Here is a 55,684-nt window from a genome sequence, read left to right as displayed (position 1 = left end):
CTACCATTACATGGGCTGCTCGACCTTCTCCGAATACACCGTTCTGCCGGAAGTTTCCCTGGCGGTAATCCCCAAAGAAGCGCCGCTGGAAAAGGTCTGCCTGCTCGGTTGCGGCGTTACCACCGGCATCGGTGCCGTGCTCAACACCGCCAAGGTGGAAGAGGGCGCCACCGTGGCGATCTTCGGCTTGGGCGGTATTGGCCTGGCGGCGATCATCGGCGCGAAGATGGCCAAGGCCTCGCGCATCATTGCTGTCGACATCAATCCGGCCAAGTTCGATGTGGCCCGTGAGCTGGGCGCGACCGATTTCGTCAATCCGAAGGACTATGACAAGCCGATCCAGGACGTAATCATCGAATTGACCGATGGCGGCGTGGATTACAGCTTCGAGTGCGTCGGCAACGTGCAACTGATGCGCGCTGCGCTTGAGTGCGCGCACAAGGGGTGGGGCGAGAGCGTGATCATCGGCGTGGCCGGTGCCGGCCAGGAAATCAGCACCCGCCCGTTCCAGCTGGTGACCGGGCGCGTCTGGCGCGGTTCGGCGTTCGGTGGCGTCAAGGGGCGCACCGAGCTGCCGAGCTATGTGGAAAAATCGCAGAGCGGCGAGATCCCGTTGGATACCTTCATCACCCACACCATGGGCCTGGATGACATCAACGAAGCCTTTGACCTGATGCATGAAGGCAAGAGCATCCGCACCGTCATCCACTTCTAAAGAGCGGGTAACCCACGCAGGCGAAGATTGCGTGGGTTACTACTCGAGAGGACTCGCCATGACCTTGGAAATCGTTTCCAGCAACAAGAGCTTTGGTGGCTGGCAAAAGCGCTACAAGCATCGCTCCGCCAGCCTCAACTGCGACATGGTGTTCGCTGTCTACCTGCCACCGCAGGCCGAACAGGGTGCCAAGTTGCCGGTGCTGTACTGGCTCAGCGGCCTGACCTGTACCGATGAGAATTTCATGCAGAAGGCTGGCGCCCAGCGCATGGCAGCCGAGCTGGGGCTGATCATCGTCGCACCCGATACCAGCCCGCGCGGCGAAGGCGTGCCAGACGACGCCAATGGCGCCTATGATTTCGGCCTGGGCGCCGGCTTCTACGTCAACGCGACGCAAGAACCCTGGGCCCGCCATTACCGCATGTACGATTATGTCGTGCAGGAGCTGCCGGCGTTGATCGAAGCGAATTTCCCGGTCTCGGATAAGCGCGGTATAGCCGGTCATTCCATGGGTGGCCACGGCGCTCTGATCTGTGCACTGAAGAATCCGGGCCGTTACGCGTCGGTCTCTGCGTTTTCGCCCATCACTAACCCGCTGAACTGCCCGTGGGGTGAGAAGGCATTTTCCAACTACCTGGGTGACGACCGTTCGCGCTGGCGCGAGTGGGATGCCAGCGTGCTGATTGCCGAAGCCAGCGAGAAGTTGCCGATTCTGGTCGATCAGGGCGACCGTGACGACTTTCTGGAGGGGCAGCTCAAGCCTCACGCGTTGGAAGCAGCGGCCAAAGCGGCTAACCATCCGCTGACCTTGCGCCTGCAGCCGGGCTACGACCATAGCTACTACTTCATCGCCAGCTTTATCGACGATCACTTGCGCCATCATGCCCAGGCATTGAGCTGAGGAAAGAAGGGCGCCGGTAGGCGCTCTTCTGCTTTCAGTGCAATGTATCCGTGTGCCGTGAGCGGCAATAGCGCGCGGCTTTCGGGTAGAATCGGCCTTTTTGCGAGGGCATCGGCTCATGCGGATTGGCCATGGTTACGATGTGCACCGGTTCGGCGAAGGGGATTTCATCATCCTGGGCGGCGTGCGCATTCCTCACTCAAACGGTTTGATTGCCCACTCTGATGGCGACGTGGTGCTGCACGCCTTGGCCGATGCTTTACTTGGCGCCGTCGCGCTCGGCGATATCGGCAAGCACTTCCCAGACACCGACCCGAATTTCAAAGGTGCCGACAGCCGGGTGCTGCTGCGCCATGTGTTGGGTTTGATCCACGCCAAGGGCTGGAAAGTCGGCAACGTCGACGCCACCATCGAGGCCCAGGCCCCGAAGATGGCCCCGCACATTGACGCCATGCGCCACCTGATCGCCGAAGACCTGCAGGTCGAGCTTGATCAGGTCAACGTCAAGGCCACCACCACCGAGAAGCTGGGATTCGTCGGCCGTCAGGAAGGTATTGCCGTACACGCGGTTGCCTTGCTGGTCAGCGCATGACTGAAGTGGAATTGCTCGGCCCGCGTGCCCATGGCGAACCTTGTGGTCATGCTGCACTCAAGGCCACGGCCGAGGACTTCCAGGTCGATGAAGTGCTGGACATCGCATTGTCCGGCGCCGGTGAACACTTGTGGTTGTGGGTCGAGAAGCGTGGGTTGAATACCGAAGACGCTGCGCGGCGCCTGGCTCGTGCTGCCGGCGTGCCGGTGCGGATGATCAGCTATGCGGGGTTGAAGGACCGGCAGGCGCTGACCCGCCAGTGGTTCAGCATTCATCTGCCCGGCAAGAACGACCCCGACCTGGCTGCAGCTCAGGATGAGACCCTGAGCATCCTCAAGCAGGTGCGCCACTCGCGAAAACTGCAGCGCGGTGCTCATGCGGCTAATGGCTTCACGCTGCGACTGACCCAGTTGCAGGCTGATCGGGCGGAGCTGGATGAGCGGCTGCAACGCATCGCCGCCCAGGGCATTCCCAATTACTACGGCGCCCAGCGTTTCGGCTACGAGGGCGGTAACGTCGCTCATGCCCGGCATTTCGCCGAGCGCAAGGAGCTGCCAGAGAAACGCAATGTGCGCTCGCGGGTGCTGTCGGCCGCTCGTAGCTTTATCTTCAATCGGGTACTCGCCGAGCGAGTTGCCACCGGTACCTGGAATCAGGCGCTGCCGGGCGATCTGCTGGCGTTCACCGACAGCCGCAGCTTCTTCCCCGCTGGCGAGGCAGAATGCCAGGACCCGCGCCTGGCAGTTCTTGATCTTCATCCGACCGGCCCGCTTTGGGGCGACGGCGGGTCGCCGGCAGGCGGCGCCACCCAGGGGTTGGAGCAGCGCGTTGCCGATAGTGAGGCGCAACTGGCTATCTGGTTGGCAGAAGCGGGCCTGGCGCACGAACGGCGTATCCTGCGCCTCCCCATTAGTGGTTTGACGTGGCATTATCCCGAGCCTGACATTCTGCAACTGGAATTCGTTCTGCCGGCTGGATGTTTCGCCACCGCACTGGTGCGTGAAATCGTCGACCTGTTGCCGGTAGGGCAGACGGACAACCCATGCGTATTCTGATTTCTAACGATGACGGCGTAGCCGCACCCGGCCTCGCCGCGTTGCATGCTGCGCTGGCCGATTACGCCGACTGCACGGTGATTGCACCTGATGGCGATCGCAGCGGTGCCAGCAGTGCGTTGACGCTCGATCGGCCGCTGCACCCCTGCACGCTGGCCAACGGCTACATCAGCGTCAATGGCACTCCGACCGATTGTGTGCACCTCGGGCTCAATGGCTTGCTTGTCGAAGTCGCCGATCTGGTCGTTGCCGGCATCAATCTGGGCGCCAACCTGGGCGACGACGTGCTCTACTCGGGCACTGTTGCTGCGGCCCTCGAAGGGCGCTTTCTGGCCCGCCCGGCATTCGCCTTCTCGCTGCTCTCGCGTTCCGCCGAGAACCTGCCGACTGCCGCCTATTTCGCGCGCAAGCTGGTAGAGGCGCACGAACAGCTGGACTTGCCGCCTCGTACCGTATTGAACGTCAACGTACCCAATCTTCCGCTCGAGCACATTCGTGGTGTGCAGTTGACCCGCCTGGGCCACCGCGCGCGCGCGGCGGCCCCGGTGAAAGTCGTCAATCCACGCGGCAAGGAAGGCTATTGGATTGCCGCGGCCGGTGATATCGAGGACGGTGCCGAGGGCACTGACTTTCACGCCGTGATGCAAGGCTACGTATCGGTCACGCCGCTGCAACTTGATCGCACATACCAGGATGGCCTCAATCGCCTTAAACCCTGGCTCGAAGGGCTGATAGCATGAACCGGGAGCACGACCGCCACGGGATTGGCATGACCTCGCAACGTACCCGTGAACGCCTGATCCAGCGCCTTTATGACGAAGGCCTGTCAAACGCCCAGGTGCTTGAGGTTATCCGCCGCACGCCGCGCCATCTGTTCGTTGATGAAGCGCTCGCGCACCGCGCCTACGAAGACACCGCGTTGCCCATCGGCCACAACCAGACCATCTCGCAGCCTTATATGGTCGCGCGTATGAGCGAACTGCTGCTCGCTGCGGGGCCGCTGGACAAGGTTCTGGAGATCGGCACCGGCTCCGGTTACCAGACGGCGATCCTGGCGCAATTGGTAGAGCGGGTATTTACCGTCGAACGTATCCAGGGATTACAGGAACGGGCGAAGGAACGTCTGGTCAAACTGAGCCTGCGCAACGTGGTGTTCCGCTGGGGTGATGGTTGGGAAGGCTGGCCGGCATTGGCGCCTTACAACGGCATCATCGTGACTGCAGCTGCATCGGACGTGCCGCAAGCGTTGCTTGATCAGCTGGCCCCAGGCGGTCGCCTGGTTATCCCGGTTGGTACAGGTGACGTTCAGCAACTGTTACTGATCATTCGCGAGGAACAGGGTTTCTCCCGGCATGTACTCGACGCCGTGCGTTTCGTGCCGCTGCTTAATGGCCCTTTGGCCTGATTCATTCGACTGGAAGGATGCATGAAGAAAACCGTGTTGCTGTATACCAAAGGGATGGCCATGGGGGCTGTCGACGTGGTGCCGGGTTTTTCCGGCGGAACCGTTGCCCTGATCACCGGTATATACGACAAGCTCCTGGCATCGCTTGCGGCCATCCCCATGGCTTTCATGTTGCTGTTACGTGGACGCATCAAGCAGGCATGGCAGGCATGTAATGCCAGCTTCCTGTTGGTATTGGTGCTCGGCATCCTCACCAGCATTCTCACTCTGGCCAGGCTTATCAGTTATCTGATGAGCGAGTATCCCGTACAGCTCTGGGCGTTCTTTTTCGGCCTGGTAGTGGTCTCCGTTTATCTGGTCGGGCGCGAAGTGACCCACTGGCGAGCCAACCGTTTCGTGGCTTTCGCGGCCGGGCTGGCGTTGGCGCTTTGTATTACTTTGGCTGCGCCCATGCAGCTATCGGCAGATCCGCTGATGCTGTTTTTCGCCGGTGCCGTGGCCATTTGCGCAATGATTCTGCCGGGCGTGTCTGGCAGTTTCATTCTGGTCTTGCTGGGGCTTTACCCAGTGGTGTTGGGGGCTCTGAAGAATTTCGACCTGGCGGTGCTGTCTGTTTTCTGCGCTGGCTGCGTACTGGGCTTGCTGAGCTTTTCCAAGGCGCTGAGCTGGCTGCTGGCACACATGCGTGATTTGACCATGGCCTTTCTTGCCGGCTTGATGCTGGGGTCGCTGGTCAAGGTCTGGCCGTGGAAGCACACGCTGACCTGGCAAACCAATCGTCATGGTGAATCGTTTCCGCTGGAACAGGTCAATCTGTGGCCCTGGCAATTCACCGAGGTGAGCGGCGAAAGTGCACACGTGCTGATGAGCATCGTGCTGGGCTGCTGTGCTGTTGTACTGGTAGTGGGTATGGAGTGGCTGGCACGTCGTCGCCAGGTGCAAGAGGTCTGATGTTTCAGCGTTCGTCATGGGTCGCTTGAGGCCGTCTGCAAGGGAGATACGGGTGAGTTTCACAGCCAATCAAGGGCGCTATATCTCGGGCACGCTACGCAACCTGCTGGCATTAGCCATGTTCGGCACGTTGCTGGCAGGTTGTGCCAGTTCGCCGGCTGGCGGTGTGCAGGTAGTCGATCGCAACGGCTCTGCTGTGCAACGCCAGCCCGTTACGTCTGGCCAGCACCGCGTGCAACGAGGAGACACACTTTATTCCATTGCCTTTCGTTATGGCTGGGACTGGAAAGCCCTGGCCGCTCACAACGCGATTGCTGCGCCTTACCTGATCCGCGTGGGGCAGGTTATTCGCTTTGGTTCGGGGAGTAGCAGGCCGGTAGTGGCCACTGCGCCCGCTATCAGCGCACCGGTCGTAACCACGCCATCGCGCCCTGCCACGCCGGTTCAAGCGCCTCCCGCGCAGACTGCGACCAAGCCCACTACGCCTGTCGTGGCGACTCCAGCAACGACTCCGGTCAAGTCAGTGCAACGCTCTGCGTCAGGTTGGGCATGGCCTTCTACCGGCGCGATTATCGGACGTTATTCGTCAAACGGTAGTTTAAATAAAGGCATTGATATCGCTGGCGAGTTGGGACAGCCTGTGCTTGCTGCGTCTGGTGGATCTGTCGTCTACGCCGGGAGTGGGTTACGGGGCTACGGTGAGTTAGTGATCATCAAACACAGCGATACCTACGTGAGTGCCTACGGCCACAACCGCAGGCTGTTGGTACGTGAGGGGCAGCAGGTCAAAGTCGGGCAGCAAATTGCCGAGATGGGTTCAACAGGAACTGACCGGGTGAAGCTTCACTTCGAGATTCGCCGCCAAGGAAAGCCTGTCGATCCGATGCAATACTTGCCAGGTCGCTGATCTGTCGCTCGTTCACCCCCTCATGTGGGATGAACGAGCTCTAGTGTGCCAAGGATAACGGCGTACTCGAGCTTGCTGGTCGAACTCAGCAAGGGACGGAAGAATAAAATGGCTCTCACTACCAAAGAAGCGCCGGAGTTTGACATCGACGATGAAGTGCTCTTGATGGAGCCCGGCATTGATCTGGACGATGGAGCAAGTGAGCAGGCGGGTGCAAAGCCCACTGCGCGCGGCAAGGCCAAGCAATCAGCTGGCAGCAAGCAGCACAAGTACATCGACTACACCCGGGCGCTCGACGCCACTCAGCTTTATCTGAACGAAATCGGTTTCTCCCCCCTACTCAGTCCGGAAGAGGAAGTGTTCTTCGCGCGCCTCGCGCAGAAGGGCGATCCCGCCGGGCGCAAGCGCATGATAGAAAGCAACCTGCGTCTGGTGGTCAAGATTGCCAGGCGTTACGTCAATCGCGGGCTGTCGCTGCTGGACCTGATCGAGGAAGGCAATCTCGGCCTGATCCGAGCGGTCGAGAAGTTCGACCCTGAGCGCGGTTTCCGTTTTTCCACCTATGCCACCTGGTGGATTCGGCAAACCATCGAGCGGGCGATCATGAACCAGACGCGCACGATCCGCCTGCCCATTCATGTGGTCAAAGAGCTCAACGTTTACTTGCGTGCCGCGCGGGAGCTGACGCAAAAGCTCGACCACGAGCCGTCCCCCGAGGAGATTGCCAACCTGCTTGAAAAGCCGGTGGGTGATGTCAAGCGCATGCTTGGCTTGAACGAGCGGGTGTCCTCAGTCGACGTGTCGCTCGGCCCTGATTCTGACAAGACGCTGCTCGACACCCTCACCGATGACAGGCCCACTGACCCGTGCGAGCTGTTGCAAGACGATGATCTGTCGCAGAGTATCGATCAGTGGCTCTCTGACCTGACCGACAAGCAGCGTGAAGTGGTAGTGCGTCGCTTTGGCCTGCGCGGCCACGAAAGCTGCACGCTCGAAGAGGTGGGGCAGGAGATCGGCCTGACCCGTGAGCGCGTCAGACAGATTCAGGTTGAGGCTCTCAAACGGCTGCGCGAGATCCTCGAGAAGAATGGCCTCTCTGCAGACTCGTTGTTTCAGTAATCCGACCCGCCGTGCCTGGCGCCAGTCAGCTCTGTTGGCGCGCGCCAGGTGCGCAGCTTTTTGCTTCGCAGCTGCAGCGTCTAGTTTGGCGACGTTGATCAATGAACGAAAAAAAGGCGCCTTTCGAGGCGCCTTTTCATTTCACGCTTGAGTCATCAGGCCGGCAGCGTTTCCTTCAGCTGCAGCAGCTCGTCCGAGTGCGATTGCACGGCACGATACTGCTCGGCGTCGCTGCTCAAAACGGCAGACGGAGCCGGGAAGATCTCATTCAACTTGCTGGTCCACTCGGCAGACGCCGCCTGCTCGGGGAAGCAGCGGTGAATCAGGTCGAGCATGATCGAGACCGTCACCGAGGCGCCTGGAGAGGCGCCCAGCAGGGCTGCGATGGAGCCATCCTTGGCGGCAACCAGTTCGGTACCGAACTGCAGGATGCCGCCTTTCTTGGCGTCCTTCTTGATGATCTGCACGCGCTGCCCGGCAATTTCCAGACGCCAGTCGCTGGCTTTGGCGTGCGGATAGAAACCGCGCAGCGTATTCAGGCGCTGTTCCTGCGACTGCATGACTTCCTTGACCAGATAGCGGGTCAGGTCGAAGTTGTCGCGGGCTACCGCCAGCATCGGGCCAATATTGTTCAAACGCACCGACATCGGCAGATCGAGGAATGACCCCTTCTTCAGAAACTTGGTGGTAAAGCCTGCATAAGGCCCGAACAACAGAGATTTCTTGCCATCTACCACGCGGGTGTCGAGGTGGGGGACCGACATGGGCGGTGAGCCTACTTCGGCCTGGCTGTATACCTTGGCCTGGTGCTGGCTGACCACTTCCGGGTTGTCGCAGCGCAGCCACTGACCGCTGACCGGGAAACCGCCAAACCCTTTGCCTTCCGGTATGCCGGACATCTGCAACAGGGGCAGGGAACCACCGCCCGCGCCAAGGAACACAAAGCGCGCCTGGATCTCGCGATGATTGCCGGTCTTCGAGTCTTTGGTACTGACCCGCCAGCCGTGGGCGTTGCGAGTCAGGTCGGTGACCCGCTGATTGCAGGTAACGCGCGCAGTGCTCTGCTGCACCAGGTAATCCAGCAGGCTTTTGGTCAGCGCGCCGAAGTTCACGTCGGTGCCATTAGCAACGCGTGTCGCTGCAATGGGCTCGTTCGGATCGCGGCCCGGCATCATCAGCGGCATCCACTGCGCCATGGTGTCGCGGTCTTCGCTGTACACCATGTCCGCGAAGGCGTGATGTACACGCAGCGCTTCGAAGCGCTTCTTCAGGTAGTCGATACCTTCCTGGCCACGAACGAAGCTGAGGTGGGGAACCGAGTTGATAAAGGCCTTGGGCGATCCGAAGGTGCCTTTTTTAACCAGGTACGCCCAGAACTGTTTCGATTCCTCGAACTGGGCATTGATGTTCACGGCTTTCTTGATGTCGATGGAACCGTCGGCGGACTCGGGGGTGTAGTTGAGCTCGCATAGACCCGCGTGGCCAGTGCCCGCATTATTCCAGGGGTTGGAGCTTTCAACCGCACCAGCGTCCATCGCTTCCACGACTTCCAGCTTGATGCCGGGATCGAGCTCCTTGAGCAGCACAGCCAGGGTCGCGCTCATGATGCCGGCCCCAACCAGCACTACATCTACAGCTTCGTAATCGTTCTGCGCCATTACCACATCTCCAAAAAATCAGCTTCCATCGGTGGCCTGCGACCTGGGCGAAATTGCGCCTGTCAGTGGTTGCAGAGCTGTCCTGGGGATTCGGGTAACGGGCGGGAGTCGCCTTGTCCTGCCGCAAGATGATTCATATGTTCGCCACACTCTTGTGAAGTTATTGAAACCGTTTTTTTCACGTTCTTTTGGAACGCGAACCTCAAAAGTTCATGTGCCTGTTGAGCCATCCTCGGCCGCAGATGTTCCGCGAAAACGCAGAACGCGGTGCAGGCGCGAGGAGAGCTGTCGATATCGAGCAGCACGAAGTGGGCGACTCTCTGTGGCGTGGCCGATGGCATGAAGTGCATCAGCGGTACGGCGAGGCCGATCAGGAGGCGTCCTTGTAATCGGGGCGCGATTATAAGGCGAAAGCGAGGGAATTGATCAGCGCTGTGTGACTTTTATTGCGTGCGTCGTTCAGGTCGCCAACGGCGAGACGTGTGGCGTGCGAGTGGCAAATGCGCTTTCTGGCAGCGGCACGCCGAGCCAGGTCAGCCGTTGCTCGTTCACTTCATGCCAGCTCGCAGCCCCCGGGGGCTGGGCACTCTGCCGAAATGCACGGCAGATCCCCTGTTCATCCAGGCAGGCGAAGATGCGGGGAGGGGTGGGTGTAGCGATTTTTTCCATGAGCGTGCGCATCAAACAAACGTCCATCGTGCAAAGCGACCAAAGTCTTATACCTCCGGGATGTGACCGGTCGATGACGGGAACCGCGTTCACCCATTGCAGGTCGATTCGTTATACTTTGCGGCGCCTTAAGCGCCCCTCATGGAGAACCAAGTATGAATCGCCTGTTGTTTGGTCTGGTTGCCGTTTTCAGTCTGGCTCTTGTCGGGTGCGCCCACAGCCCTCAACAAATCACTCCGCAGCCCAAGCTGCTTGGGCCGCTCACCGCCGTCGGTCAGGGCCAGCCCGTGGTGGTGCGGGTAGTCGATGGACGCCCATCGCCGGTATTGGGTACCCGCGGTGGCTTGTATCCGGAAACCAGCGCGATCAGCGTACGGGGTCAGGACGTGCTGCCCAAGCTGCAGGCGCAAGCCGAAGCTGCCGTGCGCTTGTTGGGCTTCACGCCCTCGGCCAATGCGTATAACGCACCTCAGTTGACCCTGACGCTTGCCGAGCTGAAGTATCAGTCGCCCAAAGAAGGCCTGTATGTGACCGAGGCCGACATGACTGCCACCTTCCGTGCCGATGTACAGAACAGCAACCGTCGTTACAGTGGCCGTTACGGAGCCTCGCTGAATCAGCGCTTCGGCATGGCGCCGAACCAGGAAACCAACACCAAGCTCGTCAGCGATGTGCTGAGCGATGCGCTGACTCGGACCTTCAAAGATCCGACCCTGTCGCAGATCCTCAGCGGGCAATAAGCCGTTCGCAATAAATAAAAAGCCCCGACATGTCGGGGCTTTTTCGTTTCTGCAGGCTTTGTCAGAGTGGCAGGCCGGCCTTGATGCGGTACTGGTTGCGCACCGGCATCGCGTACTGCAACACCAGATAAGGCTGCTGCTCGCTGGGACAGTTGCTCAGACGTTGTTGCCACTGCGCCTTGGCGGCTGCGAGTTCGGTTGCATCGAACAGCGACTCGGCAGCCGGGACGTCGAGCTGCGGATCGCGCTCGCTCCACATCGCATAGGCCAGGTAGTGCACGGGGAACAGGCGATAGCCGGTAAGGATGTGTGCATCGGTAAGGGCGGCCAGTTGCTTGGCGTCTTCGAAGCCAGTGGTCAGCGGGTCGCCGAAATGCACATGCACACGGCCTTTGTAGCCGGTGATGCCGAGGGCGATGCTCTTGTCGTCTTCACCGGGTTGCTTGGTATAGCTGCCAGTGGTGGCTCGCGTGTAGAGCTCGCGTGCCTTGGCGAGATCGCACGGGTCATACTCGTAGCTGATCGACACCGGCGTCATCTTGAGGCTCGCGATCACCTCGGCGAACGGCTCGTCCTTGCGGCTCATGTGAAACATCTTGAGGATCGCCGAGTCGGTGCGGTCGTCACCATCCTTGGCACGGCCTTCGGCTTGTGCGATCCAGATCGACTCGCCGTCGTTGCGGATCGAGTGGCTGATATAAGCCGAGAGCAACTGATAGGCCGCCAGTTTCTCGCGGCGACCGCTGATCGAACGATGCACGATAAAGCTCTTGTTGAGGCGCATCAGGTCGCTGACGAAAGGCTTCTGCAGCAGGTTGTCGCCAATGGCGATGCGTGGCGTCTGCAACCCGGCGTGGTACACCGCGTAATTGACGAAGGCCGGGTCCATGACGATATCGCGGTGGTTGGCCAGGAACAGATAGGCGCTGCCGGACTTGAGGGTTTCGACCCCTGAATAGGTCACGCCATCGGTGGCTTTTTCGACGGTTCGGTCCACGTAGGGCTCGATGGTGTCCTGCAAAGTCCTCACCGAATCGATGGCGCGGAACTGCGAACGTAGCCGATGAGCTATAAGTGGTTTGAGCAGCCAGCCGAAAGGCCCCGCCAAGCGCGGGAAACGAAACTGGGTAAGGATGTCGAGGAACGCATCGTCGGCCAACAGGCGCGCCAGAACCGCTGGAATTTCCGCGTCGGCATAGGGTCGGATGCTATCGAATTCGCCCATCATGATCTCTTGTGATTGTCGCTGCGATTGAGAGGTTGAGCGCCTTGTTGAGAAGAGTCACCGCCGTTGATCCCGTTAAGGCGTAACGGTAACCGACCCTCGAGGCAGCAATAGACCGTCGATTATACCCTGCAAGTCACACGGAGGCGCCCATGCTGGAAACTCAGGATTACCAATGCCCTTATTGCGGCGAGCCGGTCGAGGCCGTGCTGGATCTTTCCGGAGGCGATCAGCAGTACATCGAAGACTGCCCGGTGTGTTGCCGGCCGATCATCTTCTCGCTGAGTACCGACGGCGTGGAGTGGCAGCTTGATGCACGTGCGGAGAATGACTGATGAAGCGCATCTACGAGCCACGCGACCTGATGGAAGGCGAGATGTTGAAAGGCATGCTCGCTGGTGAAGGTATACAGGCGCACCTGACGGGCAGTCACCTGGTTGGCGCGGTGGGTGAGTTGCCGGCGTGCGGCTTGCTGGCGATGTGTGTCGATGATGGCGATGCCGAGCGCGCCCGTCAGCTGATCGCCGAGTACAATGGCGCGCAACCCTTGCTCGGTGACGAGCCGGATAATTTTCAGGATGTGCTGCTGTGCTGAAACAGTGGTGCGTCCGCCATACCCATCGAGTCACCCCATGAGTGGACGCTTCGCGTTGTTTCGCTGGACGCCTGCTTTTGCAGCGCTGCCCGGTTTCCCCGAGGGCCAGCAACCGCACTGGAACCTGGCGCCAGGTGCGCAGATCTTGCTGCAGCGTGCCGAAGGCGAGCAGCGCTCCCTGGTGCGTGCCCGTTGGGGGCTGACGCCGCCGTGGCTCAAGGATCTGTCGAAAACGCCTGCTCATGCCCGCGCTGAAACCCTGGTCGACCAGCCCATGTTTCGCGAGGGATTTCGCCTGCGCCGTGGGTTGATACCCGCCAATGGCTTCTATGAGTGGCGCGGTACAGCCCGCAAGCGGCCGTATTGGTTGAGCAGCCAGGACTCTATGCTGTATTTCGCGGCGCTGTGGGAAGCCTACCCGGTCGAGGGGCATGTTTATTTCAGCACCGCGATGGTCACCCAGGCGGCGGCTTCCTTGCGCCGTCCGCTGCTTTTGAATGAACAGCAGCAGCAGCGCTGGCTGGCCGCGGACACGCCGCTGGACGAGCTGCAGGCGATACTCGTCGATACATCGCAGGTTCTGCGCGAGCGGGTGCTGAGCAACCTGGTCAATGACCCGAAGCTTGACGGGCCTGAATGCCTGACGCCCGCCTGATCACTGTGCTTGCGAGCACCTCTAACAGCCCCTAGCATACGTCGCTCAGAACTTAGGGAGATCCAGCATGAAATTGTCGTTGTCCATCACCACTTTGGCTGCGGCCTTGCTGTTGGCAGGATGCCAGGCCGTCAACACCACCAGTGGTGGGTCGGTCGGCGTAGAGCGCAAGCAGTACATGTTCAGCGCGCTGTCGACCGCAGAGGTCAACCAGATGTACGCACAGTCGTATCAGGAGACCCTCAAGGAGGCATCTTCCAAGGGCGTGCTGGACAAGAACAGCGCGGAAGCCAAGCGCCTGCAGCGTGTAGCTGATCGTCTGATCAAACAGGCACCGTTGTTCCGTCCCGATGCTGCGCAGTGGCAGTGGGAGGTCAACCTGATCAAGAGCCCCGAGTTGAACGCCAATTGCGGCCCTGGTGGCAAGATCATTTTCTATACCGGCATCATCGACAAGCTGAAGCTCACCGATGACGAGATCGCCGCGGTGATGGGCCACGAGATTGCCCACGCGCTGCGCGAACATGGGCGCGAGGCGATGTCCAAAGCCTATGGCGTTAGCCTTGCCAAACAGGGTGCTGCTGCATTGTTGGGGGTAACGCCGGACAACATGGCTCTGGCGGACGCCGCGGTGAACTACGGCATGACGCTGCCCAACAGCCGCGGTAACGAGAACGAGGCCGATCTGATCGGTCTGGAGCTTTCTGCGCGCGCCGGGTTCAACCCCAATGCTGCGGTGTCGCTGTGGGAGAAAATGGCCAAGGCCAGTGAGGGCGCCCCGCCCGAGTTCATGAGCACGCATCCGTCGTCGGCAAGTCGCATCGCATCGCTGCAGGCGGCCATCCCGAAAGTGATGCCGCTGTATCAGCAAGCCAAGAAGTGATCGCACTGGAACGTTGAGTGCGATACAGCGCCTGGCTTGCCCAGGCGCTCCTTCAGTAGCGAGTCAGTGACGATCGTTAACTGGGCGAGCGCAGCCGCGCGCCATCTCGCTGTTGTGCTGTAGATCACCCGCTAATCAATCCACTCAGCAGCATCGCCTGATAGGCCGCATACAGCGCCAGTGCCGCGAAAGCGGCGGCCGCGAGGCGACGGATCAGGGTGAGTGGCAGACGATCAGCGGCGAGGTTTCCGGCCAGTACCACCGGCACATTGGCGATCAGCATGCCGAGGGTGGTACCGATCACCACCATCATGAAATGCGGGTACTGCGCGGCGAGCATCACCGTGGCCACCTGAGTCTTGTCGCCCATTTCGGCGAGAAAGAACGCAATCAGGGTGGTCAGGAACGGCCCGTAGCGTTTCAGATTGGAGCTTTCGTCATCGTCCAGCTTGTCGGGAATCAGCGTCCATAGCGCCACGGCGATGAACGATGCCGCAAGTATCCAGCTGAGCACCGCGGGTGAAAGCAGGCCGGCGACCCAGTTGCCTACTGCACCTGCCACCAGGTGATTGGCCAGGGTAGCAACCACCATGCCCCAGATGATCGGCCACGGCCGGCGAAAGCGCGCCGCCAGGAACAGCGCGAGCAGCTGCGTCTTGTCGCCTATTTCCGCCAGGGCAACGATCAAAGTGGGAACGAACAGAGATTCCAGCATCAGAGTTCCTGCAGGGGCGGGTAGACACGGCTATGACACGTACAGCCTTCCCGCCCCGGGTAAGGTGTTCGTGTCATAGGTCTTGTCAAACCCTGTGCGGCACTCGTACTGGCTGTGGCCGAGTGGCGCAGATCCGTCGCGGCGGATCGTGGGTCGCACGCACCATGGTCAGCGGACCAAGTATGTTGATGCATGCCGGGCGAGCTGGCGCTCGCGGGAGACTACTCCCCTAGGACGCGCGCATTCTGCCCAAGTGAACCGCTATGGGCAAGGCCTGTGCGGCCGTGCCGCAAGTGCGAACCGTCAGCCGCTGACGGCTTTGTAGATGCGGAAGCCCTTGGCATCAGCCAGGGTATGGCAGGCGCCGATGTGCTGTTCGATCAGTGGCGGATACTTGAGGAAGCGGTTCGCGACCAGGCGAATTTGCCCGCCCTTGCGCAGGTGCTTCGCCGCCTGGCGTAGCAGGTCTTCACTGGCCTGGTAGTGAGTGTGCACGCCTTGGTGAAAGGGCGGGTTGCTGAGAATAGCGCTCAGCTCAGCAGGCGCCGCAGCGATGCCGTCACCGCTGATGACCTCGGCCTGCAGGCCATTCGCGGCCAGCGTCAGGCGGCTGCTGGCGACGGCGAACGCGTCGACATCCAGCAGGGTGACCCGGCTGTCCGGATAACGCCGCTTGAGCACCGCGCCCAGTACCCCGGCACCGCAGCCAAAGTCCAGCAAGTGGCCGCCTGGCAGCTTGTCGAGATAGTCCAGCAGCAGGGCGCTGCCAACATCCAGACGGCCATGGCTGAATACCCCGGGCAGGGTGACTACGTTGAGCGGGCCATCAGCGAGCTGCAGCGAGTAGTGTTGCGCGAGGCTGGAAAGCTCGGGCGTGTCCGGCGCCTGTTCGACACGCACTTGCCACAACTGGCAATGGCGCGCGCTGTCGAGTTTGCGGGGCGTACCGAAAGCGGCCATCTGTTTGGCGGCACGCTCGACGCCAGCACGTTTTTCGCCGACCAGGTAGATGACTCCACCGGGCAAGCGAGCGGCAACGGCGTCGAGGAGGTAACTGGTCAGCTCGCGGGATTTCGGCAGGAACAGCACGGCGCTATCGAACGGCGCTTGTGGCGGGGTCACACCAAACGTGGTGAGTTCCGCGAAGCGTGCGTCGAGTCGGGCATGGTCGCCGGCGTGCCAGCTCCAGCCGAGGGCCATTGGCAGCTGGCCGAGTAGATCATCGGCCGGGAGCCCCGCCAGCAGCACTGAGCCGCCGAACAGTTCGGCCTGACGCAGCAGCACTTCACTTCGCGGATCCATAAGACCTCCCCCCGGCAAAAGCGCGAAGGGTAGGGTCAGTGAGGGTGCCAATACAAGCCTGTTCAGCGGTTTTGGCAATCAAGTGAAGGTACAAGCTTGTCACCAGAGCAATGCCTGGTGGCAAGTGCCCATCCAGGCGCCGGCTCACTGGCCCGTAGCCTTGGGGCGAGCGCGGCGACACCCAGGACAGTTGGCTGTAATGCGAGGCCCTACGCCGAAGCTGATCCCACCAGGGAGACAGCTGCCGTCATCCAGTAAAGCGTTTGTGCATCAATTGACCTTTCGTTTGGGCGTGCCTGCCATGAAGGCAGCCGCATTCTCTGCCAGTTGTCCGACGATTCGCTGGCGGGCTTCACGGCTGCCCCAGGCACTATGAGGCGTGATGATCAGGCGCGGAATGTCACCAGCCAGCAATGGATTGCCGTCCTTGGGCGGCTCCTGAGTCAGCACGTCGGTGGCGGCGCCGCCGATTGTGCCCGCGCGCAGGGCGTCGGCCAGCGCCTGCTCGTCGATCAGCCCGCCGCGCGCGGTATTGATCACGAAGGCGCCGGGCTTGAGTAGGTTCAATTCTCGCGAGGTGATCAGATTGCGGGTTTGCTCGGTCAACGGGCAATGCAAGGTAAGCGCATCGACCTGCGGCAGCAGTTCGTCCAGCGGCATGCGATCCTCTCGCGATGGGCGGCCTGGCAGTTGCCCGTAAAGCACACGCATGCCGAAGGCCTCTGCCAGGCGTGCAACGGCGCCACCGAGTTCGCCATGGCCGAGCATACCCAGGGTCTTGCCTTCAAGTTCGATGATCGGGTGGTCGAGCAGGCAGAACATCGGTGATTTCTGCCATTCACCAGCCTGAATATCACGCTGATAATCCGGCAGGCTGGTGGCCAGGGCGAGCAGCAGCGTCAACGTGTGCTGGGCCACTGAGGGCGTGCCGTAGCCCTGGCAATTGCAGACGGCGACGCCATGCGCCCGGGCCGCGTCTAGATCGACATTGTTGGTGCCGGTGGCAGCTACCAGTACCAGCTTAAGGTCCGGGCAGGCAGCAAGCACTGCAGAATCGATCACCGCCTTGTTGCTGATGACCACGCTGGCGCCTTGCAGCCGCTCGATGATCTGCTCCGGCGCGCTCTGTTCGTGCATTACCAGCTCAGCGAACTGATCGCGCAACGGGGTCATGTCCAGATCGCCGAGGTCGAGGGAACGGTAGTCAAGAAATACTGCGTGGCCGGTTTTCCTCATCAGCTGTACCTTTCTGGCTGTCTAGTTGGGAAGTAAAGTGCAGCCTATCAGAAGCTGTTTGTTATCAGCATGCGGGGTGTGTTGTCAGAGCGGAACACTCTGGCAGGGCCGTGAATTCTGAAGCGCTATTCAACCCAACTGATTCGATGCGGAGCCACTATGTACTGGATGGAGTTCTTTACCGTCGCCCTGATTCATCTGTTGGCGGTTGCCAGCCCAGGGCCGGATTTCGCCGTTGTGGTGCGCGAAAGCGTGGCGCACGGTCGTCGGATAGGAATGTTCTGCGCGTCGGGCGTCGGCACGGCGATTTTCCTGCACGTGGCCTATTCGCTGCTGGGCATTGGCCTTATCGTTTCCCAGTCCATCGTGCTGTTCAATGCCTTGAAGTGGCTGGCGGCCGCCTACCTGCTTTATATCGGGATCAAGGCGCTGCGTGCCAAGCCTGCGGCTCCCTCAGCAGGGCAAAACCAAGTGCCGTTGGCCGCAAGAACCTCTCGCGGTGCATTCGTCGCCGGTTTCGTCACCAACGGGCTCAACCCCAAGGCGACGCTGTTCTTCCTGTCGCTGTTCACCGTAGTGATCAACCCGCACACGCCGTTGCTTGTGCAAGGTGTTTACGGCGTTTACTTGGCTGGCGCCACTGCGCTGTGGTTCTGCCTGGTGGCAATGCTGTTCAGCCAGCAGCGGGTGCGTGATGGCTTCGCGCGCATGGGCCATTGGTTCGACCGCCTGATGGGCGCTGTCCTGGTGGGGCTGGGTATCAAGTTGGCGTTTACCGAGCTGAAGTAAGGAGCGCCTGGCGCTCCTCTGAGGGTTATAGCCGCTCTACCGCGATGGCAGTCGCTTCGCCGCCACCAATGCACAGCGAGGCGATACCCCGTTTGCCGCCCGTCTGCCGGAGCGCATTGATCAGCGTGATGATGATCCGCGAGCCGGTCGAACCCACTGGGTGCCCCTGGGCGCAGGCGCCGCCATAGATGTTCACCTTGGCGTGATCGAGGCCGTGCTCCTGAATGGCCAGCATGCTGACCATGGCGAACGCCTCGTTGATTTCATACAGGTCGACTTCATCCTTGTGCCAGCCGACCTTGCGCAACAGGCTGCTGATCGCACCAATTGGGGCGATGGTGAACTCGCTCGGGTCCTGGCTATGCGTTGCGTGCGCGACAATCCGCGCGAGCGGTTTCAGCCCGCGTGCCTCGGCCTGTTCGGCAGTCATCAATAACAGCGCGCTGGCGCCGTCGGAAATGGAACTGGCATTGGCCGCGGTGATGGTGCCGTCCTTGCTGAAGGCCGGTTTCAGGCTGGGAATGCGATCAATCTTGGCACTCAAGGGTTGCTCGTCTTCGCTGATGTGCACATCGCCCTGACGGGTATTCAGCGTAACGGGCACGATCTCATCGGCCAGCAGACCTGAGGTCATCGCCTGTTGCGCGCGCCGCAGGGACTCGATGGCGTAGGCGTCCATCGCCTCGCGGGTGAGGCCATAGCGGTCTGCCGTTTCCTGGGCAAACGAGCCCATCAGTCGACCTGTGCGAGCATCCTCCAGGCCGTCGAAGAACATATGATCCTTGACCTCGCCGTGGCCCATACGCAGGCCACCGCGGGCTTTGGGCAGCAGGTACGGCGCGTTGGACATGCTCTCCATTCCGCCTGCGATCATCACATCGTTGCTGCCCGCCTTGATCAGGTCGTGTGCGAGCATCACCGCTTTCATCCCTGAACCGCAGAGCTTGTTAAGCGTGGTGCAGCCGGTGGCATTGGGCAGGCCTGCCGCCAATGAGGCCTGGCGTGCTGGGCCCTGCTTGAGGCCTGCCGGCAAGACGCAGCCCATGATGACCTCTTGCACATCGGCCGGCGTGATACCGGCTCTGGCCACCGCGGCGCGGATTGCGGTGGCGCCCAGTTCCACGGCACTGACCGCTGACAAGCTGCCCTGGAACCCACCCATCGGCGTACGGGCGCCGCTGACAATGACTATGTTTGACATGTTCTACCTCGATCTTCACAGCGGGGCGACATGCTCCCGGCTGTCTTGGCGTGCAACAAATTTTTTCGTTTGGCCGATTGAGCTGGCGCGCGAGCACGCTACTGTCGCAACAACCCAGTCAGGCTTCGCTTTGAATCGTCGCTACCAACAATAGTCCAGAACAGGTGACTTCATGCTGCAGACCCGCATCATCCCTCACGCCGCGAATGCCCATCAATTTCCGCTGCTGATCAAGCACCTGCTGCTCTCTGGCAGTCGCTACGAGAAAGACCGCGAAATCGTCTACCGCGATCAGATGCGCTACAGCTATACGACGTTCAACGAGCGCGTGGCGCGTCTGGCCAACGTACTTAATCAGGTCGGGGTCAAGGCCGGGGATACGGTGGCCGTGATGGACTGGGACAGCCATCGTTACCTGGAATGCATGTTCGCGGTACCGATGGTGGGGGCGGTGTTGCACACCATCAACATCCGTCTGTCGCCCGAGCAGATTCTCTACACCATGAACCACGCCGAAGATCGTTTCGTGCTGGTCAACAGTGATTTCGTGCCGCTTTATCAAGGCATCGCCGAGCACCTGACCAGCGTGACCGGTACGCTGCTGCTCACCGATGGCAGCGACACCCGTGCGCAGCTTCCGGGCTTGGTCGGCGAGTACGAAAGCCTGCTGGCGTCCGCTAGCCCTGCCTACGACTTTGCCGATTTCGACGAGAACTCCGTCGCCACCACGTTCTATACAACGGGCACCACCGGCAACCCCAAGGGCGTGTATTTCACTCATCGCCAATTGGTGCTGCACACATTGTCCCTGGCGTGCACCGTCGGCAGTCTTGATAGCATCCGCTTGATGGGCAGTGACGACGTGTACATGCCGATCACCCCGATGTTTCATGTGCATGCCTGGGGCGTGCCTTATGTCGCCACCTTGCTGGGGGTCAAGCAGGTTTACCCCGGTCGCTACGAGCCGGACATGCTCTGTGGGCTGATCAGGGACGAGGGCGTGACGTTCTCGCATTGCGTGCCGACCATCCTGCAGATGCTGCTCAGTGCGCCGAATTCACAGGGGCATGATTTCAACGGGCTGAAGATGATCATCGGAGGCAGTGCGCTCAATCGCGCCTCGTATGAGGCCGCCAAAGCGAGGGGCATTCAGCTGACAGCCGCGTACGGAATGTCGGAAACCTGTCCGCTGATTTCCTGTGCCTACCTGAACGACGAACTGCTTGCCGGCAGTGAAGATCAGCAGATCACCTACCGCATCAAGGCGGGCATCCCGGTACCACTCGTGGAAGCTGCGATCATGGATGCCGACGGCAATCGCCTGGCAGCCGATGGCGAAAGTCAGGGCGAACTGGTGGTGCGCGCACCCTGGCTGACCCAGGGCTATTACCGCGAGCCGGAAAAGGGCGAGGAGCTATGGGCTGATGGTTGGCTGCATACCGGAGACGTAGCGACACTGGACGGTATGGGTTTCATCGATATCCGTGACCGTATCAAGGATGTCATCAAAACCGGTGGCGAGTGGATTTCCTCGCTGGAGCTCGAAGATTTGATCAGCCGCCATCCGGCGGTTGGCGAAGTAGCGGTAGTAGGCGTAGCTGACGCGCAGTGGGGAGAGCGGCCGTTCGCTCTGGTGGTTGCCCGGCAAGGGCAGGCGCTAAATGCCAGGCTTCTCAAAGAACACCTCGCGCCTTTCGTCGAGCAAGGCCGTATCAACAAATGGGCGATTCCCACTCACGTCGCTCTTGTTACTGAAATTCCCAAGACCAGTGTGGGCAAGCTGGACAAAAAGCGCATTCGCGTCGACATCGTGCAATGGCAAGCAGCCGGAAGCGAGTTTCTGACGACCCTGTAAGGCACGAATTTCAACGCCAAAAATGTGACTGATCAGTCAAACAAGTGTTTGGCTTGCTAATTGCTGGTTTCAGGCCATTCTTGGCTTGTCACGGATGGGACTGATCCGTCGAAACCAGCGAGCCAGAGTGTCTCGAGCACTGCGATTCACTCTTTCGAGTGATCAATCGACAAGCTCGCTGGCGATAGTCAATCAGCCATAACAAAAACAAATGGAGACGCGTCGATGACCAACACAACAAGGCAGTTCTGGCGCCTGGCAAAACTGCCGCTGGCCGTCAGCCTCGCATCAACTCTCGCCAGCCCGGCATTTGCCGTTAACTTCAATATCGGGGAGATCGAAGGGCAGTTCGATTCGTCGCTGTCGGTAGGGGCTAGTTGGTCGACGGCGAATGCCGATAAGGATCTGATTGGCGTAAACAATGGTGGTCGCGGTCTTTCTCAGACCACCGATGATGGACGTCAGAACTTCAAACGCGGCGAGACATTCTCGAAGATCTTCAAGGGTATTCACGATCTGGAATTGAAATACGGGGACACGGGGGTCTTCGTACGAGGCAAATACTGGTATGACTTTGAACTCAAGGACGAAGGGCGTGAGTTCAAGGATATCAGTGACTCGAATCGTAAAGAGGGGGCCAAGTCTTCAGGCGCTGAACTGCTGGATGCATTCGTCTATCACAACTACAGCATCGCCGATCAGCCAGGCACGGTGCGCCTCGGCAAGCAGGTTGTAAGTTGGGGTGAAAGCACTTTCCTGCAAAATAGCATCAACTCCATCAACCCAGTTGACGTGGCGGCATTTCGTAGACCCGGCGCTGAGGTTAAAGAAGGCCTCATTCCAGTCAACATGTTCTATGTGTCGCAGAGTTTGACCGACAACTTGTCCGCAGAACTCTTCTATCAACTGGAGTGGGATCAGACTGTCGTCGACAACTGCGGTACATTCTTCTCGCAACCTGACGTTTACGCAGATGGTTGCGACAATAACCTTCGCTTGCTCAATAGCTCACGATCCATTCCAGGGGCCTTCTTACCGACTCTGGCCGCTAATGGCGTAGACATCAACCAGGAAGGGGTTCTGGTTCGTCGGAGCGGTGATCGTGATGCTCGAGACGACGGTCAATGGGGCATGGCATTGCGTTGGTATGCGGGCGCTCTGGATACGGAGTTCGGCGCCTACTTCATGAATTATCACAGTCGCGCTCCGATCTTCAGCGCGACCGGGGCTCCTGCATCTGTCTTTGCGGCAGCACCACTTTTTGGTCAGTTGGCCCCGCTAGTCGTAGCGGGCAACTCGAGTTACTTCATCGAATATCCTGAGGATATCCGCCTCTATGGCCTGAGCTTTTCCACTACCTTGCCTACCGGCACTGCATGGAATGGTGAAATCAGCTATCGACCGAACGCCCCTGTACAGCTAAATACCACCGATATTCTCTACGCAGGTGTTGGCCCGCTGGGCGGCCTGTTCGGTAACGCATCCTTGCTCGACGGGGTACCGGGTCAAGACTTGCATGGCTACCGTCGTAAAGAAGTCACCCAGGTACAAACCACCTTCACCCACTTCTTCGATCAGGTCATGGGCGCGAGCCGTATGACAGTGGTTGGCGAAGTGGGGATGACCTACGTCGGCGGGCTGGAAAGTAAATCCGATACGCGTTATGGCCGTGATCCAGTATTCGGACCTGGCGCGTTGCCAGCGACTGGGCCGTTGAATACGTGTCAAACCCTCAACGCGAGCACCATTGGCGGTGCAGCCAACGGTGCGTCTACAGCCAATCTTTCAAAAAACTGTAACACCGATGGCTTTACCACTAGTGCGTCGTGGGGCTATCGCATGCGTGCGATTTGGGATTACAACGACGTTTTTGCCGGGGTGAACTTCAAACCGAACGTGGCGTGGTCGCATGATGTGAAGGGTTACTCGCCAGGTCCCGGCGGTAACTTCGAAGAGGGTCGCAAGGCCGTAAGTCTAGGCCTTGATGCGGAATATCAGAACACCTACACCGCAGGTATTGCCTACACCAACTTCTTTGGCGGCGATTATAGCGTGCAGGATGATCGCGACTTCGTTGCCCTCAGCTTCGGCATGAACTTCTAAGCGCCCGTATTCATAGGAAAATAGTTATGAGAACAACAAAAAGACTGTTACAGACCGGCGCTATGGCTTTGTCACTGCTGGCCTGCAGTGTAATGGCGGCGGTATCACAGGATGAAGCGGCGAAGTTGGGCAATACGCTGACGCCGCTTGGCGCTGAGAAGGCCGGCAACGCGGACGGCAGCATTCCGGCCTGGACGGGCGGGCTGCCGGTCAATGCCGGGGCGGTGGACGATGGTGGCTTCCTGGCTGACCCGTTCCCCAACGAGAAGCCACTGTTCACCATCACGGCGCAGAACGTCGAGCAATACAAGGCCAAGTTAACGCCGGGCCAGTACGCAATGTTCAAGCGCTATCCGGAAACCTACCGGATGCCTGTGTTTACAACCCACCGTACTGCAACGGTGCCGGCCGACTTGATGGCTGCAACCCAGCGTAACGCCACCGCCACTACGCTGGTGCCGGGTGGTAGCGGCTTGCAGGACTACCAGATGGGCAATGCGTTCCCGATTCCGAAAGATGGCCTGGAGGCGATCTGGAACCACATTACCCGTTATCGGGGCGGTAGCTCGCGGCGTAACGTCGTGCAGGTGACGCCACAGACCAATGGTTCATTCAGCCCGGTCAGCCTGCAGGAAGAGTTCGCATTCCGCGCGCTGATGCCAGGCGTGGACGCCAGCCAGCCGAGCAACATCCTGTTCTACTTCAAGCAGCGAGTAACGGCGCCTTCGCGTCTGGCCGGTAACGTGCTTCTGGTGCACGAAACCATCAACCAGGTGAAGGAACCGCGCATGGCGTGGTTGTACAACGCCGGGCAGCGTCGTGTGCGCCGCGCGCCACAGGTGTCCTATGACGGGCCGGGCACTGCAGCGGACGGCTTGCGTACCTCGGACAACCTGGACATGTACAACGGTTCGCCAGATCGCTACGACTGGCAACTGGTGGGCAAGAAGGAAATCTACATTCCCTATAACAGCTACCGCATCGACTCGCCGAAGCTGAAGTACGCCGACATCATCAAGGCCGGGCACATGAACCCGGATTTGACGCGTTATGAGCTGCACCGCGTCTGGCACGTGACCGCCACCCTGAAGCAGGGTGAACGACACATTTATGCCAAACGCGATTTCTACCTCGACGAGGATACTTGGCAAGCCGCTGCCATCGACCACTACGATGGCCGTGGCACCTTGTGGCGAGTAGCTGAGGCTCACTCTCAGTATTACTACGACAAGCAAGTACCCTGGTACGCCGTGGAAGCCATCTACGACCTGCTGTCCGGTCGTTACCTGGCACTCGGTCTGAAAAACGAGGAGAAGCGCGCCTACGAGTTCAACTTCCCTGCCAAGGAAAGCGATTACACCCCTGCCGCGCTGCGCCAGTCTGGCGTTCGCTGATTGCGGTGAGTGACACATGAGCCGGCCTAAGGGCCGGCTTTTTATTGTGTGGAAGTTGCGATACGCATTGCTGTTCCGCCGTCCTCCCGGCCACTTTGCCCGGCGCCCATTAAACGCATTAAACATTGGGCTATGACTCGGTATCGACGCGGTTAGAATCTGCGTACGTTTATCCGTCTTCCAGGATGCCTATGCACGCCAAAAAGCCTGCTTTAATCCGCGAAACCTTTCCCGTCGGCCCCTTGCAATGCAACTGCACCATCATTGGCGATCCAGTGACGGGCAAGGCCATGGTGGTCGACCCGGGTGGCAACCCCGAGTTGATCATGACGCGCTTGGAGGCTCTAGGCCTCAAGGTGGTGAGCATCATCCATACCCATGCTCACCTCGATCACTTCCTCGCCTCCGGGCAGATGAAGGAGAAAACCGGAGCGACATTGCACCTGCACAAAGATGACCAGTTCCTTTGGGACAATCTGGAAATGCAGTGCCAGATGTTCGGCGTGCCATATATCCCAGTTCCACCGCCTGACCAGTGGCTGGCGGATGACGAAGCGCTCGCCTGTGGTTGCGGCGTCGCGTTGCACACGCCGGGCCATACACCAGGCTCGATGAGCTTCTGGTTTCCTGAAGCCAAGTTGTTGATCGCCGGCGATACGCTGTTTCGTCGAGGCATTGGCCGCACCGACCTGTGGGGCGGCGACTACGCCAGCATCGAGCGCTCCATCAAGCAGCGCCTGTATAGCCTGGATGAGGACGCCACCGTGGTGACCGGCCACGGCGCAGACACCCGTTTGGGTGATGAGATGCGCGAAAACCCCTTCGTGCGAGCATAGCGGGGCAGCCATTTGCAGACTTTCAGCGTGCTGATGTTAGGCTTGGCGGGAACTTGGCCCGGCTCGGTGGCTCGAAGCCGCGGGTAAAAGTTTGTCACCACATGCAGTAATACAAAGGAATCGTTCATGAATAAGTGCCGTGCTCTGATCACCGCGACCGCCGTCTTGGCCGTTCTTTCGGGCTGTACAGTCAATCCTTATACCGGCGAGAGCCAGGCCGGAAAATCCGGGATCTATGGGGGGGTTGGCGCTTTGGCTGGCGCGGCTGTAGGCGCTGCTACCTCGAGCAAGAAGGACCGCACCAAGGGCGCGCTGATCGGTGCGGCAGTCGGTGGTGCCGCGGGTGGCGGTTATGGCTATTACGTCGATACCCAGGAAGCCAAGCTGCGTCAGCAGCTGCAGGGCACTGGTGTTCAGGTTCAGCGTAACGGTAATGACCTGACCCTGATCATGCCGGGCAACATCACTTTCGCCAGCAACTCGGCGGATATTTCCGGCAGCTTCTACCCAACGCTGAATTCCTTGGTACTGACCTTCAAGGAATTCAACAAGAACGGCGTGAACATCGTCGGTCATACCGACAGCACCGGTTCCGCGCAGCTCAATCAGAGTCTATCCGCGCAGCGTGCCCAGAGCGTGGCTTCGTACCTGTCGGCCAATGGTGTCGCGGCATCGCGCATCTCCGCGTCTGGCGTCGGCCCGAGTCAGCCGATTGCCAGCAATGCCAACGAAGCGGGCCGTGCCCAGAACCGCCGCGTGGAAATCAATCTGCGCCCGCTGTAAGCACCGCTGCGTTATCCAGAACCCCGCTTCGGCGGGGTTTTTCATGCCTGTGATTCTGTCCGCTGATACATGGCTATGTGGCACAGCGTGGCTAGACTGATTGAGAGTGGACCAGCCGGCGCGGACGCTATTGGCCGCTCGATACTGACGCTGGTTTGGGTAAGCAGTTATGGGCATGGAGGTAGGTGTGGTACAGGAGCAGGATCAGACGCTGGGCATTCTCGTCGTCGATGACCGTGTGGAAAATCTGGAAGACATGCAGGAGTTGCTGGAAGAGATCGAGCGGCCCGTGCACTGCATTGATTCTGGCGCCAAGGCCCTCGAATTTCTCGCGCAAACGCAGGTGGGCCTGGTGTTGCTCGACGTGCAGATGCCGCGTATGGACGGTTTCGAAGTGGCGCGGCGCATGCGCGAAGACCCACGTACACGCTTTACCCCAATCATCTTCATTTCCGGGATGATCCAGACCGATGACGTGCTGAGCCAGGGTTACGGCGCCGGCGCGGTGGATTTCATGTCCAAGCCGGTGCAGCCCGCGATTCTGCTGCACAAGGTACGCGCGCTGCTCGAGCATGAGCAGTACCGCAGTAGCCTGCTACGCCTCAGTCAGCAATTGGAGCGTGAGCGCGCGTTTAATGCGTCGATCCTGGATAACACTGCCGAAGGCATCATGGTTGTAGGCGATGATGGGCGTATCCGCTTCGCCAACCCTGCGATCGCGCGCATGCTCGGCTGCACCAGCGACGAGCTTGCCGGCAGCGAGCTGCTGGGCTGGATCGACACCCCGCACGAAGACCATTGGCACACCTCGAGTTTCCACCAGCATTGGCAACGTGGTGAGACCCTACGCCTGCACGATGCCAATTTGCGCAATCGCGAAGGGCGTAGCGTGCCGGTGGCGCTGTCCTGCTCGCCATTGCCCGACGGCCAGCAGGCAATGATTCTCCTCGCGCTGGATATGTCGGTGGTCCGTGACCTGCACCGCCAGCTTGAGTCGCTGGCGATCACCGACGCTCTGACCGGGTTGCTCAACCGGCGTGGGTTCCTGCAGGAGTTGCAGGCATCGATCTCGCGCAACGAGCGTACGGGGCAGGAAGCGGCTTTGCTGTTTCTGGATCTTGACGGCTTCAAACTCATCAACGACAGCCTGGGACACGAGGCGGGCGACAAGGTATTGCGCTGGGTCAGCGGGCAGCTGAAGGCCTGCCTGAGGCCTTATGATCGCCTGGCGCGTATAGGGGGCGACGAATTCACGGTGATTCTCGACAGCCTCAACAGCCCGTCGGATGCCGCCTCCGTGGCGCACAAGCTGATCGACCAGATATCCGGCGAACAGCAATTCGAAGGTATGCACTTCAACCTGGGGGCCAGCGTCGGTATAGCCTGCCTGCCCGCTGACGGTACGACCATTGAAGATGTGCTGCGCGCCGCAGACACCGCCATGTATGCGGCCAAACGGGGCGGGCGGCGGCAGTTCCGCTTCTACGACGCCGAGGCGCAGCCGCTCAGCTGATCACGGCTGCTCTTGGTGCAGCCGTGCGAGCTGATCGTCTTTTGCTTGCCAAAGCTCGTTGATCCAGCGCTGGAAGTCTTTGCGATAGGCCTCGTCTTGGTCATAGGCGCGCCCGATGAACTGTGCCGGGATCGGCAACTGTTCGATGACCACCACGACCTCTTCCAGCTGGCCGCTGAGCAGCGCCCAGAACCCCGGGCTGCCTTGCGGATAATGCAGCGTGACGTTGATGAGCCCGTGCAGCTGCTCGCCCATGGCATCGAGCACGAAGGCCAGGCCGCCGGCCTTCGGCTTGAGCAGGTAGCGATAGGGCGATTGCTGTTGCTGATGCTTGGCACGTGTGAAGCGCGTGCCTTCGACGAAGTTGAAAATCCCCACCGGGTTGTGCCGGAATTTGGCACAGGTGCGCCGCGTGGTCTGCAGGTCCTTGCCCTTCTTTTCGGGGTGCCTGGCCAGGTACTCCTTGGAGTAGCGCTTCATGAATGGAAAGCCAAGCGCCCACCAGCACAGGCCGATCACCGGCACCCAGATCAACTCCTGCTTGAGGAAGAACTTGAGCGGGCGAATGCGTCGGTTGAACAGGTATTGCAGCACCAGGATGTCTACCCAGCTCTGGTGGTTGCTGGTCACCAGGTAGGAGTGCTGGTAGTCGAAGCCCTGCGCGCCCTCGAGGCGCCAGCGGGTGTTGCCGAGCAGCTGCATCCACACTTTGTTGCAGCTGATCCAGCCTTCGTGAATGAAAGTCATCAGCCGGTCGCAGCCGCGCCTTACCAGTGGCACCGGCAGGATGATGCGCAGCAGGGTCACCGCGAACAGCGGCCAGCACCAGAACAGCGTATTAAGAGCCAGCAAGGTACTGCCCAGCAGACCAAGCAATGGGGCAGGCAAAAAATGCAGCATGGACGCACGAACCTCATGCAAGTGACGCCCTGGCAGTCGGCGCCAGGGCAATTGGCGCTCAGGTTAACGGTTGGCGTTGGAACTGCAAGCCGATCCACGAACGAATCAGCTCGCCTTCACTGGCTCATGTTGGCGGCCTGGATGGCGGTGAGGGCGATGGTGAAGACGATGTCATCCACCAGCGCGCCGCGGGACAGGTCGTTTACCGGCTTGCGCAGGCCCTGCAGCATGGGGCCGACGCTGATGCAGTCGGCGCTGCGTTGTACCGCCTTGTAGGTGGTGTTGCCGGTGTTCAGGTCGGGGAAGATGAATACCGTAGCGCGACCGGCCACCGGGCTGTTCGGCGCCTTCTGCCGGCCGACACTTTCGATGGCAGCGGCGTCGTACTGCAGTGGGCCATCGAGCAGCAGATCCGGGGCGGCCTTGCGGGCCAGCCGGGTTGCCTCGCGAACCTTCTCCACTTCCTCGCCACTGCCGGAGTCGCCGGTCGAATAGCTGAGCATCGCCACGCGCGGTGGGATGCCAAATGCCTGGGCCGAGCTGGCGCTCTGCAGGGCGATCTCGGCCAGTTGCTCGGCGTTGGGGTCGGGGTTCACCGCGCAATCTCCGTAGACCAGTACCTGATCCGGCAGCAGCATAAAGAACACTGACGAAACCAGGTTGTAGCCGGGCGCGGTCTTGATCAGCTGCAGCGCCGGGCGGATGGTGTTGGCGGTGGTGTGCACGGCGCCGGAGACCAGGCCGTCGACCTCGTCCAGGGCCAGCATCATGGTGCCGAGCACCACGGTGTCTTCGAGCTGGGCGCTGGCCATCGGCGCGTTCAGTCCCTTGCCCTTGCGCAGCTCGACCATCGGTTCGACGTAGCGCTCGCGGATCAGGTCCGGGTCGAGAATTTCCAGGCCCGGCGGCAGCTCGATGCCCTGAGCCTGGGCCACGGCATGCACGTCCTCGGGCTTGGCAAGCAGCACGCAGCGGGCAATACCGCGCGCCTGGCAGATCGCCGCCGCTTGCACGGTACGCGGCTCGGCACCTTCGGGCAGAACGATGCGTTTGTTGGCGGCCTTGGCCTGCTGCACCAACTGATAACGGAACGCCGGCGGCGACAGGCGTAGCTCGCGGGGGCTGCCGCAGCGGGCAGCGAGCCAGTCGTGGTCGAGGTGGCTGGCGACGAAATCGGCGACCTTCTCGGCGCGCTCCTTGTCGTCGACCGGGATTTCCTTGTTGAGGCGATTCAGGTTGGTGGCGGTATCGTAGGAACCGGTACTGACGGTCATCACCGGCAGGCCGCTCTGCAGTGCACCCCGACACAATTCCATGATCCGTGGGTCTGGGGCGAAGTCGCTGCACAGCAGCAGGCCGGCCAGTGGCATGCCGTTCATTGCTGCCAGGCTGGCGGCGAGGATGATGTCGTCGCGGTCGCCCGGCGTCACCACCAGCGTGCCGGGTTTGAGCAGTTGCACGGTGTTCGCCACCGCGCGGGCGCAGAGCACGATCTTGAGCATGCGCCGCTGTTCGTAGTCACCGGCGTTGAGTACACGGGCGCCGAGCAGCTCGGCGATATCGCGGGTGCGCGGTGCATTTAGCTCATCGAGCCAGGGAATGCAGCCGAGCAGGCGGAATTCCGGGTGGCGCAGCAGCGATGAGTGTTCGCGCAGGCGTGCGGCGAAGGCGTCGAGGCCGTCATCGCTGCGGATCTTGTTGAGGATCACGCCGAGCACTTTCGGGGCCTTCGGACCGCCGAACTGCTGAGCCTGAATCTCCACGCGGTCACACAGCTCGCTGAGGCTTTCCTGCTCCGGCGCAGAGACCAGGATCACGTCGGCATCCAGGCTCTTGGCCAGATGGAAGTTGACCCGCGCGGCGTAACTGGCCTGGCGCGTCGGCACCATGCCCTCGACGATCACCACGTCCTTGTCCTTGGCGGCCTCCTGATAGAGGCTGATGATTTCCTCGAGCAACTCGTCCAGGTCGCCATCGCCGAGGCGGCGTTCGACGTGGGCCAGGGCCAGCGGTTTCGGCGAGTGCAGGCCGTGGGTGCGGGCGACCAGCTCACTGGAGCGCTCGGGGCCAGCGTCGCCCTGGTGCGGCTGGGCGATGGGCTTGAAGAAGCCAACCTTCAAGCCGGCGCGCTCCAACGCACCGACCAGGCCCAGGCTGATCGAGGTGAGGCCGACGCCGAAGCCGGTCGGGGAGATGAAAAAGGTGTGCATGGTGTTCTCCGTGTCAGTCGAGCAGCGCCAGGGTGTCGAGGGCGATCTGGCGCTCCTCGTTGGTGGGCACCACCAGCACCCGCGTATGGTTCTGGGCATGGATCGGCCCGCTTACGCCACGCAGGCAACGCTCGTTGGCCGCTTCGTCGAGTTTCAGGCCGAGCAGGCGCAGGTGGGCGACCGTCTTGCTGCGGATCAGCGGCGAGTTTTCACCGATGCCGCCAGTGAACAGCAGGCCGTCCAGGCGCGGCAGCGCACAGCTCATCGCCGCCAGGGATTTGGCCAGGCGGTAGCAGAAGACTTCGATGGCCAGCGTCGCGCCGACGTGGCCCTCGGCACGCGCCTGCTCCAGGCTGCGCATGTCGTTGGACAGGCCTGAGAGACCAAGCAGGCCGCTATCGTGGTTGAGCATGCGGTCGATCTGCTCCAGGCTCCAGTCCAGGGTGCGTGACAAGTGACTGTGCAGGTTGGGATCGACATCACCGCTGCGGGTGCCCATCACCAGGCCCTCCAGCGGCGTCAGGCCCATGCTGGTGTCGCGGCTCTGACCGTTAACCACGGCGCAGCTCGAACAGCCATTGCCCAGGTGGGCGACCAGCCAGGCACTGTCGCCTACGGCCATGCCGGTGAGTTCGGCGGCGCGGGCACTGACGAAACGGTGGCTGGTGCCGTGGAAACCATAGCGGCGCACGCCGTGCTCACGGTAAAGCGCCTCCGGTACCGCATAGCGAAAGGCATGTTCCGGCAGGCTCTGGTGAAACGCGGTGTCGAATACCGCCACCTGAGGCAGTTGCGGATACAGCGCCAGCGCCGCTTCGATGCCAAGCAGGCCCGCGGGGTTGTGCAGCGGTGCTAGCGGTGCCACGGCGCGGATCGCCGCGATCACCTGATTATCCAGGCGCTGGGCGCTGGTGAAATGTTCACCGCCATGCACGATCCGATGGCCAATGCCATGCAGTTGGCCGCCGGTGGTTTCTTGCACCCGCTGCAGCAGGTGGATGAGCGCGGCGCGGTGGTCGTCTCCGGGGATCGCCTGGGTGTGCTTGATGCCGTCTCGCTGCCAATGCAGCGCAGCCTCCTCGCTGCCCAGGCGTTCGGCCAGGCCACTGATGGCGAACTCAGGCTGATCGGGATCGACCAGGGCGAACTTGATGGAGGAGCTGCCGCAGTTGATCACCAGAATATTGCGTGCGGGCATTCAGAAGTCCTTAGCGTCGATAGGCATTTCGGCAGAGGCTGCGGCACACCATCCGCAGCGGAAGTTCGTACCGATGCGCGCGCGCCGTTGCGCGGCATCGAGCACCCACGTGCGATTTTGCCAGGGAGGCTGATGGCGCAGGTGCTGGGTATGGCCACAGGATAAGACAGCCACCCAATGGCCGTCATGATCTTGCTCAAAACCGACCAGCACACTGCCCGGTGCGGCCCGCCCGTCAGGGGTTGGGTCGCTTTCGGCGCTACCCTTGGTTACACTCTCACGTTCATTTTCCCCGAGCAAAAGGTTCGCCCCCATGCAGATCGCCGCCAACAAGGCCGTTTCCATCGACTATACCCTGACCAACGATGCCGGCGAGGTGATCGATAGTTCCGCTGGCGGCGCGCCGCTGGTTTACCTGCACGGCGCTGGCAATATCATCGTCGGCCTCGAGAAGGCATTGGTCGGCAAGCAGGCTGGCGATGAAGTGAATGTCTCCGTCGAGCCGGAAGAAGCCTACGGCGAATACAGCGCCGAGCTGGTTGCCACGCTGAACCGTTCGATGTTCGAAGGCGTCGACGAGCTGGAAGTCGGCATGCAGTTCCATGCATCCGGCCCGGATGGCGGCATGCAGATCGTCACCATTCGCGAGCTCGACGGCGACGACGTGATCGTCGACGGCAACCACCCACTGGCTGGCCAGCGCCTGACCTTCGCGGTCAAGGTAGTCGACGTGCGTGATGCGAGCGCCGAAGAAGTCGCCCACGGCCACGTGCATGGCGAAGGTGGTCACCAGCATTGATCCGTATGTCGGCAGCCGATTCCACGCTGCTGGCCGCTGATCATTCGTGACTGCTAAGCTGCAGTTACTAGAAAGGGCGCCTTTTCAGGCGCCTTTTTTACTTTTCTCTATTGGCTTTCGCGTTACCCGGAGCACACCATGAGCGCCTTTCACGACTTGACACTGCACGCACTGGACGGCCAGGAGCTGCCCTTGGCTCCGCTCAAAGGCAAGGTGGTGTTGGTGGTCAATGTCGCCTCTAAATGCGGGCTTACTCCGCAGTACGCCGGGCTGGAGCACTTGCAGCAGACTTATGCCGCTCAGGGCTTCAGCGTGCTGGGGGTGCCCTGCAACCAGTTCGCTGGGCAGGAGCCGGACAGCGAAGCGGACATCGCCCAGTTCTGCAGCCTCAACTATGGCGTGAGCTTTCCGATGAGCAGCAAGCTGGAAGTCAACGGCAGTGGTCGTCATCCGCTGTATCGATTGCTGGCGGGAGAGGGCGCAGAGTTTCCCGGCGACATCACCTGGAACTTCGAGAAGTTTCTGGTCGGCCAGGACGGTCGTGTGCTTGCACGCTTCTCGCCGCGTACTGCACCGGATGATCAGGCCTTGATCCAGGCCATCGAAAAAGCCCTGGCTTAATTGATTACGCAGCCGCTCTGACGCTCTTCGAACCCATCAACCATTGTGCTGTACGGGCTTGGCTTCAATTGCCAGAGTGCTCGTATGGCCGATGGTTTGCGTGGGTTTGGCGGGAATGGCGCCGATCAGGTGGTGTTCGAACTGTTCGATGATCGCCACCCAGCTTTGTTTAGCCGCATGCTGCCGCGCGTTGAGACGCACGCAGCGCAGGTGCTCGCGGTCCTCGAGCAGCCAGTGGGCCGCATCGATAAAACTTTGATCGTCATCGGCACTGCCGAGCATGCCGTTATGGCCGTGCTCCACATGCTGGGCCGCTGCGGCCTGATCGAAGGCAACCACGCCGAGCCCCGCGGCCATGGCTTCGAGCAGCACATTGCCGAAGGTTTCGGAGAGGCTGGGAAAAAGAAAAAGGTCGCCGCTGGCGTAGTGTTGGGCCAGGGTTTCGCCTCGCTGGATACCGCAGAACAACGCATCCGGTAGCTGTTGCTGCAAGCTGTCACGTTGCGGGCCGTCACCGACCAGGATCAGTTTCAGACGCAGGCCGACGTGCTTTCGTTGCAGCGCCTGGAAGGTGCTGACCAGCAAGCTCAGGTTCTTCTCCGGAGCCAGGCGGCCAACGTGCAACACGGCGATGTCCTGCTCACCCAAACCCCAGCTGCGCCGCAGCTCATCGCTGCGCCTGGCCGGGTTGAACAATTGCGCGTCCACCCCCCGTGCAAGCAGTTCCAGACGTTCGAAGCCGCGGCGCTGCAGCTCGCAGCGCTGGCTGAGGCTGGGCACCAGGGTCATGCGTGAAGCGTTATGGAACCAGCGCAGGTAGTTGGTCAGCAGGCGCGTCAGCAGGGTGATGCCGTAATGCCCGGTGTACTGTTGGAAATTGGTATGGAAGCCGCTGATTACCGGAATGCTCAGGCGTCGGGCAGCTCTCAACGCGGACAGGCCGAGTGGACCCTCGGTGGCGATATAGAGCACATCCGGGCGCTGACGGCGCCACAGTCGCAGGAGTTTATGGCGTGCTGATTGGCCCCACTGCAGGCCGCGGTAGCCGGGCAGCGGCCAGCCACGGGTAAGCAGCAGGTCGTCATCGTTCGCCGCCGGGGAGTCAGCGGCCTGTCGAGGGCGAATCAGTTGCAGGCGATGGCCACGCGAACGTAGGCCACTGACCAAGTGCCCCAGGGTATTGGCGACCCCGTTGATTTCCGGGCTGAAGGTCTCGCTGACCAAGGCGATGAATAGCGGGGGAGTGCTCATGACAGCAGTTTGGGCTGCCGTCATGTAGCGTTTGTGACATCAGTGTGGCGTTTGCGTGACAGTCCGCGCGCCCTCGTTGACGCCGCCCTCGCGTACCCAGAACAGCGTCGCGCCTGCGACAGCCGCCGGCATCATCAGGATGTTGACGAAGGGAATCAGCAGCGCCGCGTAAGTGATGCCGCCAAACCCCAACGACTGCCAGCGTTTCTTGCGCAGCCAGGCGAGCATGTCCTGCCAGCTCACCTTGTTGTTGTCGGCGGGGTAGTCGATGTACTGGATGGCCATCATCCACACGCCGAACAACAGCCACAGCGGTGCGGCGATCAGGTTGACCACCGGGATGAACGACAACACCAGCAGGCCCAGCGCGCGTGGCAGGAAATACCCCAGCTTGCGTGCCTCGCGTCCTAACGTGCGAGGCACCATGGCGATCAGTTCGGCCCAGCTGAACGGCGGGAAGTTGTCTTCACCGCGGACCACCACCTCGACTTTCTCGGCGAGGAAGCCGTTGAACGGCGCGGCGACGATGTTGGCCAGCATGGTGAAGGTGAAGAACACCATGAGCACCACCAGCACCACGAACAGTGGCCAGAGGATGTACTGCAGAAAGCTCAGCCAGTTCGGCAGGCTGGGCATGAAGGTGTCGACCCAGCCGCTGAATTGCTGGATGGCGAAGCCGATCATCAAGCTGAAGAGGATCAGATTGATTGCCAGGGGCAGCAGCACGAACAGTCGCAGGCCGGGGCTCAGCACCAGTTTCAGGCCCTCACTGAGGTATTGCGGGCCAGACAGCACGGGCGCGCGCATGCGGGTGTCTCCAGAAAAGTGAACGTCGCGCGACCTTACCCAGTTTGCCGCTCAGGTGAAAGTGCGCTGCGTGATAGTCACCAGCTATCCACTGTATTGGCAAAGCACATTTCCTTCGCAATAGCCGTCGTCTTAGGCTTGCGACGTCCCTTTTTTTGGAGCCGTCCCGTCAGACCTTCCCCGGTTTCTGACGGCTCCTTTTTTATTCGGCAACCCTGCCGTGAGGAGTTCCCGATGTCCCAGCCACGCCACGTCCGCGTGATCATCCTCGGTTCCGGCCCGGCTGGTTACAGTGCTGCGGTGTATGCCGCACGGGCCAACCTGAAGCCGCTGTTGATCACCGGCCTGCAGGCCGGCGGCCAGCTGACCACCACCACCGAGGTGGACAACTGGCCAGGGGATCCGCACGACCTGACCGGGCCAGCGCTGATGCAACGCATGCAGGCCCATGCCGAACGCTTCGAAACCGAGATCGTGTTCGATCACATCCAGGCGGTAGATCTCGCCGCGCGGCCGTTCACGCTGGTAGGCGACAGCGTTTCCTATACCTGCGACGCGCTGATCATCGCCACTGGGGCCAGTGCCCGCTATCTGGGTTTGCCCAGCGAGCAGGCGTTTATGGGCAAGGGCGTGTCAGCCTGCGCCACCTGCGATGGCTTCTTCTACCGCAACCGTGAAGTGGCGGTGGTCGGTGGCGGTAATACCGCCGTGGAGGAGGCGCTGTACCTCGCTAATATTGCTAGCCGGGTGACGCTGATTCACCGGCGTAACAGCTTCCGCGCGGAAAAGATCTTGCAGAACAAGCTGCAAACTCGCGTGGCTGAGGGGCGCATCGTGCTGGCGCTGAATGCCGAGGTCGATGACGTATTGGGCGATGCGTCGGGTGTCACTGGCGTGCGCTTGCGCGAGAACCAGGGCGGCACGCGGGATCTGCAGGTTGACGGCCTGTTCGTGGCTATCGGCCACACGCCCAATACCACACTGTTCGAGGGGCAGCTGGCGCTCCTGGATGGTTATCTGCAGGTCAATGGCGGGCGAGATGGAAATGCCACCGCAACCACTATTCCTGGCGTTTTCGCAGCAGGCGACGTGGCAGACAGCGTGTATCGCCAGGCCATCACCTCCGCAGGTGCAGGCTGCATGGCGGCGCTTGATGTGGAGCGCTATCTGGACGGCTTGTAACCGCCGAGAACTGTTTGGTCCTGGCCCTAACGACGATGCCCGTATTGATTGATACGGGCATTTTTCATTCAGCTCTGCTGGAACATTCGTTCTACAGATCGAAGTCGTATTCGGCCAGTTGCTTGTGCAGGCGCCGCTCTTCAAGAAAATTATCGATGATGCGTCGCTTGGTCAGGTTGGTCTTCGCCACTTCAACGGGCGCTTCGCTGCTGTCCGTTTCTTCGCTGACGAAGTCTTCTTCCAGTTCCAGGTCTTCTTTGCCGTTGCTCATTCGCTTCACTCCCGGCTACAGGGGCCATTTGCCGACCTTATAAGGGCAAACGCGAACGGAGTAAAAAAGATTTTTTCAATCAGCTGATATAGCAAGTGTATGACGGCTCAATCGTCGGAGGTCTTCGCCCTGTATTCGCACAGGTCTTCGATTCGGCAACTGCCACAGCGCGGCCTGCGCGCCTGGCACACATAACGACCATGGAGGATCAGCCAGTGGTGGGCGTCGAGCAGAAAGTCCTTGGGTACGAACTTCAGGAGTTTCTTTTCAACCTCCACCACGTTCTTGCCGGGAGCGATACCAGTACGGTTGCTGACCCGAAAAATGTGCGTGTCCACTGCCATGGCCAGCTGACGAAAGGCGGTGTTGAGCACCACGTTGGCGGTCTTGCGCCCGACACCTGGCAACGCTTCCAGCGCTTCGCGGTTGTCTGGCACCTGACTGCCATGTTGCTCGACGAGCATGCGGCACGTTTCGATGACGTTTTTGGCCTTGCTGTTGTAGAGACCGATGGTCTTGATGTATTCGCTCAGACCCTCGACGCCCAGAGCCAGTATGGCTTCTGGGGTGTTGGCGACCGGGTAGAGCTTGGCAGTCGCCTTGTTGACCCCTACATCAGTTGCCTGGGCGGATAGAATCACGGCAATCAACAGTTCGAAGGGCGTGCTGTAGGCCAGCTCGGTCTTCGGCTCGGGATTGTCTTCGTGCAGACGGCGAAAAATTTCGAGGCGTTTGGCGGCGTTCATCGTCAGGTAGGCTTCACGTTAGTCGATGCGCGTTAGGTGGCGCTGGTATGCGCTTGCAGCCGATGTTCGGCGGCAGCAAGGCGTTCTAGGGCAGCGTTCAGTGTGTGCTCATCGGTGTCCGCGCTGCGTTGCAGCCTGCTCACCGCTGCGCGGGCGTAGGCCAGGTCGGTTTTCAGTTGGCGCAGCTCGACACTCAGCGCGGCTTTGTCGACCAACACTCGCTGCGCTGCCGGCCTGTCGCATTGCTGTTCAGCGTTTTGCAGCGCCTGCTGCGCCGCCGCGTAGTCGGCGCGTAATCTGTTCAGCATGGCCTCGTCGACACCGCGACGCTCGCCAGATAGCAAGGCAGCGCGGCGGCCGGCGACTTCAATCTTGGCTTTCTTCAGCGCGCTCTGTTCAGCATTCGTTGCCTTGTCAGCATGTGCCTGCCTAGTTTGGTTCTGCAACGCTTGCAGGGCGGCAGTGGCTTGCTCGCTGGTGCGCTGCAAGGCGTCGAGCTGCGCCGCGAAGGGCGAGTCGGGGTGCATGGCCACCTGTGTGCGGGCTTTCTCATAGGCGACCTTGGCCATTGCCGCGTCTATCTTCAGGCGTTTGAGCTGTGCCGTCTGATCATCAACCACCGGGGTCGCGGCAGTTTCCAACTTGGGACGCACAACAGCCGTGCTGCGTGCAGCGCGGCGGCGGGCGTCGTCACGGCGCAGGCGAGACAGGCGGGCCTGGTGGCGCGCACGAAACTGGTCGGCGCGCTGGCGCTGAATGGCAGCCTGCGGCGCCGCCAGGGTGATCAGGTCTATACAGTCCACCGGGCAGGGTGCGAGGCACAGTTCGCAGCCACTGCACTCGTCGGTGATCACCGTGTGCATCAGTTTGGCGGCGCCGACGATGGCGTCGACTGGGCACGCCTGGATGCATTTGGTACAGCCGATGCACTCGTCCTCGCGAATCACTGCTATCTGCGCGGGTGTCTCCGGTAAGGCCAGGGGCAGCGCCGGCACGTGCAGCAGGTTGGCGAGCGCCTCGATGGTGGCCGTGCCACCGGGCGGACACTTGTTGATCGCCTCGCCAGCAGCGATGCCTTCCGCGTAGGGCTGGCAGCCTGGGTGCCCGCACTTGCCGCACTGCGTTTGCGGCAACAGGGCATCAATGGCGGCAATGCGCACAGCGTCGGTCATGGTCGATACACGCTACGCAGGTCGCACGGTGTCAGGCCATTTGGGCGCTGGCAGGGAAGGTCGCGGGATTCGGTCATCGGTGGAGCGGGTCTGGCTGAAACGGTATCCCTGCATTATCCGGCATGCGCCGCGCCCGGTACAGCGGCGCGGCTACGCGGTCTCGGCTCAGGCGCTGTGGCGTGCGCGGCTGGCCTTGCGCCACAGCCAGCGAACCAGCAGGGCAAGCGGGAACAGGATGATCACGAACGGAATCCCGTAGCCGAGAAGCTTGAGGGCTTCGGTGGCGCCCTCGGTGGCATTGTCGAGCATGCCACTGGCGGCTTCGCCGATGCGCGCCAGGCGCCCGATGGGCTCGCCCTCGGTGCTGAAGCTGAGGGTCAGCAGGTTGGTGGTCAGGCGGCGTTGCTGCTGGGCCGACTGTTGGGCCGCGCCCGCCAGTTGTACCTCGACCTCGGCCAGTTCGCGCGCCAGGGCGAGCATGTCGCTGACGCTCAGGTCGCCGCGTGCCTGGTATTGCAGCAGGGTTTGCTGCTGGCGCTGCAGGCGCTGGCGCTGCTGTTCGGTATCGCTGACGGCCTGGGCGAGGTCCTCGGCGCGAGTGTGACGGCTCTGCAGTTCGCCGCCTTCACCGGCAAAACCAACCAGCGGCTCGACACCCGCCGGCGCAATGCGCACGGTGATGCTTGCTGCCTGATAAGCGCCCTGACTCTGCTCGATCGCCAGCAGGTCGCACTGGCCGAAGCGCTGGCTGCTGCAGGCGTCACGCACCGCTGCCAGACGCGGTTCCACCTGCTCGACGGGCAGGCGAATGCCCACGCTGTGTTCATAGGCCAGGAACGCGCCCTGCTGCGCGGTTTCGCCGAGCAGCGCGGCCCCCGCGGGCGATTGGTTTTCGCCGGACGGCGAGCAGCCGAGCAGTGTCAGTAGGGCTAGAGCGGTGGTGAGAAAGCGGTATTTAGAGAAAAGCATCCTTGCACCTCAGAAACAGTTCGCGATCTGTCGCGCATGGCTAGCCAGCACGTATGTGCGGCAGCAAAAAGGCGCAAGCGGTAGCTCCCAGCGTAGGGTGGACAACGCTCTTTTTGTCCACCATTGCGATCGCAGAGCGGTGGACGGATGAAGCGTCGTCCACCCTACGAAAGGCAGCTACCGCCACTAATCAGCCAACTCCCGGCTCTGCGGAGGAGAGCCGGGGTTCGACAATTATTTACTTGACCCGCTGCCCCGGCTTGGCGCCGCTGTCCGGGCTGAGCAGGTAGATTTCTTCACCGCCAGGGCCAGCGGCCAGAACCATGCCTTCGGATACGCCAAACTTCATCTTGCGTGCCGCCAGGTTGGCCACGTACAGGGTCAGGCGACCTTCCAGCTTGCTTGGGTCCGGGTAGGCGCTTTTGATGCCAGAAAACACGTTGCGCTTCTCGTCACCGATGTCCAAGGTCAGGCGTAGCAGCTTGTCGGCGCCTTCCACGAACTCGCATTTCTCGATCAGGGCGATACGCAGATCGACCGCTGCGAAGGCGTCGAAGGCAATTTCGGCGGCCAGCGGGTCCTTCTTCAGCTCGCCATTGCCTGTGGAGGCTTCGGCGGCTGCCAGGTCTTCCTTGGAAGCTTCGATCATGGCGTCTACCTTGGCCGGTTCGATACGGCTGAGCAGCGGCGTGAAGGGGTTGAGCTGATGATCGGCCAACGGCGTGGCGAGATCAGCCCAGGTCAGCGGTGCCACGTTGAGGAATGCTTCTGCATCACGGGCCAGGTGCGGCAACACCGGCTTGAGGAAGATCACCAACTGACGGAACAGGTTGACGCCCAGGGCGCAGATCGCCTGCACCTCGTCGGCCTTGCCTTCCTGCTTGGCAAGCGACCAGGGCGCCTTGTCGGCGATCCACGCGTTGGCGCGGTCGGCCAGGCCCATGACTTCGCGCATGGCGCGGGCGAAGTCGCGGTTCTCGTACGCCTCGGCGATGCTCGGTGAGGCGCTCTGGAAGGCACTCCACAGTTCCGGCTCGGGGTTGGCTGCGACCAGCACCCCGGCGTTGCCCTTGTGGATGAAGCCGGCGCAGCGGCTGGCGATGTTGACCACCTTGCCGACCAGGTCCGAATTGACCTTCTGAATGAAATCTTCGAGGTTCAGGTCCAGGTCATCGACGCCACGGCCGAGCTTGGCGGCGTAGTAGTAGCGCAGGTATTCGGGGTTCAGATGATCCAGGTAGGTGCGCGCCTTGATGAAGGTGCCGCGGGACTTGGACATTTTCTGGCCGTTCACGGTCAGGTAGCCGTGGACGTTGATAGCGGTCGGCTTACGGTAGCCGGCGCCTTCGAGCATGGCGGGCCAGAACAGGGCGTGGAAGTTGACGATGTCCTTGCCGATGAAGTGGTACACCTCGGCGCTGGAATCCTTGTTCCAGAACGCGTCGAAATCCAGTTCCGGGCGACGCGCGCAGAGGTTCTTGAAGCTGGCCATGTAGCCGATCGGCGCATCCAGCCAGACATAGAAATACTTGCCCGGCTCGTCGGGGATTTCGAAGCCGAAGTAGGGCGCATCGCGGCTGATGTCCCATTCGTGCAGACCGCCATCGAGCCATTCGGCTAGCTTGTTGGCCACTGACTCCTGCAGGGTACCGCTGCGCGTCCACTGCTGAAGCATGTCCTGGAACTGCGGCAGCTTGAAGAAAAAGTGTTTGGAGTCCTTGAGCACCGGCACCGCGCCGGAAATCGCCGAGCGTGGGTCTTTCAGCTCGGTAGGCTCGTAGGTCGCGCCGCATTTTTCACAGTTGTCGCCGTACTGATCCGGGGTCGCACATTTCGGGCAGGTGCCCTTGATGAAACGATCAGCCAGGAACATGCCCTTTTCCGGGTCGAAATACTGGGTGACCGAACGGGTGGCGATATGGCCATTGTCGCGCAGGGCCTTGTAAATCGACTCCGACAGCTCGCGGTTCTCCGGCGAGTGGGTCGAGTGGAAGTTGTCGAACTCCACCAGGAAGTCGGCAAAGTCGCCACTGTGCTCAGCCTTGACGCCGTCGATCAGCTGCTCAGGCGTGATGCCTTCCTTCTCTGCACGCAGCATGATTGCCGAGCCGTGCGCGTCGTCCGCGCAGACATAGATGCACTGGTTGCCGCGCAGTTTCTGGTAGCGCACCCACATGTCGGTCTGGATGTACTCGAGCATGTGGCCAAGGTGGATCGAACCGTTGGCGTAGGGCAGGGCGCTGGTAACGAGAATCTGGCGAGCTTGGGACATTGTCAGGCTGTCATCGGGTGGAGGGAGGTCGATCACTATAAAGTAAGCGAACGCGTTCCGGCCAGCCTGGGTATTTCCCCGGCAAATACCGCGGGTATCGACTTGAATTTAGAGGCATAAGCGGGTTCCAAGAGGAACGTTCCGCGCCAATCAGGAGATGAACCATGCCCGCACTTCTTCGTCCGCTCGCCTGTGCTACCGCCCTGGCTCTGTTGGTTGGCTGTGCTTCGAGCAATCCTTATGACAATGTTGGTGGCGGAGAGACCAGTGGTGGCGGCCATCGAACCGCGACCTATGGCGGCCTGGCGGCGCTTGCAGGTGCGGCGGTCGGCGCTGCGATCAGCCATGACGACCGCGGCAAGGGCGCGGCGATTGGCGCGGTACTCGCCGGTGCGGCAGGCGCCGGTTATGGCTATTACGCCGATCGCCAGGAAGCCGAGCTGCGCCGCAGCATGGAAGGCACTGGCGTGGAGGTTCAGCGCCAGGGCGACGATATCAAGTTGATCATGCCCGGCAACATCACCTTTGCCACCGACTCTGCCGAGATCGCACCCAGCTTCTATGCGCCGCTAAATAACCTGGCGACGTCGTTCAAGCAGTTCCAGAACAACAGCATCGAGATCGTCGGGTACACCGACAGCACGGGTTCTCGCCAGCACAACATGGCGCTGTCCGAGCGTCGTGCGCAAAGCGTGACCAGCTACCTGACCGCTCAAGGTATCGATGGCGCTCGCCTGTCCAGCCGCGGCGCCGGGCCGGATCAGCCAATTGCCGATAACGCCACGGCTGAGGGCCGCGCGCAGAACCGTCGTGTGGAGGTCAACCTCAAAGCACTGCCGGGCCAGCCCGTGCAGTGAGCCTCTCCGGCCGGCGATCCATTGGGTCGCCGGTCTGCATCGCCCGTGCAGCTCGGGTAGGATAGGCGCCTTTCCTGCCATCCTCGGAGCCAAGCATGAGTGCTGACACCCGCGCTGCGGTCGAAGCCGTATTACGCCAGTACACCGATCCCCACCTCGATCAGGATCCGCTCAGCGCAGGCTGCGTGCGGAGCATCGACGTGCAGGATGGCCAGGTCAGCGTGAAGCTGGAGCTCGGCTACGCGGCCGGCCTGTTCAAACAGGGCTGGGCGCAACTGCTGCAGCTGGCCATCGAGAACATCGAAGGCGTGCGCAGCGCCAGTGTAGAAGTAAGCTGCGTGATTGCCGCGCACAAGGCTCAGGCGCAAGTGCCTGCGCTGGCCAACGTCAAGAACGTGATTGCGGTGGCGTCCGGCAAAGGCGGTGTGGGCAAGTCGACTACCGCTGCCAATCTGGCGCTGGCGCTGGCCCGCGAAGGCGCGCGGGTCGGCATTCTCGATGCAGACATCTATGGCCCCAGCCAGGGCATCATGTTTGGCATCCCCGAAGGCACACGGCCTCAGGTGCGTGAGCAGAAGTGGTTCGTACCGATTGAGGCCCACGGCGTGCAGGTGATGTCGATGGCCTTTCTGACCGACGACAACACGCCGGTGGTGTGGCGCGGGCCGATGGTTTCAGGGGCATTGCTGCAGCTGGTCACGCAAACTGCCTGGGACGATCTCGATTACCTGATCATCGACATGCCGCCCGGCACCGGCGATATCCACCTGACTCTTGCGCAGAAAGTCCCGGTGGCCGGTGCGGTCATCGTCACCACGCCACAAGACCTGGCCTTACTGGATGCCAGGAAGGGCGTGGAGATGTTCCGCAAGGTGAACATTCCGGTCCTTGGTGTCGTGGAGAACATGGCGGTGCATATCTGCTCCAGCTGCGGCCATGCCGAGCACCTGTTCGGCGAGGGCGGCGGCGAGAAGCTGGCTGCCCAGTTCGGCGTCGACCTGTTGGCGTCCATGCCGCTGTCGATGGCCATCCGCATGCAGGCGGACGGCGGCAAGCCGACCACCATCGCCGATCCGGAAAGCCAGATCGCCATGCTCTACCAGCAGGTGGCTCGCCAGGTCGGCGCACGCATCGCCTCGAGCGCAGCGGCTGCGCGGGTCATGCCGACGATCGTCATCGCCGACGATTGATCGTGGTGGTGCGCCTGCCCAGGGCGGGCGCACCACTGAGCTGTCTGCAAGGAATCGCAGGCATAAAAAAACCCCGCCGAAGCGGGGTTTTTTATAGAAAGAGCAGGTTAGATAACCTGAACTTCCTCAGCTTGCATGCCTTTCTGACCACGAGTGGCCACGAAGGAAACCTGCTGGCCTTCTTTCAGGCTCTTGAAGCCATCGCTCTGGATAGCTTTGAAGTGTACGAACAGGTCGTCACCGGATTGCGGAGTGATGAAGCCGTAGCCTTTCTCATCGTTGAACCACTTAACGGTGCCATTCTGACGATTGGACATGTGATGTCTCCTAATATCTAAATAATTAACAGCCCTGGATAAAACCAGGCCGGGACTGAGTGCAACGAGTACTAGGAGTCGGACGATGTTTGGATCGAAATCTAGGCATCATGTAGCGATTCGCGGTGACACATGCAGCACAGTGGGGTCACCATACCCGCTTTTCTCGCTAAGTGCGAATGGTCTGTAAGTCTTTCTGCGATTTCCTTGCATTCTTACCGTCGCAATCGTGCCTGAACGCCCTCTCGAGAGGCTTTGAACCCGACCGCCCAGCCCGGTAAGATGCGTTCACTTTTTCACCGCACAGAACTTCAGGACGCCCCCCGCCATGAGCATCAAATCAGACAAGTGGATTCGCCGCATGGCCCAGGAACACGGCATGATCGAGCCGTTCGTTGAGCGCCAGGTGCGCAACGAGGGCGGTCAGCAGCTGATCTCCTACGGGGTGTCGAGCTACGGCTACGATGTGCGCTGCGCCGACGAATTCAAGGTATTCACCAATATCAATTCGGCCACGGTCGACCCGAAGAATTTTGACGAGAAGAGTTTCGTCGACGTCAAAAGCGACGTGTGCATCATCCCGCCGAACTCGTTCGCCCTGGCACGCACCGTTGAATTCTTCCGCATTCCGCGCAACGTGCTGACCATCTGCCTGGGCAAGAGCACCTACGCGCGCTGTGGGATCATCGTCAACGTCACGCCGCTTGAGCCGGAGTGGGAAGGCCACGTGACGCTGGAGTTCTCCAACACCACCACGCTGCCGGCAAAGATCTACGCCAACGAAGGCGTTGCGCAGATGCTGTTCCTTGAGTCCGACGAGGCCTGCGAGGTGTCTTACAAGGATCGCGGCGGTAAATACCAGGGCCAGCGCGGTGTGACCTTGCCGAGGGCCTGATAGCGTATTGTGTGCCACCGAGAAGCCGGGATTTGCCCGGCTTTTTTGTGCCTGTGATTTACCTGGCGGGCAAATCGCAGGCAAAAAAATGGGCGCCTTCAGCGCCCGGAGAAATCAATCGATGCGTAGTTTCTGAGTGGGGCCGGCGAGTGAAGTTCCTTTGGATTTATAGGGCGAACTGTTCATGGGCGGCTGGTCTACATGATTAATCACGGCACGCCCTCAAGCGTGCCGCTTTTATAGCCACCCGCTGGAGACACACGATGAGTCAATGGATTATCACGTACAGCCGAGACGAGGCGGCCGAGGTTCTGAAGGTCGAGTCGAACGAAAAACCGAGTGTGGAAGAGGCGGCGACCTGGCTCTTGGAGTGGGCGGAAGAAAATCTGGAAAAGCTGGAACCCAAGGAGCAGCCGCGTGAAGAGCAAACGCCTGCGGTGCGTCTCGAGGAGCGCTTCGGTATCACCATCACCGGCATTGCCCGCGACTGACAACGAAGCGCTCCTGGCTTGAGCTGGCAGGCTTCAGGCGCGAGCGCGCTGCTTGCCGTCTGGCTGCGCGGCTGCCGCGCTGCGGCGTGCACCCAGTGGCTCGACCTTGCGCTGTTTCTCGTGCAGGAAGCTCAGCACTGCGTGGCGGTATTGGTTGTAGCGCGGGTCATCGGCCAACGCGATGCGGTCACGCGGTCGCGGCAGGTCGATGGTGAGGATTTCGCCGATGGTCGCTGATGGGCCATTGGTCATCATCACGATGCGGTCGGAGAGCAGCACAGCTTCGTCTACATCGTGAGTAATCATCATCACCGTGTTGTGCAGCTCGCTCTGGATGCGCATCACTTCGTCCTGCAAGTGCGCGCGGGTCAGGGCGTCGAGCGCGCCGAAGGGTTCGTCGAGCAAGAGCACCTTGGGTTCCATGGCCAGCGCGCGGGCAATGCCGACGCGCTGTTTCATGCCGCCGGAAATCTCACTGGGTCGCTTGTGCAGGGCGTGGCCCATGCTCACCAGTTCCAGATGATGCAAAGTCCAATCGCGGCGCTCGGCTTTGCTCTTGGTGCGTTTGAATACCTTGTCCACGGCAAGTGCGACATTCTCCTGCACGGTCAGCCAGGGCAGCAGCGAATGGTTCTGGAACACCAGGCTGCGATCCGGGCCGGGACCACGCACTTCGCGGCCGTCGAGAATTACCGCGCCGCTGCTGGAGTCGGTGAGGCCGGCGACGATGTTCAGCACTGTCGACTTGCCGCAACCGGAGTGGCCGATGATCGAGATGTACTCACCACGGTCAACGTTGAGGTTGATCTGGTTCAGCACGTGGGAGCTGACGCCGTCACGCTCGAAGTACTTCTCTACATGTTCGATGCTCAGGTAGTGCTTGCTCATGTCTGTCTCCTCAGGCCGATGTGCCACGGGTGATGCGATTGCCGACGAACAGCACCAGGCGGTCGAGCAGGAAGCCGACCACGCCGACGTAAACCAGGGCGAGAATGATGTCGCTGATGCGCGAGGCGTTCCACGCGTCCCAGATGAAGAAACCGATGCCTACGCCACCGATGAGCATTTCCGCGGCGATGATCGCCAGCCACGACAGGCCGACACCGATGCGCAGACCGGAAAAGATGTACGGCGCTGCAGCGGGCAGCATGATCTTGTGGAAGTACTCGACGCCGTTGAGGCGTAACACCTTGGCGACGTTGCGGTAGTCCTCGGGAATATTGCGGATGCCTACCGAGGTATTGATGATGATCGGCCAGATGGCGGTGATGAAGATCACGAACAGGGCCGACGGGTGGCTGTCCTTGAAGCCGGCCAGCGACAGCGGCAACCAGGCCAGCGGTGGCACGGTACGCAGGATCTGGAACAGCGGATCGAGGCCGCGCATCGCCCAGGTCGACTGGCCGACCAGCACGCCCAGCGCCACGCCGGCGACTACCGCGAGGGCATAGCCATAGGCCACGCGCTCAAGGCTGGCGAGCAGTTGCCAAGCCATGCCGACATCGGTGCCGCCGTTGTCATAGAACGGATTGACGATCAGCTCCCAGGTGTCTTCGATGACCTGACTGGGCGGTGGCAGCGAGGCGTTGGGGCCGCTGCACAGCAGTTGCCAGATCAGCAGCAGGCCGGCGGTGATCACCAGCGGTGGCAGCACCGATTGCAGCAGCGTGTTGTAGAGACGCTTCAGCCAGCTTGGCGCAGTGATTCCGGCTGGCGGGGCGAGCGATTTGACGGGCGCATTCATGGCGTTTCTCCGGTTAGGCCAGGGACGAAATCGTCAGGCTGTCGAGATAGGCTTGCGGGTTCTGTGGGTCGAAGGTCTTGCCGTCGAAGAAGGTCTCGATACCGCGGGATTTGCCCTGTGGAATCTGTTCGGCGGGAACCCCCAGCTCGGCCGCCGCCTGGCGCCAGATGTCCTCGCGGTTGACGGTGTCGATCAGCGCCTGGCTGTCGAAATCCCTCGGCAGGTAACCCCAGCGTTTGTTTTCGGTGAGAAACCACAGGTCGTGGCTCTGGAACGGGTAGGAGGCGAATTCGCTCCAGAAGCGCATCAGGTGCGGGCTGTTTTCCACTACGCGGCCGTTGCCGTAATCGATGTTGCCCTGCAAGCGCGCCAGCAGGTCCTTGGCTGGAGCGCCGATCCAGCGGCGCTTGGCGCAGATCTCTGCGACCTTCTCCTTGTTCTCTGCTGCTTCGCAGAACATCTGCGCTTCCATTACGGCCTTGAGCAACGCGCGGGTCGCGTTGGGGTTGGCGTCGACATAATCGGCCCGCAGCGACAGAGCCTTTTCCGGGTGATTGGCCCACAGCTCGCCGGTGGTTACCGCACTGTAGCCAATGCCCTGGTTGATCAGCTGTGCGTTCCACGGCTCACCGACGCAGAAGGCGTCCATGCTGCCGACCTTCATGTTGGCGACCATCTGCGGTGGGGGGATGACCACCGTCGGCAGGTCCTTGTTGGGTTCGATGCCGCCGGCCGCCATCCAGTAGCGCAGCCACAGGTCGTGGGTGCCACCCGGGAAGGTCATCGCAGCGGCGATCTTCTGGCCCTTGGCAAGTTTGGCGGCGACCGCCTGCTTGAAGGCGCTGGCGTCGGTGCCGAGCTTTAGATCCTGGTATTCCTTGCTGATGGAAATGCCCTGACCGTTGAGGTTCAGGCGCGCGAGGATGTACATCGGCAGCGGGGTATTGTTGGTGGTCACCTTACCGGCGGCCATCAGGTAGGGCATCGGTGTAAGGATATGGGCGCCATCGATGCCGCCGCTGCCGGCACCCAGCACCAGGTTGTCGCGGGTGGTGCCCCAGGAGGATTGCTTGAGCACTTCGACGCCAGTCATGCCGTGTTTGGCGAACAGGCCCAACTCGTCGGCCACGAACAACGGTGCGGCATCGGTCAGGGCGATAAAGCCGAGCTTGGCCTTGGTGGTCTCCAGACCGTCCGTGCCCGCGGCCCACACTGCGCTGCTCAGGCCGGCTGGCAGCAGGCTCATCAATGCGCTGCCGCCGAGCAGGCCCATGGACTGCTTGAGAAAGGTCCGGCGCGGCTGATAGGCGCGATCGCCGATGCTCGGCAGTGTACGTGGCTTGTCGTCCATATCGTTTTCCCCAAAAGGCACGCATAAAAAAACGGCGTCACTCTCATGGCAGCGTGCGGGCTGCAACAAGGGTGGACGCCGTTGTCCAGGATTCGGATTGTGGGAGGGGCAGAGCCTGCCTCCCTATCAGGGACATAGCAGGTTGCATGCCAGCAGCCGACGTGGGTGGGCTGGCTATCGGGCGATAGGGGGGAGAAGTCGGGAGCGCGGGAGTTAACTGGTTGAGCGGGAAAGCTTTTCAGTCTTTGCTGGTTGTCTGCACCGAGAGGTGGCCCGATCAATTTTGGCAGCAACGCCGCACAGCGGCAGGGCGTGCACCATTGGTAGTGCGCGGCACAGGTGCATGGAAGCGAGGCGATGGGTTCTATGCCTCGGCCCTGGGTATCGCTGCGTCACCTGAGCGGAGCAGGCCGTAGCCTGTGATTGAGCGCAGCGATACCCAGGGGCGTATTCCATGCGTCGCCGTGTTCGATGGTCGCCGGAGCGGGACAGACTTAGCTAGTGGCTAAGCGATGCGCGACCCAAGGCGGCATCGTCCGGTCAGGTGCGCTTGCCCTTGTCGCTACGCGGACTGTCCTGAGCCTTGCGGGCAGCGAAGGCGAGCAGGCTCTGCGCGACATCGACCAGCCGCATGCTGCGTTCCATGGCCGACTGGCGCAGGCGGGCGTAGGCGTCTTCCTCGCTGAGCCGGTAGTCGTTCATCAGCAGCTTCTTGGCGCGCTCGATCAGCTTGCGCTCGTTGAGCGTGTCGCGGGTTTCCTTGAGCTCATCGCTCACCCGCTGCAGGCGCTGGTTCTGCTCGTGCAGCAGGTCGAGCACCGAGCGCGCCAGCTGGTTGCCCACTGCATCCTGCGGCGCGCTGTCCAGGGTGCTGCTGTGCACGCTGAACAGCATGGCCTGGTCACTGCCGACATCCATCTGTGCCAGGCGCTTGAGTAGCGTGCGGTGGTTGTCGAGGTCGGCGTGGGCTTCGGCGATGCTGCTGCGACAATGCGCCAGCAGGCAATTGGCGAGGTGGTTCTCGACATCTTTCATGGCGTCGATGCGCCGTGTGTTGAGCTCGAACCACAGCTCGCAAAGACTCGGGTCTACCGTGGCATTCGCCGAGGTACGTTTAGCGACACCACGCAGGCTGATCACCTGGGCGAAGGTATCGCCCCCCTGGATTTGCTGCCACAGCGCAACAGCCTCGGTGTCGGCAAACTCGCTGAACACTTCGAAGCAGCGCTCCTGGCCCTCTTCAAGATGCTGCAGGCGCTCCTGCAGCTCAGCATCGAAATAGCCGCGCGAGAAGCCTTCGACGCCGGCGGCGCGCTCCTGGCCGGCCAGCTCTTTGCCCTGCATGAAGTTGAACATCGCCACCAGCACCCGGGTGATGCCCGGATCGACGGCGGTATCGGCCGCTTCGAATACCACCGCCATCAACCCACCGATCAGTCGGGTGAAGGCCTGCGTGGCCTGACGCGGAGCAGGCTCCAATTCACGGATGCGGCGGCGCAGGCCAGGCAGCTCGTCCAGGCCGTGCAGTACATAGGCGATGCGGTTGAACAGGCGGGCGCGATCCGCGTTATTGGCCTGCGCCGTGTCCATGGCCATGAAGCAAGCGTGCACCTGCTGCTCGACGGCGGCTGATTCGGCGCTGTGTGCGTCAAGTTGGTGCAGGTAGTGGCTGGACTGATTGCCCAAGTAGATATTGGAGTAGCCGCGTTCTTTCTGTAGTTGGTGCACCAGTTGGCTCACGTGGGTGACCAGTTGGCATGTGAAGGACAGGCTTTCCAGGCCCTGCAGCTCGCATCGGCGGGCGGCGAGCATGAAGCGCAGGGCGGCGGGCATGGTGGTGTCAGGCATGGCGGCAGTCTTTCAGGCAGTACGTTGAACTAAAACAGTGCAAATAGCAGTCCAGTTGCATCGACTGGACTGCCGTCAGTTCAGGCGCTGCGCATGTCGAGTGCGCTGGCAGCTTCGATGGCAGCGCCGACTACATCGCCGATGACCAGAATCGCCGGGCTTTTCAGCTGGAAAGCCAGGGCGTCGTCGGCCATCTCGCGCAGGGTGCTGCGGCATTCGCGTTGGTCCGGCAGGGAGGCGTTCTCGATCATCGCCACCGCGGTATGCGCCGCCATGCCCGCGTCGAGCAGGTGCTGGCGGGTGTCGGCCAGGGTGGCGATGCCCATGTACACCACCAGCGTGGTACCGCTTTGGGCCAGCGCCTGCCAGTTGGGCGAGCTGCCATCCTGGGTATGCGCGGTCACCAGAGTGACGCCACGGGCGATGCCACGCAGGGTCAGGGAAATGCCGCAGCGGGTCGCTGCGGCCAGGCCGGCGGTGATGCCATTGACGATCTCGCAGTGCACGCCGCGTGCGGCCAGCCAGTCAGCCTCTTCACCGCCACGGCCGAAGATGCACGGGTCGCCGCCCTTGAGGCGCGCCACCACCTTGCCCTGGCGAGCGTAGCGCAGCATCAGTCGATGGATGAACGCCTGCGGCGTCGAGCGGCAGCCACCGCGTTTGCCGACGCGAATCACCCGCGCGCCCGGGCAGTGCTCCAGCACCAGCGGGTTGACCAGGTCGTCGATCAGCACGACGTCGGCCAGGCCGAGGGCGCGCACCGCCTTTAGGGTCAGCAGTTCCGGGTCGCCGGGGCCGGCGCCGATCAGCCATACGCTTGGAGTCATCACGGTATTCCTCTGGGTTCGTTGCGCCTGGTCTTCGCTAGGCTTCGATGGTTTGTTGCGCCAGCAGGCGCTTGATTTCCGGTACGCAGGAGCCGCACTGAGTGCCGCAGCCGAGGTTCTGTTTGAGGGCGATGAGGTCGCAGCCGCGCTCGATGCCTTCGCGCACCGCGGCCTCGCTGACGTTCATGCAGGTGCACAGGGTTTTGCCGGTGTGCTGGCGAGCCTGACCCGGCGGGCTCTCGACCGGCGCCAGCAGCCAGCGGCGCAGGGCGCGGCCGGTGTCGTCATCGAGTGAGGTCTGGTTTTGCCAGAGGTCACGCAGCCAGTTGCGGGCGCGGGTCTCACCGCTCAGGGAAAAGCCTGTCAGGCGGTTTTCATTGATACGCACGCGCTTGTGGGTGGGCACGCAGCCCGCCTCAACGCGCGGGTCGTCGTAACGGATCACCGGCCCTTCAACCAGGCCCAGTTTTTCGTGAAGCTCATCGAGCAATGCCGCATCGGGCGCGTGGTGGTGGGCCGCGCGCATCACCAGCGCCGAGGTTTCGCGCCCGGCGAGGCCGAAGCTGGCGTAGGCAAAGGTCTCGCACAGCGGGCGCAGCGCCTCCAGGCGTCGCTGAACATCCCCTTCGATCAGCGCGTGGAAGGTCCATGGCAGGTCCACGGGCTGTACATCGATCCCGGCGTGTTTCAGCTCCGGCTGCTTCGACAGCGGATCGAACGCTGGCAAGGTCAGGGCGTTGATGCCGAGGCCTTTGAGAAAGCGATCGCCCCAGTGCATAGGCAGAAAGGCCTGGCCAGGCTGTAGGCTGTCGTCGGCTTGCACGCGCACTACCAGGGCGCCACGGCGGCTGCGCACTTCGACCAGTTGGCCGTCCTGCACATGCCGCTGCGCCATGTCCTGCGGGTGCAGGTCGAGCAGCGGCTCTTCGACGTGGGCGAACAGCCGCGGCGCCGTGCCGGTACGGCTCATGCCGTGCCACTGATCACGCAGGCGACCGGTATTGAGTGTCAGCGGAAAGTGCCGGTCGCGTTGCTCCCTGGCCGGCTGGTAAGTCTCGGCGATGAAGCGCGCACGGCCGTTGGCGCTTGGAAAGTGGCCGTCGCCGTACAAGCGCGGCGTACCGTTCAGTGCACCTTCAGGAAAGGGCCACTGTTGCGGCCCGCGTGTTTCCAGCAACGTGTAGCCGAGGCCGCACAGATCGAGGTCGCGCGCACGGGTCAGTACCTTGTATTCCTCGAACAACTGCTCGGGATTGTCGAAGGCGAAATGCCCGGAAGGCACGCCCGGCAGGCGGGCTTCCAGGCGGCGGGCGAATTCACAGGTGATCGACCAGTCGGCGCGCGCCTCGCCAGGCGCCGGCACCGCACGGCGCACGCGGCTGACGCGGCGCTCGGAGTTGGTCACCGTGCCTTCCTTTTCACCCCAGCTGGCGGCGGGCAGCAGCAGGTCGGCGTAGCGGCAGGTTTCGGTGGTGAAGAACGCTTCCTGTACCACCACGAAAGGGCAGTCGCTCAGCGCCTGGTGAATCCGCTGCTGATCCGGCATCGACTGGGCCGGGTTGGTGCAGGCGATCCACAACGCTTTGATGGTGCCGTTGCCCACGGCCTCGAACAGCTCGATGGCGCTGAGTCCAGGCGTTTGTGGCAGCGCGTCAACGCCCCAGTAGGCGGCCACTTCGGCACGGTGTTCCGGGTTGGCGACCTCACGGTGACCGGGCAGCAAATTGGACAGGCTGCCGGTTTCCCGACCGCCCATGGCATTGGGCTGGCCGGTAAGGGAAAACGGCCCGCTGCCGACCTTGCCGATCTGCCCGGTGGCCAGGTGCAGGTTGATGATCGCCGCGTTCTTCGCGGTACCGGCAGTGGACTGGTTGACGCCCATGCACCACAGCGACAGAAAACGCGGTGAGCGGCCGATCCAGTCGGCGCAGCGGCGCAAATCCGCTTCGCTGATCGCGCACAGTTCGGCGACGCGCGTTGGGCCGTAGTCGGCGACCAAGGCTTGCAGCGCCTCGAAGCCTTCGGTGTGCGCCGCGATAAAGGCGTGATCGATGCGGCCTTGCGCCAGCAGCAGGTGCAGCACGCCGTGCAGAAGTGCCACATCGCTGCCGGGCGCGATAGCCAGATGCAGGTCGGCGACGTCGCAGGTGTCGGTGCGCCGTGGGTCGACGACGATGACCTTCATCTGCGGGTTGCCTGCCTTGGCCGCTTCCAGACGGCGAAACAGGATCGGGTGGGCGTAGGCCATGTTGCTGCCGATGATCAGCAGCGTGTCGGCCTGCTCGATGTCTTCGTACGAGCAGGGCGGCGCATCGGCGCCCAGGCTGCGCTTGTAGCCGACCACTGCCGAGGACATGCACAGGCGTGAATTGCTGTCGATATTGTTAGTGCCGACCAGGGCGCGGGCCAGCTTGTTGAACGCGTAATAATCCTCGGTCAGCAATTGCCCGGAGATATAGAACGCGACGCTGTCCGGGCCATGTTCATGGATAGTTCTGGCGAACACGTCGGCGGCATGTTCCAGCGCTGTGTCCCAGTCCGTGCGGGTACGGCCCAGGTCCTTGCCGAGGCGCAGTTCGGGATACAGGGCGCGGGCATCGAGGTCGCCGGTCAGGTGCAGCGAGGCGCCCTTGCTGCACAGCTTGCCGAAGTTCGCCGGGTGCGCGGGATCGCCGCTGACGCCGAGAATGCGTTCGCCGTCGTGCTCGATCAGCACGCCGCAGCCGACGCCGCAGTAACAGCAGGTCGAGGCGGTGGTGAGTGTTTCAGCGCCGCGCCCCTGATCGCTCATGCCGCCCCCTGCAGAAGCATCGGTTCGGCAACGGGGGCGGATGGCAGGCTACTTAGGGCGTCTTCGCCAAACATCAATGCATCGCGGATATCCGCCACCTTGCGGCCCTCGCGGATCAGTTGCAGATACCAGGCTCCATCGGTGGTGTCGCCATACAGGCAGGCGCCGACCAGTACATCGTTCTTCAGCACCAGCTTGCGGTAGCTGCCCATGATCGGGTCATCCAGGGTGATGCTCTGGGTACCCAGGCCGCCGGCGAAGTCACCCGCGGAGAACAGGTCGATGCCGGTGACCTTGAGCTTGGTGGAGGTCAGCGAGCCGAGGTAACGGCTGAAGCCCTGCATGGCCAGGTGGCTGGCGCATACTCGCGCTTGTTCGAACAGCGGGGCTACCAGGCCGTAGGCGACACCGCGGTGGCTGACGCATTCGCCCACGGCGTATACGCGTGGGTCGAAGCTCTGCAGCGTGTCATTGACCAGAATGCCACGGGCGCAGGGCAGGCCGGCGCGCTGGGCCAGTTCGATGTTAGGGCGGATGCCAGCAGCCATCACGACGAGGTCCGCGGGCAGTTGTTCGCCGTCGCTGAAGCGCACGGCCGTAACCCGGCCCGCGTCGGTGCCGAGCAGTTCCTGAGTCTGTTTGCCCAGGGCGAAATGCAGGCCGCGGCGTTCCAGGGCGCTTTGCAGCAACTGCCCGGCGCGCTCGTCGAGCTGGCGCTCCAGCAGCGTGGCACCGTTGTGCACCACGCTCACGTCCATGCCACGCAGCTTGAGGCCGTGGGCTGCTTCGAGGCCGAGCAGGCCGCCGCCGATAACCACCGCGCGGCGGTGCTGATTGGCGCTGTCGAGCATGCAGCGGGTGTCGGCGATATCGCGGTAGCCGATCACGCCTTCCAGCCCGTTGCCCGGTATCGGCAGGATGAATGGCCGCGAGCCGGTGGCGATCAGCAGGCGGTCGTACTCGGCGCAGCTGCCGTCATCGGCGATCACCCGGCGGTGGATGCGGTCGATCTCCACCACCTTACGGCCCAGCAGTAGGTTGATGCCGTGCTCGGCGTACCAGCTCAGCTCATTGAGCACGATGTCATCGAAGGTCTGCTCGCCCGCCAGCACTGGCGACAGCAGGATGCGGTTGTAGTTGGGGTGTGGCTCGGCGCCGAACACGGTGATGTCGTAGAG

53 protein-coding genes and 1 riboswitch (2 of these 54 cut by a window edge) are annotated in these 55,684 nt (G+C 61.6%); of the genes, 28 read left to right on the top strand and 25 right to left on the bottom strand.

The features are described from left to right. The 9 genes from BLS60_RS05865 to rpoS all read left to right on the top strand — a co-directional run. Window positions 1-715 carry the 3' portion of an S-(hydroxymethyl)glutathione dehydrogenase/class III alcohol dehydrogenase gene (locus tag BLS60_RS05865; RefSeq protein WP_092365831.1) on the top strand. 398 nt of this gene lie to the left of the window's left edge, so the window shows 715 of its 1,113 coding nt (coding positions 399-1,113); the start codon falls outside the window, past its left edge; its stop codon occupies window positions 713-715. A gap of 58 nt (window positions 716-773) precedes the next feature. After that, window positions 774-1,616, top strand: coding sequence for an S-formylglutathione hydrolase (gene fghA, locus BLS60_RS05860; protein WP_092365828.1), 843 nt, complete (start codon window positions 774-776; stop codon window positions 1,614-1,616). A gap of 118 nt (window positions 1,617-1,734) precedes the next feature. After that, window positions 1,735-2,208, top strand: coding sequence for a 2-C-methyl-D-erythritol 2,4-cyclodiphosphate synthase (gene ispF / locus BLS60_RS05855; RefSeq protein ID WP_092365825.1), 474 nt, complete (start codon window positions 1,735-1,737; stop codon window positions 2,206-2,208). Continuing rightward, complete coding sequence (truD, locus tag BLS60_RS05850; RefSeq protein WP_092365822.1) at window positions 2,205-3,263, top strand: tRNA pseudouridine(13) synthase TruD; 1,059 nt, start codon at window positions 2,205-2,207, stop codon at window positions 3,261-3,263. Before ispF ends, truD begins: the two co-directional genes overlap by 4 nt. Then, window positions 3,251-4,003 (top strand): 5'/3'-nucleotidase SurE, encoded by a 753-nt coding sequence (surE, locus tag BLS60_RS05845; protein WP_070882252.1) that lies wholly within the window; start codon window positions 3,251-3,253, stop codon window positions 4,001-4,003. Before truD ends, surE begins: the two co-directional genes overlap by 13 nt. Beyond that, window positions 4,000-4,668 carry a protein-L-isoaspartate(D-aspartate) O-methyltransferase gene (locus BLS60_RS05840; RefSeq protein WP_070882253.1) on the top strand — a complete coding sequence of 223 codons (669 nt, stop codon included), beginning with the start codon at window positions 4,000-4,002 and terminating at the stop codon, window positions 4,666-4,668. Before surE ends, BLS60_RS05840 begins: the two co-directional genes overlap by 4 nt. 21 nt (window positions 4,669-4,689) lie before the next feature. Then, entirely contained in the window at window positions 4,690-5,619 is a 930-nt protein-coding gene (locus tag BLS60_RS05835; RefSeq protein WP_070882254.1) for a polyprenyl-phosphate transporter, read from the top strand. A 16-nt stretch (window positions 5,620-5,635) separates the two neighbouring features. Continuing rightward, the gene (locus BLS60_RS05830) at window positions 5,636-6,526 is read left to right on the top strand and encodes a peptidoglycan DD-metalloendopeptidase family protein (RefSeq protein WP_083328685.1); all 891 of its coding nucleotides are present in this window, start codon (window positions 5,636-5,638) and stop codon (window positions 6,524-6,526) included. Window positions 6,527-6,634: 108 nt separating this feature from the next. Further along, window positions 6,635-7,645 carry an RNA polymerase sigma factor RpoS gene (rpoS, locus tag BLS60_RS05825; protein ID WP_070882255.1) on the top strand — a complete coding sequence of 337 codons (1,011 nt, stop codon included), beginning with the start codon at window positions 6,635-6,637 and terminating at the stop codon, window positions 7,643-7,645. 155 nt (window positions 7,646-7,800) lie between these two features. Here the strand turns inward: rpoS and mqo are convergent, their stop codons facing one another. Beyond that, window positions 7,801-9,303: a malate dehydrogenase (quinone) gene (mqo, locus tag BLS60_RS05820; RefSeq protein WP_092365819.1), complete on the bottom strand. Its 1,503-nt coding sequence runs from the start codon at window positions 9,301-9,303 to the stop codon at window positions 7,801-7,803. Between the two features lie 824 nt (window positions 9,304-10,127). Here mqo and BLS60_RS05810 point away from each other — a divergent pair. After that, window positions 10,128-10,712 carry a YajG family lipoprotein gene (locus BLS60_RS05810; RefSeq protein WP_070882258.1) on the top strand — a complete coding sequence of 195 codons (585 nt, stop codon included), beginning with the start codon at window positions 10,128-10,130 and terminating at the stop codon, window positions 10,710-10,712. 61 nt (window positions 10,713-10,773) lie between these two features. Here the strand turns inward: BLS60_RS05810 and BLS60_RS05805 are convergent, their stop codons facing one another. Further along, window positions 10,774-11,937: a 1-acyl-sn-glycerol-3-phosphate acyltransferase gene (locus tag BLS60_RS05805; RefSeq protein WP_070882259.1), complete on the bottom strand. Its 1,164-nt coding sequence runs from the start codon at window positions 11,935-11,937 to the stop codon at window positions 10,774-10,776. A gap of 152 nt (window positions 11,938-12,089) precedes the next feature. Here BLS60_RS05805 and BLS60_RS05800 point away from each other — a divergent pair, with 152 nt between their 5' ends. From BLS60_RS05800 to BLS60_RS05785, 4 genes are all read left to right on the top strand, one after another. Further along, window positions 12,090-12,272 (top strand): CPXCG motif-containing cysteine-rich protein, encoded by a 183-nt coding sequence (locus BLS60_RS05800; RefSeq protein ID WP_070882260.1) that lies wholly within the window; start codon window positions 12,090-12,092, stop codon window positions 12,270-12,272. After that, window positions 12,272-12,532, top strand: a complete 261-nt coding sequence (locus BLS60_RS05795; protein WP_092365816.1) for a putative signal transducing protein — start codon at window positions 12,272-12,274, stop codon at window positions 12,530-12,532. Before BLS60_RS05800 ends, BLS60_RS05795 begins: the two co-directional genes overlap by 1 nt. A 37-nt stretch (window positions 12,533-12,569) precedes the next feature. Then, a complete protein-coding gene (locus BLS60_RS05790; protein ID WP_092365813.1) occupies window positions 12,570-13,187 on the top strand; it encodes an SOS response-associated peptidase in 618 nt (205 codons plus the stop codon). 67 nt (window positions 13,188-13,254) lie between these two features. After that, window positions 13,255-14,070, top strand: a complete 816-nt coding sequence (locus BLS60_RS05785; RefSeq protein WP_070882263.1) for a M48 family metallopeptidase — start codon at window positions 13,255-13,257, stop codon at window positions 14,068-14,070. A gap of 124 nt (window positions 14,071-14,194) precedes the next feature. Here BLS60_RS05785 and BLS60_RS05780 read toward each other — a convergent pair whose 3' ends face one another. The 3 genes from BLS60_RS05780 to BLS60_RS05770 all read right to left on the bottom strand — a co-directional run bounded on the left by BLS60_RS05780 (window position 14,195) and on the right by BLS60_RS05770 (window position 17,323). After that, window positions 14,195-14,782, bottom strand: a complete 588-nt coding sequence (locus BLS60_RS05780) for a TMEM165/GDT1 family protein (protein WP_092366539.1) — start codon at window positions 14,780-14,782, stop codon at window positions 14,195-14,197. A gap of 90 nt (window positions 14,783-14,872) precedes the next feature. Beyond that, window positions 14,873-15,027: riboswitch (yybP-ykoY riboswitch) on the bottom strand. Window positions 15,028-15,088: 61 nt separating this feature from the next. Then, complete coding sequence (locus tag BLS60_RS05775) at window positions 15,089-16,087, bottom strand: class I SAM-dependent methyltransferase (protein WP_092365810.1); 999 nt, start codon at window positions 16,085-16,087, stop codon at window positions 15,089-15,091. 270 nt (window positions 16,088-16,357) lie between these two features. Next, window positions 16,358-17,323: a 2-hydroxyacid dehydrogenase gene (locus BLS60_RS05770; RefSeq protein WP_092365807.1), complete on the bottom strand. Its 966-nt coding sequence runs from the start codon at window positions 17,321-17,323 to the stop codon at window positions 16,358-16,360. Between the two features lie 159 nt (window positions 17,324-17,482). Between BLS60_RS05770 and BLS60_RS05765 the strand changes: the two genes are divergently transcribed. Further along, complete coding sequence (locus BLS60_RS05765) at window positions 17,483-18,112, top strand: LysE family translocator (RefSeq protein WP_092365804.1); 630 nt, start codon at window positions 17,483-17,485, stop codon at window positions 18,110-18,112. 25 nt (window positions 18,113-18,137) lie between these two features. Here BLS60_RS05765 and BLS60_RS05760 read toward each other — a convergent pair whose 3' ends face one another. Beyond that, a complete protein-coding gene (locus tag BLS60_RS05760) occupies window positions 18,138-19,313 on the bottom strand; it encodes an acetyl-CoA C-acyltransferase (RefSeq protein WP_092365800.1) in 1,176 nt (391 codons plus the stop codon). Between the two features lie 172 nt (window positions 19,314-19,485). On the opposite strand from BLS60_RS05760, the gene BLS60_RS05755 reads away from it, so the two are divergent. The 6 genes from BLS60_RS05755 to BLS60_RS05730 all read left to right on the top strand — a co-directional run bounded on the left by BLS60_RS05755 (window position 19,486) and on the right by BLS60_RS05730 (window position 27,797). Further along, window positions 19,486-21,168: a fatty acid--CoA ligase gene (locus BLS60_RS05755; RefSeq protein WP_092365797.1), complete on the top strand. Its 1,683-nt coding sequence runs from the start codon at window positions 19,486-19,488 to the stop codon at window positions 21,166-21,168. A 225-nt stretch (window positions 21,169-21,393) separates the two neighbouring features. After that, on the top strand, window positions 21,394-23,271 hold the full coding sequence (locus tag BLS60_RS05750; protein ID WP_092365794.1) for a DUF1302 domain-containing protein: 1,878 nt from the start codon (window positions 21,394-21,396) through the stop codon (window positions 23,269-23,271). Between the two features lie 26 nt (window positions 23,272-23,297). After that, window positions 23,298-24,665: a DUF1329 domain-containing protein gene (locus BLS60_RS05745; protein ID WP_070882271.1), complete on the top strand. Its 1,368-nt coding sequence runs from the start codon at window positions 23,298-23,300 to the stop codon at window positions 24,663-24,665. A 191-nt stretch (window positions 24,666-24,856) separates the two neighbouring features. After that, the gene (locus BLS60_RS05740; RefSeq protein ID WP_092365791.1) at window positions 24,857-25,501 is read left to right on the top strand and encodes an MBL fold metallo-hydrolase; all 645 of its coding nucleotides are present in this window, start codon (window positions 24,857-24,859) and stop codon (window positions 25,499-25,501) included. Window positions 25,502-25,627: 126 nt separating this feature from the next. Next, entirely contained in the window at window positions 25,628-26,284 is a 657-nt protein-coding gene (locus tag BLS60_RS05735) for a YiaD family glycine zipper/OmpA-like lipoprotein (protein WP_070882273.1), read from the top strand. Window positions 26,285-26,453: 169 nt separating this feature from the next. Next, the gene (locus BLS60_RS05730; protein ID WP_092365788.1) at window positions 26,454-27,797 is read left to right on the top strand and encodes a diguanylate cyclase domain-containing protein; all 1,344 of its coding nucleotides are present in this window, start codon (window positions 26,454-26,456) and stop codon (window positions 27,795-27,797) included. Here BLS60_RS05730 and BLS60_RS05725 read toward each other — a convergent pair whose 3' ends face one another. From BLS60_RS05725 to BLS60_RS05710, 4 genes are all read right to left on the bottom strand, one after another. Next, window positions 27,798-28,697, bottom strand: coding sequence for an acyltransferase (locus BLS60_RS05725; protein ID WP_092365785.1), 900 nt, complete (start codon window positions 28,695-28,697; stop codon window positions 27,798-27,800). Between the two features lie 116 nt (window positions 28,698-28,813). Next, window positions 28,814-30,907 (bottom strand): phosphate acetyltransferase, encoded by a 2,094-nt coding sequence (gene pta / locus BLS60_RS05720; protein WP_092365782.1) that lies wholly within the window; start codon window positions 30,905-30,907, stop codon window positions 28,814-28,816. A 13-nt stretch (window positions 30,908-30,920) separates the two neighbouring features. Continuing rightward, window positions 30,921-32,105: an acetate kinase gene (locus BLS60_RS05715; protein WP_092365779.1), complete on the bottom strand. Its 1,185-nt coding sequence runs from the start codon at window positions 32,103-32,105 to the stop codon at window positions 30,921-30,923. Next, window positions 32,106-32,450: a DUF3565 domain-containing protein gene (locus BLS60_RS05710; RefSeq protein WP_092365776.1), complete on the bottom strand. Its 345-nt coding sequence runs from the start codon at window positions 32,448-32,450 to the stop codon at window positions 32,106-32,108. Here BLS60_RS05710 and BLS60_RS05705 point away from each other — a divergent pair. Both BLS60_RS05705 and BLS60_RS05700 read left to right on the top strand, forming a co-directional pair. Continuing rightward, entirely contained in the window at window positions 32,419-32,904 is a 486-nt protein-coding gene (locus BLS60_RS05705) for an FKBP-type peptidyl-prolyl cis-trans isomerase (RefSeq protein ID WP_070882279.1), read from the top strand. The genes BLS60_RS05710 and BLS60_RS05705 overlap by 32 nt on opposite strands. 138 nt (window positions 32,905-33,042) lie before the next feature. Continuing rightward, entirely contained in the window at window positions 33,043-33,525 is a 483-nt protein-coding gene (locus BLS60_RS05700; protein WP_092365773.1) for a glutathione peroxidase, read from the top strand. A gap of 36 nt (window positions 33,526-33,561) precedes the next feature. Here BLS60_RS05700 and BLS60_RS05695 read toward each other — a convergent pair whose 3' ends face one another. Then, a complete protein-coding gene (locus BLS60_RS05695; protein WP_092365770.1) occupies window positions 33,562-34,776 on the bottom strand; it encodes a glycosyltransferase family 4 protein in 1,215 nt (404 codons plus the stop codon). A gap of 39 nt (window positions 34,777-34,815) precedes the next feature. After that, window positions 34,816-35,583, bottom strand: a complete 768-nt coding sequence (gene cysZ / locus BLS60_RS05690) for a sulfate transporter CysZ (protein ID WP_092365767.1) — start codon at window positions 35,581-35,583, stop codon at window positions 34,816-34,818. A gap of 234 nt (window positions 35,584-35,817) precedes the next feature. Here cysZ and trxB point away from each other — a divergent pair, with 234 nt between their 5' ends. Beyond that, window positions 35,818-36,765, top strand: coding sequence for a thioredoxin-disulfide reductase (gene trxB, locus BLS60_RS05685; RefSeq protein WP_092365764.1), 948 nt, complete (start codon window positions 35,818-35,820; stop codon window positions 36,763-36,765). A 91-nt stretch (window positions 36,766-36,856) separates the two neighbouring features. Here the strand turns inward: trxB and BLS60_RS05680 are convergent, their stop codons facing one another. From BLS60_RS05680 to metG, 5 genes are all read right to left on the bottom strand, one after another. Then, a complete protein-coding gene (locus BLS60_RS05680; protein ID WP_070882283.1) occupies window positions 36,857-37,036 on the bottom strand; it encodes a PA3496 family putative envelope integrity protein in 180 nt (59 codons plus the stop codon). Between the two features lie 107 nt (window positions 37,037-37,143). Next, window positions 37,144-37,782: an endonuclease III gene (gene nth / locus BLS60_RS05675; RefSeq protein WP_070882284.1), complete on the bottom strand. Its 639-nt coding sequence runs from the start codon at window positions 37,780-37,782 to the stop codon at window positions 37,144-37,146. Between the two features lie 32 nt (window positions 37,783-37,814). After that, window positions 37,815-38,954 (bottom strand): RnfABCDGE type electron transport complex subunit B, encoded by a 1,140-nt coding sequence (locus tag BLS60_RS05670; RefSeq protein WP_092365761.1) that lies wholly within the window; start codon window positions 38,952-38,954, stop codon window positions 37,815-37,817. 165 nt (window positions 38,955-39,119) lie between these two features. After that, complete coding sequence (locus BLS60_RS05665) at window positions 39,120-39,923, bottom strand: DUF4349 domain-containing protein (protein ID WP_092365758.1); 804 nt, start codon at window positions 39,921-39,923, stop codon at window positions 39,120-39,122. A gap of 238 nt (window positions 39,924-40,161) precedes the next feature. After that, entirely contained in the window at window positions 40,162-42,195 is a 2,034-nt protein-coding gene (gene metG, locus BLS60_RS05660; protein ID WP_092365755.1) for a methionine--tRNA ligase, read from the bottom strand. Window positions 42,196-42,359: 164 nt separating this feature from the next. On the opposite strand from metG, the gene BLS60_RS05655 reads away from it, so the two are divergent. Next, window positions 42,360-43,052 (top strand): YiaD family glycine zipper/OmpA-like lipoprotein, encoded by a 693-nt coding sequence (locus tag BLS60_RS05655; protein ID WP_070882288.1) that lies wholly within the window; start codon window positions 42,360-42,362, stop codon window positions 43,050-43,052. Between the two features lie 95 nt (window positions 43,053-43,147). Next, window positions 43,148-44,242: an iron-sulfur cluster carrier protein ApbC gene (apbC, locus tag BLS60_RS05650; protein WP_092365752.1), complete on the top strand. Its 1,095-nt coding sequence runs from the start codon at window positions 43,148-43,150 to the stop codon at window positions 44,240-44,242. Between the two features lie 107 nt (window positions 44,243-44,349). Here the strand turns inward: apbC and BLS60_RS05645 are convergent, their stop codons facing one another. Further along, window positions 44,350-44,559 carry a cold-shock protein gene (locus tag BLS60_RS05645; protein WP_042555234.1) on the bottom strand — a complete coding sequence of 70 codons (210 nt, stop codon included), beginning with the start codon at window positions 44,557-44,559 and terminating at the stop codon, window positions 44,350-44,352. 328 nt (window positions 44,560-44,887) lie between these two features. On the opposite strand from BLS60_RS05645, the gene dcd reads away from it, so the two are divergent. Beyond that, window positions 44,888-45,454 (top strand): dCTP deaminase, encoded by a 567-nt coding sequence (gene dcd / locus BLS60_RS05640; RefSeq protein ID WP_070882290.1) that lies wholly within the window; start codon window positions 44,888-44,890, stop codon window positions 45,452-45,454. Between the two features lie 263 nt (window positions 45,455-45,717). After that, a complete protein-coding gene (locus BLS60_RS05635; RefSeq protein WP_070882291.1) occupies window positions 45,718-45,945 on the top strand; it encodes a hypothetical protein in 228 nt (75 codons plus the stop codon). Window positions 45,946-45,978: 33 nt separating this feature from the next. On the opposite strand, the gene BLS60_RS05630 is transcribed toward BLS60_RS05635, so the two are convergent. The 7 genes from BLS60_RS05630 to BLS60_RS05600 all read right to left on the bottom strand — a co-directional run. After that, window positions 45,979-46,833, bottom strand: a complete 855-nt coding sequence (locus BLS60_RS05630; protein ID WP_070882292.1) for an ABC transporter ATP-binding protein — start codon at window positions 46,831-46,833, stop codon at window positions 45,979-45,981. Window positions 46,834-46,843: 10 nt separating this feature from the next. Continuing rightward, window positions 46,844-47,689 carry a nitrate ABC transporter permease gene (gene ntrB / locus BLS60_RS05625; RefSeq protein WP_092365749.1) on the bottom strand — a complete coding sequence of 282 codons (846 nt, stop codon included), beginning with the start codon at window positions 47,687-47,689 and terminating at the stop codon, window positions 46,844-46,846. A gap of 13 nt (window positions 47,690-47,702) precedes the next feature. Continuing rightward, a complete protein-coding gene (locus BLS60_RS05620) occupies window positions 47,703-49,040 on the bottom strand; it encodes a CmpA/NrtA family ABC transporter substrate-binding protein (protein WP_092365746.1) in 1,338 nt (445 codons plus the stop codon). A 540-nt stretch (window positions 49,041-49,580) separates the two neighbouring features. After that, complete coding sequence (locus BLS60_RS05615; protein WP_092365743.1) at window positions 49,581-50,888, bottom strand: nitrate regulatory protein; 1,308 nt, start codon at window positions 50,886-50,888, stop codon at window positions 49,581-49,583. An 80-nt stretch (window positions 50,889-50,968) separates the two neighbouring features. After that, window positions 50,969-51,715, bottom strand: a complete 747-nt coding sequence (cobA, locus tag BLS60_RS05610; protein ID WP_092365740.1) for a uroporphyrinogen-III C-methyltransferase — start codon at window positions 51,713-51,715, stop codon at window positions 50,969-50,971. Window positions 51,716-51,752: 37 nt separating this feature from the next. Further along, window positions 51,753-54,506, bottom strand: a complete 2,754-nt coding sequence (locus BLS60_RS05605; protein WP_092365737.1) for a nitrate reductase — start codon at window positions 54,504-54,506, stop codon at window positions 51,753-51,755. Next, window positions 54,503-55,684 carry the 3' portion of an NAD(P)/FAD-dependent oxidoreductase gene (locus BLS60_RS05600; RefSeq protein WP_092365734.1) on the bottom strand. It continues 84 nt past the right edge of the window, so 1,182 of the gene's 1,266 nt are visible here — the last part of the coding sequence; the start codon falls outside the window, past its right edge — the gene reads right to left on this strand; the stop codon is at window positions 54,503-54,505. Before BLS60_RS05600 ends, BLS60_RS05605 begins: the two co-directional genes overlap by 4 nt.

Origin of the sequence: Phytopseudomonas seleniipraecipitans, assembly GCF_900102335.1 — a bacterium.
GTDB lineage: Bacteria > Pseudomonadota > Gammaproteobacteria > Pseudomonadales > Pseudomonadaceae > Aquipseudomonas > Aquipseudomonas seleniipraecipitans.
Note: the sequence above shows the minus strand (reverse complement) of the source record. Positions and strands in the feature narration are given on the sequence as shown.

What these genes read in the sequence shown, in the direction of transcription:
- dcd (WP_070882290.1), top strand. Translation starts at nt 44,888, where the DNA reads ATGAGCATCAAATCAGACAAGTGGATTCGCCGCATGGCCCAGGAACAC.
- surE (WP_070882252.1), top strand. Translation starts at nt 3,251, where the DNA reads ATGCGTATTCTGATTTCTAACGATGACGGCGTAGCCGCACCCGGCCTC.
- trxB (WP_092365764.1), top strand. Translation starts at nt 35,818, where the DNA reads ATGTCCCAGCCACGCCACGTCCGCGTGATCATCCTCGGTTCCGGCCCG.
- BLS60_RS05790 (WP_092365813.1), top strand. Translation starts at nt 12,570, where the DNA reads ATGAGTGGACGCTTCGCGTTGTTTCGCTGGACGCCTGCTTTTGCAGCG.
- fghA (WP_092365828.1), top strand. Translation starts at nt 774, where the DNA reads ATGACCTTGGAAATCGTTTCCAGCAACAAGAGCTTTGGTGGCTGGCAA.
- BLS60_RS05765 (WP_092365804.1), top strand. Translation starts at nt 17,483, where the DNA reads ATGTACTGGATGGAGTTCTTTACCGTCGCCCTGATTCATCTGTTGGCG.
- BLS60_RS05605 (WP_092365737.1), bottom strand. Translation starts at nt 54,506, where the DNA reads ATGAGCGATCAGGGGCGCGGCGCTGAAACACTCACCACCGCCTCGACC.
- metG (WP_092365755.1), bottom strand. Translation starts at nt 42,195, where the DNA reads ATGTCCCAAGCTCGCCAGATTCTCGTTACCAGCGCCCTGCCCTACGCC.
- BLS60_RS05750 (WP_092365794.1), top strand. Translation starts at nt 21,394, where the DNA reads ATGACCAACACAACAAGGCAGTTCTGGCGCCTGGCAAAACTGCCGCTG.
- BLS60_RS05755 (WP_092365797.1), top strand. Translation starts at nt 19,486, where the DNA reads ATGCTGCAGACCCGCATCATCCCTCACGCCGCGAATGCCCATCAATTT.
- BLS60_RS05740 (WP_092365791.1), top strand. Translation starts at nt 24,857, where the DNA reads ATGCACGCCAAAAAGCCTGCTTTAATCCGCGAAACCTTTCCCGTCGGC.
- cobA (WP_092365740.1), bottom strand. Translation starts at nt 51,715, where the DNA reads ATGACTCCAAGCGTATGGCTGATCGGCGCCGGCCCCGGCGACCCGGAA.
- BLS60_RS05805 (WP_070882259.1), bottom strand. Translation starts at nt 11,937, where the DNA reads ATGGGCGAATTCGATAGCATCCGACCCTATGCCGACGCGGAAATTCCA.
- BLS60_RS05700 (WP_092365773.1), top strand. Translation starts at nt 33,043, where the DNA reads ATGAGCGCCTTTCACGACTTGACACTGCACGCACTGGACGGCCAGGAG.
- BLS60_RS05730 (WP_092365788.1), top strand. Translation starts at nt 26,454, where the DNA reads ATGGGCATGGAGGTAGGTGTGGTACAGGAGCAGGATCAGACGCTGGGC.
- BLS60_RS05715 (WP_092365779.1), bottom strand. Translation starts at nt 32,105, where the DNA reads ATGCCCGCACGCAATATTCTGGTGATCAACTGCGGCAGCTCCTCCATC.
- BLS60_RS05670 (WP_092365761.1), bottom strand. Translation starts at nt 38,954, where the DNA reads ATGACCGACGCTGTGCGCATTGCCGCCATTGATGCCCTGTTGCCGCAA.
- BLS60_RS05785 (WP_070882263.1), top strand. Translation starts at nt 13,255, where the DNA reads ATGAAATTGTCGTTGTCCATCACCACTTTGGCTGCGGCCTTGCTGTTG.
- ispF (WP_092365825.1), top strand. Translation starts at nt 1,735, where the DNA reads ATGCGGATTGGCCATGGTTACGATGTGCACCGGTTCGGCGAAGGGGAT.
- rpoS (WP_070882255.1), top strand. Translation starts at nt 6,635, where the DNA reads ATGGCTCTCACTACCAAAGAAGCGCCGGAGTTTGACATCGACGATGAA.
- BLS60_RS05705 (WP_070882279.1), top strand. Translation starts at nt 32,419, where the DNA reads ATGCAGATCGCCGCCAACAAGGCCGTTTCCATCGACTATACCCTGACC.
- BLS60_RS05735 (WP_070882273.1), top strand. Translation starts at nt 25,628, where the DNA reads ATGAATAAGTGCCGTGCTCTGATCACCGCGACCGCCGTCTTGGCCGTT.
- BLS60_RS05835 (WP_070882254.1), top strand. Translation starts at nt 4,690, where the DNA reads ATGAAGAAAACCGTGTTGCTGTATACCAAAGGGATGGCCATGGGGGCT.
- BLS60_RS05795 (WP_092365816.1), top strand. Translation starts at nt 12,272, where the DNA reads ATGAAGCGCATCTACGAGCCACGCGACCTGATGGAAGGCGAGATGTTG.
- BLS60_RS05775 (WP_092365810.1), bottom strand. Translation starts at nt 16,087, where the DNA reads ATGGATCCGCGAAGTGAAGTGCTGCTGCGTCAGGCCGAACTGTTCGGC.
- BLS60_RS05695 (WP_092365770.1), bottom strand. Translation starts at nt 34,776, where the DNA reads ATGAGCACTCCCCCGCTATTCATCGCCTTGGTCAGCGAGACCTTCAGC.
- BLS60_RS05655 (WP_070882288.1), top strand. Translation starts at nt 42,360, where the DNA reads ATGCCCGCACTTCTTCGTCCGCTCGCCTGTGCTACCGCCCTGGCTCTG.
- truD (WP_092365822.1), top strand. Translation starts at nt 2,205, where the DNA reads ATGACTGAAGTGGAATTGCTCGGCCCGCGTGCCCATGGCGAACCTTGT.
- BLS60_RS05770 (WP_092365807.1), bottom strand. Translation starts at nt 17,323, where the DNA reads ATGAGGAAAACCGGCCACGCAGTATTTCTTGACTACCGTTCCCTCGAC.
- nth (WP_070882284.1), bottom strand. Translation starts at nt 37,782, where the DNA reads ATGAACGCCGCCAAACGCCTCGAAATTTTTCGCCGTCTGCACGAAGAC.
- ntrB (WP_092365749.1), bottom strand. Translation starts at nt 47,689, where the DNA reads ATGAATGCGCCCGTCAAATCGCTCGCCCCGCCAGCCGGAATCACTGCG.
- apbC (WP_092365752.1), top strand. Translation starts at nt 43,148, where the DNA reads ATGAGTGCTGACACCCGCGCTGCGGTCGAAGCCGTATTACGCCAGTAC.
- BLS60_RS05635 (WP_070882291.1), top strand. Translation starts at nt 45,718, where the DNA reads ATGAGTCAATGGATTATCACGTACAGCCGAGACGAGGCGGCCGAGGTT.
- BLS60_RS05645 (WP_042555234.1), bottom strand. Translation starts at nt 44,559, where the DNA reads ATGTCCAATCGTCAGAATGGCACCGTTAAGTGGTTCAACGATGAGAAA.
- BLS60_RS05630 (WP_070882292.1), bottom strand. Translation starts at nt 46,833, where the DNA reads ATGAGCAAGCACTACCTGAGCATCGAACATGTAGAGAAGTACTTCGAG.
- BLS60_RS05725 (WP_092365785.1), bottom strand. Translation starts at nt 28,697, where the DNA reads ATGCTGCATTTTTTGCCTGCCCCATTGCTTGGTCTGCTGGGCAGTACC.
- BLS60_RS05830 (WP_083328685.1), top strand. Translation starts at nt 5,636, where the DNA reads ATGGGTCGCTTGAGGCCGTCTGCAAGGGAGATACGGGTGAGTTTCACA.
- BLS60_RS05665 (WP_092365758.1), bottom strand. Translation starts at nt 39,923, where the DNA reads ATGCTTTTCTCTAAATACCGCTTTCTCACCACCGCTCTAGCCCTACTG.
- BLS60_RS05620 (WP_092365746.1), bottom strand. Translation starts at nt 49,040, where the DNA reads ATGGACGACAAGCCACGTACACTGCCGAGCATCGGCGATCGCGCCTAT.
- BLS60_RS05745 (WP_070882271.1), top strand. Translation starts at nt 23,298, where the DNA reads ATGAGAACAACAAAAAGACTGTTACAGACCGGCGCTATGGCTTTGTCA.
- BLS60_RS05760 (WP_092365800.1), bottom strand. Translation starts at nt 19,313, where the DNA reads ATGTCAAACATAGTCATTGTCAGCGGCGCCCGTACGCCGATGGGTGGG.
- cysZ (WP_092365767.1), bottom strand. Translation starts at nt 35,583, where the DNA reads ATGCGCGCGCCCGTGCTGTCTGGCCCGCAATACCTCAGTGAGGGCCTG.
- BLS60_RS05680 (WP_070882283.1), bottom strand. Translation starts at nt 37,036, where the DNA reads ATGAGCAACGGCAAAGAAGACCTGGAACTGGAAGAAGACTTCGTCAGC.
- BLS60_RS05840 (WP_070882253.1), top strand. Translation starts at nt 4,000, where the DNA reads ATGAACCGGGAGCACGACCGCCACGGGATTGGCATGACCTCGCAACGT.
- BLS60_RS05615 (WP_092365743.1), bottom strand. Translation starts at nt 50,888, where the DNA reads ATGCCTGACACCACCATGCCCGCCGCCCTGCGCTTCATGCTCGCCGCC.
- BLS60_RS05800 (WP_070882260.1), top strand. Translation starts at nt 12,090, where the DNA reads ATGCTGGAAACTCAGGATTACCAATGCCCTTATTGCGGCGAGCCGGTC.
- BLS60_RS05710 (WP_092365776.1), bottom strand. Translation starts at nt 32,450, where the DNA reads ATGGAAACGGCCTTGTTGGCGGCGATCTGCATGGGGGCGAACCTTTTG.
- BLS60_RS05810 (WP_070882258.1), top strand. Translation starts at nt 10,128, where the DNA reads ATGAATCGCCTGTTGTTTGGTCTGGTTGCCGTTTTCAGTCTGGCTCTT.
- pta (WP_092365782.1), bottom strand. Translation starts at nt 30,907, where the DNA reads ATGCACACCTTTTTCATCTCCCCGACCGGCTTCGGCGTCGGCCTCACC.
- mqo (WP_092365819.1), bottom strand. Translation starts at nt 9,303, where the DNA reads ATGGCGCAGAACGATTACGAAGCTGTAGATGTAGTGCTGGTTGGGGCC.